This is a genomic window from Acinetobacter sp. WCHAc060033, assembly GCF_004209125.1.
Classification (GTDB): Bacteria; Pseudomonadota; Gammaproteobacteria; order Pseudomonadales; family Moraxellaceae; genus Acinetobacter; species Acinetobacter wuhouensis.
In genome coordinates, this window is sequence record NZ_SGSW01000033.1 from 1 (window position 1) to 50407 (window position 50407).

General features: G+C 38.1%; 48 protein-coding genes and 3 pseudogenes. 28 read left to right on the forward strand and 23 right to left on the reverse strand.

The window, feature by feature from the left end:
* Nucleotides 1-454: pseudogene (locus EXE10_RS21525) on the forward strand (hypothetical protein); the annotation flags it as partial.
* A gap of 52 nt (nucleotides 455-506) precedes the next feature.
* On the opposite strand, the gene purL reads toward EXE10_RS21525, so the two are convergent.
* From purL to EXE10_RS14360, 3 genes are all read right to left on the reverse strand, one after another.
* Nucleotides 507-4343 (reverse strand): phosphoribosylformylglycinamidine synthase, encoded by a 3837-nt coding sequence (gene purL, locus EXE10_RS14350; protein ID WP_130113822.1) that lies wholly within the window; start codon nucleotides 4341-4343, stop codon nucleotides 507-509.
* Between the two features lie 185 nt (nucleotides 4344-4528).
* Nucleotides 4529-5245 (reverse strand): hypothetical protein, encoded by a 717-nt coding sequence (locus EXE10_RS14355; protein ID WP_228256841.1) that lies wholly within the window; start codon nucleotides 5243-5245, stop codon nucleotides 4529-4531.
* A gap of 37 nt (nucleotides 5246-5282) precedes the next feature.
* A complete protein-coding gene (locus EXE10_RS14360) occupies nucleotides 5283-5864 on the reverse strand; it encodes a hypothetical protein (protein ID WP_130113824.1) in 582 nt (193 codons plus the stop codon).
* A 243-nt stretch (nucleotides 5865-6107) separates the two neighbouring features.
* Between EXE10_RS14360 and EXE10_RS14365 the strand changes: the two genes are divergently transcribed.
* The 4 genes from EXE10_RS14365 to ruvB all read left to right on the forward strand — a co-directional run bounded on the left by EXE10_RS14365 (nucleotide 6108) and on the right by ruvB (nucleotide 9604).
* On the forward strand, nucleotides 6108-6311 hold the full coding sequence (locus EXE10_RS14365) for a hypothetical protein (protein ID WP_130113825.1): 204 nt from the start codon (nucleotides 6108-6110) through the stop codon (nucleotides 6309-6311).
* 202 nt (nucleotides 6312-6513) lie between these two features.
* On the forward strand, nucleotides 6514-7854 hold the full coding sequence (locus tag EXE10_RS14370) for a deoxyguanosinetriphosphate triphosphohydrolase (protein WP_068976079.1): 1341 nt from the start codon (nucleotides 6514-6516) through the stop codon (nucleotides 7852-7854).
* A 130-nt stretch (nucleotides 7855-7984) separates the two neighbouring features.
* Nucleotides 7985-8587 (forward strand): Holliday junction branch migration protein RuvA, encoded by a 603-nt coding sequence (gene ruvA / locus EXE10_RS14375; RefSeq protein ID WP_130113826.1) that lies wholly within the window; start codon nucleotides 7985-7987, stop codon nucleotides 8585-8587.
* Nucleotides 8588-8599: 12 nt separating this feature from the next.
* Nucleotides 8600-9604 (forward strand): Holliday junction branch migration DNA helicase RuvB, encoded by a 1005-nt coding sequence (gene ruvB / locus EXE10_RS14380; protein WP_068976082.1) that lies wholly within the window; start codon nucleotides 8600-8602, stop codon nucleotides 9602-9604.
* A gap of 13 nt (nucleotides 9605-9617) precedes the next feature.
* Here ruvB and EXE10_RS21925 read toward each other — a convergent pair whose 3' ends face one another.
* Nucleotides 9618-10340, reverse strand: a complete 723-nt coding sequence (locus EXE10_RS21925) for a hypothetical protein (RefSeq protein WP_228256842.1) — start codon at nucleotides 10338-10340, stop codon at nucleotides 9618-9620.
* Between the two features lie 254 nt (nucleotides 10341-10594).
* Here EXE10_RS21925 and ybgC point away from each other — a divergent pair, with 254 nt between their 5' ends.
* The 7 genes and pseudogenes from ybgC to pal all read left to right on the forward strand — a co-directional run bounded on the left by ybgC (nucleotide 10595) and on the right by pal (nucleotide 16215).
* Nucleotides 10595-11002, forward strand: a complete 408-nt coding sequence (ybgC, locus tag EXE10_RS14390; protein WP_068976122.1) for a tol-pal system-associated acyl-CoA thioesterase — start codon at nucleotides 10595-10597, stop codon at nucleotides 11000-11002.
* A gap of 23 nt (nucleotides 11003-11025) precedes the next feature.
* The gene (gene tolQ, locus EXE10_RS14395; protein WP_068976084.1) at nucleotides 11026-11724 is read left to right on the forward strand and encodes a protein TolQ; all 699 of its coding nucleotides are present in this window, start codon (nucleotides 11026-11028) and stop codon (nucleotides 11722-11724) included.
* Entirely contained in the window at nucleotides 11724-12176 is a 453-nt protein-coding gene (gene tolR, locus EXE10_RS14400) for a protein TolR (protein WP_130113827.1), read from the forward strand. The genes tolQ and tolR overlap by 1 nt, the downstream gene beginning before the upstream one ends.
* Before the next feature lie 3 nt (nucleotides 12177-12179).
* Entirely contained in the window at nucleotides 12180-13544 is a 1365-nt protein-coding gene (gene tolA / locus EXE10_RS14405) for a cell envelope integrity protein TolA (protein WP_130113828.1), read from the forward strand.
* A 216-nt stretch (nucleotides 13545-13760) separates the two neighbouring features.
* Nucleotides 13761-14048, forward strand: a pseudogene (locus EXE10_RS22150) (cell envelope integrity protein TolA); the annotation flags it as partial.
* 236 nt (nucleotides 14049-14284) lie between these two features.
* Complete coding sequence (tolB, locus tag EXE10_RS14415) at nucleotides 14285-15568, forward strand: Tol-Pal system beta propeller repeat protein TolB (RefSeq protein WP_130113830.1); 1284 nt, start codon at nucleotides 14285-14287, stop codon at nucleotides 15566-15568.
* Between the two features lie 77 nt (nucleotides 15569-15645).
* Nucleotides 15646-16215: a peptidoglycan-associated lipoprotein Pal gene (pal, locus tag EXE10_RS14420; RefSeq protein WP_068976089.1), complete on the forward strand. Its 570-nt coding sequence runs from the start codon at nucleotides 15646-15648 to the stop codon at nucleotides 16213-16215.
* A 145-nt stretch (nucleotides 16216-16360) separates the two neighbouring features.
* Here pal and EXE10_RS14425 read toward each other — a convergent pair whose 3' ends face one another.
* Nucleotides 16361-16546 carry an NF038105 family protein gene (locus EXE10_RS14425; protein ID WP_068976090.1) on the reverse strand — a complete coding sequence of 62 codons (186 nt, stop codon included), beginning with the start codon at nucleotides 16544-16546 and terminating at the stop codon, nucleotides 16361-16363.
* Between the two features lie 175 nt (nucleotides 16547-16721).
* Between EXE10_RS14425 and EXE10_RS14430 the strand changes: the two genes are divergently transcribed.
* The 5 genes from EXE10_RS14430 to EXE10_RS14450 all read left to right on the forward strand — a co-directional run bounded on the left by EXE10_RS14430 (nucleotide 16722) and on the right by EXE10_RS14450 (nucleotide 20399).
* Nucleotides 16722-17696, forward strand: coding sequence for a class 1 fructose-bisphosphatase (locus EXE10_RS14430; protein WP_068976091.1), 975 nt, complete (start codon nucleotides 16722-16724; stop codon nucleotides 17694-17696).
* Nucleotides 17697-18133: 437 nt separating this feature from the next.
* The gene (locus EXE10_RS14435) at nucleotides 18134-18910 is read left to right on the forward strand and encodes a TrmH family RNA methyltransferase (RefSeq protein WP_130113831.1); all 777 of its coding nucleotides are present in this window, start codon (nucleotides 18134-18136) and stop codon (nucleotides 18908-18910) included.
* A gap of 158 nt (nucleotides 18911-19068) precedes the next feature.
* Nucleotides 19069-19683, forward strand: coding sequence for an RNA polymerase sigma factor (locus tag EXE10_RS14440; protein ID WP_068976093.1), 615 nt, complete (start codon nucleotides 19069-19071; stop codon nucleotides 19681-19683).
* On the forward strand, nucleotides 19676-20002 hold the full coding sequence (locus tag EXE10_RS14445; RefSeq protein ID WP_068976094.1) for a hypothetical protein: 327 nt from the start codon (nucleotides 19676-19678) through the stop codon (nucleotides 20000-20002). The genes EXE10_RS14440 and EXE10_RS14445 overlap by 8 nt, the downstream gene beginning before the upstream one ends.
* The gene (locus EXE10_RS14450) at nucleotides 19992-20399 is read left to right on the forward strand and encodes a DUF3106 domain-containing protein (RefSeq protein WP_130113832.1); all 408 of its coding nucleotides are present in this window, start codon (nucleotides 19992-19994) and stop codon (nucleotides 20397-20399) included. Before EXE10_RS14445 ends, EXE10_RS14450 begins: the two co-directional genes overlap by 11 nt.
* Nucleotides 20400-20509: 110 nt before the next feature.
* Here EXE10_RS14450 and EXE10_RS14455 read toward each other — a convergent pair whose 3' ends face one another.
* The 4 genes from EXE10_RS14455 to EXE10_RS14470 all read right to left on the reverse strand — a co-directional run bounded on the left by EXE10_RS14455 (nucleotide 20510) and on the right by EXE10_RS14470 (nucleotide 24239).
* Nucleotides 20510-20794: a hypothetical protein gene (locus tag EXE10_RS14455; RefSeq protein ID WP_130113833.1), complete on the reverse strand. Its 285-nt coding sequence runs from the start codon at nucleotides 20792-20794 to the stop codon at nucleotides 20510-20512.
* Nucleotides 20795-20888: 94 nt separating this feature from the next.
* Complete coding sequence (gene glnA, locus EXE10_RS14460; protein ID WP_171404991.1) at nucleotides 20889-22304, reverse strand: type I glutamate--ammonia ligase; 1416 nt, start codon at nucleotides 22302-22304, stop codon at nucleotides 20889-20891.
* A 422-nt stretch (nucleotides 22305-22726) separates the two neighbouring features.
* Nucleotides 22727-23260: a GTP-binding protein gene (locus EXE10_RS14465; RefSeq protein ID WP_068976098.1), complete on the reverse strand. Its 534-nt coding sequence runs from the start codon at nucleotides 23258-23260 to the stop codon at nucleotides 22727-22729.
* Between the two features lie 115 nt (nucleotides 23261-23375).
* Entirely contained in the window at nucleotides 23376-24239 is an 864-nt protein-coding gene (locus EXE10_RS14470; RefSeq protein ID WP_228256843.1) for a hypothetical protein, read from the reverse strand.
* A 755-nt stretch (nucleotides 24240-24994) separates the two neighbouring features.
* On the opposite strand from EXE10_RS14470, the gene EXE10_RS14475 reads away from it, so the two are divergent.
* The 3 genes from EXE10_RS14475 to trpC are packed head-to-tail and all read left to right on the forward strand — an operon-like array spanning nucleotide 24995 to nucleotide 27470.
* Nucleotides 24995-25579, forward strand: a complete 585-nt coding sequence (locus tag EXE10_RS14475) for an anthranilate synthase component II (protein WP_130113834.1) — start codon at nucleotides 24995-24997, stop codon at nucleotides 25577-25579.
* 7 nt (nucleotides 25580-25586) lie between these two features.
* Nucleotides 25587-26633, forward strand: coding sequence for an anthranilate phosphoribosyltransferase (trpD, locus tag EXE10_RS14480; RefSeq protein ID WP_130113835.1), 1047 nt, complete (start codon nucleotides 25587-25589; stop codon nucleotides 26631-26633).
* 30 nt (nucleotides 26634-26663) lie between these two features.
* Nucleotides 26664-27470 (forward strand): indole-3-glycerol phosphate synthase TrpC, encoded by an 807-nt coding sequence (trpC, locus tag EXE10_RS14485; RefSeq protein WP_130113836.1) that lies wholly within the window; start codon nucleotides 26664-26666, stop codon nucleotides 27468-27470.
* 94 nt (nucleotides 27471-27564) lie between these two features.
* Here trpC and EXE10_RS14490 read toward each other — a convergent pair whose 3' ends face one another.
* Nucleotides 27565-28494, reverse strand: coding sequence for a tetratricopeptide repeat protein (locus tag EXE10_RS14490; RefSeq protein ID WP_130113837.1), 930 nt, complete (start codon nucleotides 28492-28494; stop codon nucleotides 27565-27567).
* A gap of 17 nt (nucleotides 28495-28511) precedes the next feature.
* Here EXE10_RS14490 and EXE10_RS14495 point away from each other — a divergent pair, with 17 nt between their 5' ends.
* The 3 genes from EXE10_RS14495 (at nucleotide 28512) to EXE10_RS14505 (ending at nucleotide 30336) form a co-directional block, all read left to right on the forward strand.
* Nucleotides 28512-29213 (forward strand): Smr/MutS family protein, encoded by a 702-nt coding sequence (locus EXE10_RS14495; protein WP_130113838.1) that lies wholly within the window; start codon nucleotides 28512-28514, stop codon nucleotides 29211-29213.
* Between the two features lie 127 nt (nucleotides 29214-29340).
* Entirely contained in the window at nucleotides 29341-29889 is a 549-nt protein-coding gene (folE, locus tag EXE10_RS14500) for a GTP cyclohydrolase I FolE (RefSeq protein ID WP_171405017.1), read from the forward strand.
* A gap of 87 nt (nucleotides 29890-29976) precedes the next feature.
* A complete protein-coding gene (locus tag EXE10_RS14505; protein WP_130113839.1) occupies nucleotides 29977-30336 on the forward strand; it encodes a cupin domain-containing protein in 360 nt (119 codons plus the stop codon).
* A 55-nt stretch (nucleotides 30337-30391) separates the two neighbouring features.
* Here EXE10_RS14505 and EXE10_RS14510 read toward each other — a convergent pair whose 3' ends face one another.
* Entirely contained in the window at nucleotides 30392-30811 is a 420-nt protein-coding gene (locus tag EXE10_RS14510) for a hypothetical protein (protein WP_130113840.1), read from the reverse strand.
* An 80-nt stretch (nucleotides 30812-30891) separates the two neighbouring features.
* Here EXE10_RS14510 and EXE10_RS14515 point away from each other — a divergent pair, with 80 nt between their 5' ends.
* Nucleotides 30892-31638, forward strand: a complete 747-nt coding sequence (locus EXE10_RS14515; protein WP_130113841.1) for a hypothetical protein — start codon at nucleotides 30892-30894, stop codon at nucleotides 31636-31638.
* 54 nt (nucleotides 31639-31692) lie between these two features.
* Here the strand turns inward: EXE10_RS14515 and EXE10_RS14520 are convergent, their stop codons facing one another.
* The 9 genes from EXE10_RS14520 to hemE form a co-directional block, all read right to left on the reverse strand.
* Nucleotides 31693-32586 carry a metal-dependent hydrolase gene (locus EXE10_RS14520; protein ID WP_130113842.1) on the reverse strand — a complete coding sequence of 298 codons (894 nt, stop codon included), beginning with the start codon at nucleotides 32584-32586 and terminating at the stop codon, nucleotides 31693-31695.
* A 136-nt stretch (nucleotides 32587-32722) separates the two neighbouring features.
* On the reverse strand, nucleotides 32723-33904 hold the full coding sequence (locus EXE10_RS14525; RefSeq protein WP_130113843.1) for a lipid-transfer protein: 1182 nt from the start codon (nucleotides 33902-33904) through the stop codon (nucleotides 32723-32725).
* Nucleotides 33905-34180: 276 nt separating this feature from the next.
* Nucleotides 34181-37195 (reverse strand): peroxisomal multifunctional enzyme type 2, encoded by a 3015-nt coding sequence (locus tag EXE10_RS14530; RefSeq protein ID WP_130113844.1) that lies wholly within the window; start codon nucleotides 37193-37195, stop codon nucleotides 34181-34183.
* Nucleotides 37196-37542: 347 nt separating this feature from the next.
* Complete coding sequence (locus EXE10_RS14535) at nucleotides 37543-38718, reverse strand: acyl-CoA dehydrogenase family protein (RefSeq protein WP_087553977.1); 1176 nt, start codon at nucleotides 38716-38718, stop codon at nucleotides 37543-37545.
* A 250-nt stretch (nucleotides 38719-38968) separates the two neighbouring features.
* Entirely contained in the window at nucleotides 38969-39793 is an 825-nt protein-coding gene (locus EXE10_RS14540) for a PoNe immunity protein domain-containing protein (RefSeq protein WP_130113845.1), read from the reverse strand.
* A gap of 18 nt (nucleotides 39794-39811) precedes the next feature.
* Nucleotides 39812-41713, reverse strand: a complete 1902-nt coding sequence (locus tag EXE10_RS14545) for a DUF4105 domain-containing protein (RefSeq protein WP_130113846.1) — start codon at nucleotides 41711-41713, stop codon at nucleotides 39812-39814.
* Between the two features lie 165 nt (nucleotides 41714-41878).
* Nucleotides 41879-42349, reverse strand: coding sequence for a DUF3015 family protein (locus EXE10_RS14550; protein WP_068976114.1), 471 nt, complete (start codon nucleotides 42347-42349; stop codon nucleotides 41879-41881).
* 145 nt (nucleotides 42350-42494) lie between these two features.
* Nucleotides 42495-43301, reverse strand: coding sequence for a DUF817 family protein (locus tag EXE10_RS14555; protein ID WP_130113847.1), 807 nt, complete (start codon nucleotides 43299-43301; stop codon nucleotides 42495-42497).
* A gap of 33 nt (nucleotides 43302-43334) precedes the next feature.
* Complete coding sequence (gene hemE / locus EXE10_RS14560) at nucleotides 43335-44408, reverse strand: uroporphyrinogen decarboxylase (protein ID WP_130113848.1); 1074 nt, start codon at nucleotides 44406-44408, stop codon at nucleotides 43335-43337.
* Between the two features lie 276 nt (nucleotides 44409-44684).
* Here hemE and EXE10_RS14565 point away from each other — a divergent pair, with 276 nt between their 5' ends.
* Together EXE10_RS14565 and EXE10_RS14570 are read left to right on the forward strand one after the other, a co-directional pair.
* A complete protein-coding gene (locus tag EXE10_RS14565; RefSeq protein WP_130113849.1) occupies nucleotides 44685-45923 on the forward strand; it encodes a L,D-transpeptidase family protein in 1239 nt (412 codons plus the stop codon).
* A 264-nt stretch (nucleotides 45924-46187) separates the two neighbouring features.
* On the forward strand, nucleotides 46188-46877 hold the full coding sequence (locus tag EXE10_RS14570; RefSeq protein ID WP_068976118.1) for a pirin family protein: 690 nt from the start codon (nucleotides 46188-46190) through the stop codon (nucleotides 46875-46877).
* Between the two features lie 351 nt (nucleotides 46878-47228).
* Here the strand turns inward: EXE10_RS14570 and EXE10_RS14575 are convergent, their stop codons facing one another.
* The 3 genes from EXE10_RS14575 to EXE10_RS14585 all read right to left on the reverse strand — a co-directional run bounded on the left by EXE10_RS14575 (nucleotide 47229) and on the right by EXE10_RS14585 (nucleotide 49301).
* The gene (locus EXE10_RS14575) at nucleotides 47229-47981 is read right to left on the reverse strand and encodes a class II aldolase/adducin family protein (RefSeq protein WP_130113850.1); all 753 of its coding nucleotides are present in this window, start codon (nucleotides 47979-47981) and stop codon (nucleotides 47229-47231) included.
* A 267-nt stretch (nucleotides 47982-48248) separates the two neighbouring features.
* A complete protein-coding gene (locus EXE10_RS14580) occupies nucleotides 48249-48488 on the reverse strand; it encodes a hypothetical protein (protein WP_130113851.1) in 240 nt (79 codons plus the stop codon).
* Nucleotides 48489-48689: 201 nt separating this feature from the next.
* Nucleotides 48690-49301, reverse strand: a complete 612-nt coding sequence (locus EXE10_RS14585; RefSeq protein ID WP_068972835.1) for a LexA family protein — start codon at nucleotides 49299-49301, stop codon at nucleotides 48690-48692.
* A gap of 288 nt (nucleotides 49302-49589) precedes the next feature.
* On the opposite strand from EXE10_RS14585, the gene EXE10_RS14590 reads away from it, so the two are divergent.
* Both EXE10_RS14590 and EXE10_RS14595 read left to right on the forward strand, forming a co-directional pair.
* On the forward strand, nucleotides 49590-49823 hold the full coding sequence (locus tag EXE10_RS14590) for a hypothetical protein (protein WP_068972834.1): 234 nt from the start codon (nucleotides 49590-49592) through the stop codon (nucleotides 49821-49823).
* Between the two features lie 263 nt (nucleotides 49824-50086).
* Nucleotides 50087-50407: pseudogene (locus EXE10_RS14595) on the forward strand (hypothetical protein); the annotation flags it as partial.

Here is a 50407-nt window from a genome sequence, read left to right on the forward strand (position 1 = left end):
GCTACAGAGTGCTGATCCTGAATTCATTGAAAAATTTTTTCAAGATAAAAGCAATACTGAACTAGGCTATGAAATTTTAGGAATTCTTGATCAAACTTATTTAGAAAAACAAGCAAGAATGATTGGTCGGGTAACAATACTTTTGAAACAACAGCAAATTTCAAAACATGAATTTGACAAATATACATATATTATTACTAAGTTAAATAACTACCTAATAACTGAAATTGAAAAGCTCAATTTACATGGTAGAGATTTTAAAAATAATTCAACATATCTCTCAGAACACAGGACTGATTTAAGTCCCGAAGGGATAACAACTTTTATACACCCTAATCTAGATTTAGTAAGTTTTGGCTTTCTCAAAGAAATTCCTCCTTCAAATATGTGGAATCAAATTTCAAATTTTGAAAGAACTGATGCTTATTATTTCTTTTATGAAAATATTTTCTAAAACAAAAAAGCCCCTTTCGGGGCTTCTTCTATTTGGTATTGAAAACCATCAATTAACCAATGAACTTACGTGCATTACGGAACATACGTAACCATGCACCATCTTCAGTCCATTCTTCAGGTTTCCACGAATGCTGAATTGCACGGAAGTTACGCTCAGGATGCGGCATCATAATCGTTGCACGACCATCTTTCGACGTCACACCAGAAATCGCTTCAGGCGAACCATTCGGGTTCATCGGATACTGTTGAGTTGCATTACCCTGACTGTCTACATAACGTAAGATCACCTGATTACCTGCATTCAACGATGCAAAGTTTTCAGCAGTCGTATCTGCACGACCTTCACCATGCGCCACAGCGATTGGTAAAATTGAACCTTCCATTCCTTCTAAAAGAATAGATGGAGATTTTTCAACTTTAACGTTCACAACACGCGCTTCAAACATTTCAGAGGTATTACGACGGAAACGAGGCCAGTTGTCTGCACCAGGAATCAGTGGAGCAAGCTGTGCAAGCATCTGACAACCATTACAGATACCAACAGAGAAGGTATTGTCACGGTTAAAGAATTTTTCAAACTGATCACGCAGTTTTGGATTGAACAAGACTGATTTAGCCCAACCACCGCCTGCGCCCAATACGTCACCGTAAGAGAAACCACCACACGCCACTAAACCTTCAAAGTCGTCCAAATCAATACGACCTGAAAGTAAATCGCTCATGTGAACATCGACAGTATTAAAGCCAACCTTATCAAATGCCGCAGCCATTTCCACATGACCGTTTACGCCTTGTTCACGTAAAATCATCATGTTCGGACGGCGTTCATTGATATATGGTGCTTCTACAGGCTCATTCAAATCGAATGTTGGTAAAGCAATAATACCTTTATGGTTTTTATCAGCGATCAATGAATATTCAGAATCAGCAGTTTCAACGTTGTCACGTAAGCGCTGGATCTGATGAGAAACTTCAGTCCACGCCTGTTGTAATTCAGCACGTTCAAGCACTAAACCATTCACAGACAATGTGTCTGAATCATTCACTGTACCAACAACAGCAATTGCATCTTTCAAGCTTGAAGCAGCAACTTCATCAGCCAATGTTGCCCAGTCTGCTTTAGAAATCTGCAATACTGCACCAATTTCTTCTGCAAATAAGCTTTCAGTCGATTGATTTTCAAGTGTTACACCTAAGCGTGAAGCAAACATCATTTCAGCAACTGTCGCAAGTAAACCACCATCACCGATGTCATGATACGCTTTGATCAAGCCACGGTTGTTCCAGTCCTGCACCAGTGCAAAGAATGCTTTGAAATCATCAAAACTGTCGACATCAGGTGTTACTGAACCGATTGCTTTATAAACCTGTGCAAGAATCGAACCACCTAAACGGAACTGACCTTTGGACAAGTCAATGCGAACGAGTACTGAATCTTCATTTTTCAGTTCAGGGGTCAATGTTTTACGTACATCTAAAACAGGTGCAAATGCAGTGATCACGCCAGACATTGGAGAAGTTACAGATTTATCTTCGCCTTCGTCATTCCAAGTGGTACGCATTGACAATGAGTCTTTACCCACTGGAATTGCGATACCGAGTGCAGGACACATTTCCATACCGATGGCTTTAACACCCTCGAATAATGCCTGATCCTCACCTTTCTGACCCGCAGCCGCCATCCAGTTTGCAGACAGTTTAATGTCACTGATCTGTTCGATGTTGGCACACATGATGTTAGAAATTGATTCAGCGACTGATAAACGAGCTGAAGCAGCAGGGTTTAACAATGCCACAGGTGGACGTTCACCCATTGCCATTGCTTCACCTGTATAGCCTTGTAAGCTTGTGGTTGTTACAGCAGCATCTGCCACTGGAACCTGCCAACGCCCCACCATCTGATCACGTGCAACCATACCTGTGATTGAACGGTCACCGATTGTGATCAGGAATGATTTAGATGCAACTGTTGGATTTTTTAAGACACGGAAAATCGCATCTTTTAAGTCAGTCACTTGTGCAGCGGTAAAATCATCGCCTTTGCGCTCAATCGTTTCATACGAACGGCTCATGCGAGGTGTACCACCAAGCATCACTTGCATTGGCATATCCACAGCTTTGTTATCAAACAATGGATCGTTTACAGTCAACTGACGTGCTTCAGTCGCTTCACCAAGAACAGCAAATGGGCAACGTTCACGCGCACAGATAGATTCAAATAATTCTAAAGATTCTGGTTTGATCGCAAGGACATAACGTTCCTGGGCTTCGTTTGACCAAATTTCCATAGGAGACATGCCTGGCTCTAAGGATGGAATCTTACGAAGATCAAGGATTGCACCTAACTCGTGATCATTGACAAGTTCAGGCATTGCATTGGAAATACCGCCCGCGCCGACATCATGTACAGATACGATTGGGTTGAAATCTTCCATTCTCCAGCAAGCATCAATCACTTCCTGGCAACGACGCTCCATTTCTGGGTTTTCACGTTGAACTGAAGCAAAATCAAGGTTTTCACCGAGTTTACCACTGTCTACAGAAGACGCTGCGCCACCACCTAAACCGATGAGCATTGCAGGACCACCAAGGACAATCAGTAAGTCGCCTGGTTGAATTGCATCTTTTTCGACATGGTCAGGACGGATGTTGCCGTAACCACCTGCGATCATGATTGGTTTATGGAAACCTTTCACATCACCATTGACATTCTGTTCAAATGTACGGAAATAACCATTTAATGCAGGACGACCAAATTCGTTGTTAAATGCAGCGCCACCTAAAGGACCATCAATCATGATCTGCAAAGGTGAAGCCATACGTGATGGTTTGCCGTAGTTGTCTTCCCAAGGCTGTTCAAAACCTGGAATGTTCAGGTTAGAAACTGTGAAACCTGTTAAACCTGCTTTTGGTTTACCACCACGACCTGTTGCACCTTCATCACGGATTTCACCGCCCGAACCTGTCGCAGCACCTGCAAATGGTGCAATCGCTGTTGGATGGTTGTGAGTTTCCACTTTCATCAGGATGTGAGCAGCCTGGCTCTTGTATTTATAAACGTGGTGACCTGTCGCTTCGTCTTTTTTCGGATAGAAACGTTGAGTATCAAAGCCCACGATCACAGATGCGTTGTCTTTATATGCTGACAATACGTCTGTTGGAGATTCTTTATAGGTATTTTTAATCATCTGGAACAATGACAATGGCTGAACTTCGCCATCAATAGTCCATTCAGAACCAAAGATTTTATGACGGCAATGTTCAGAGTTTGCCTGAGCAAACATCATCAGTTCGATGTCGTGTGGGTTACGACCCAGTTTATTGAATGCCGCAACTAAATAATCAATTTCTTCATCAGACAATGCAAAACCAAACTCAGAGTTTGCTTTCACCAGTGCATCTTTGCCCTGACCTAAAATATCAATTGAATTTAAAGGCTTTGGTGCAGTTTCAGAGAATAATGCAGCAGCGTCATCAATCTGATTGAAAACACTTTCCGTCATACGGTCATGTAAAACCTGTTTAACTTCATCAGATACGTCAGAAATACCCTTTAAAGTAAACAAAACACCGCGTTCTAAGCGGTGTACAGGTGTATTACAGTTGGCAAAAATATCAGTTGCTTTAGATGACCACGGCGAAATTGTACCGACACGAGGTGTCACTAAAATCTGGACTTCGTCACTTGCAGCTTTGCGAACTTCAAACGATGCGCCATCGTTTAAAAGCTGTAAAGCAGATTGCTGTTGTTGCTCGTTGAGCGCTTGGTCGAAAAGGTAAACCCATTGGCTTTCTATTGATTGAACAGAACTGATTGACGCAAGGCGTGTTAATAGTTGTGTTTGCTTAAAAGAAGAGTGTGCAGGTGCACCGGCAACGATAAACATGCTGTTTTTGGCTCCACGGGCAGGTCTAGACAACCTACCGCAATGTGACTTGAAGAGAGCGCATATTCTACTGTGAAAGCAAGTTTTGAGCTAGTCATCTCTGACTTAAAAAATTAAGTTTTCTTCGTTTAAAATGCTCTATTTACTTTGACTTTCAAATTCAAACATGATTCGTAACAATTGATTTACTTGACTGAATAGCTGAATTCACCTGTCTGTGCGTTTTCTTTAGCAATGATGCCACTCTTTTTATAAAACACATCACCACAAGAAATATCTTCTTCTATTCCACCGTCAATACTAAATGAAAGCTGAACATTGACATGATGTAGATCAGGATGCTTAGTTGATGAATCTATAAAAAATGCATCTAAACTTTCCGTGTTGTAACAGACATACACTTTTTCAGCTTTGCCATTTTTATTCAGGTCAATACTGTAACGATGATCTTTATTTTGAATGAGTCGATCTGATTTAAGTGCAATAAAGTTAATTAAATCTCCCTCGCGACTGATGGCATAAGCGTATTTTTGAGTTTCAGTAGCGAAACCACTTTGACAATTTTTAACTGCTTGCCCAAGTTTCACTTTTTCGACTTGAAGGTCTTCTTTACTAAACTCAGATTTACCATTGATCTCACTACTTGCTGAAAGTGCCCAATAACTTTTCCCTTCTGCATGAGCATCATCCGTCCAAACACAATTTTTAGGGATAATTTGATCACCATCAGTTTGAAATGCAAAAGTCGCTATAGGCAAATCTAATGCTTCAGGTTGTGTAGGAATACTTTCTTCAATTTGAGAATGTTCTTTTTCAGCCTTATTCTGTGTTTCAACTTCTTGCTGCTGATTGGAATGTTTTTGCTCAGATTGACTACAAGCGGATAAAAGAAGTGCGCTCATCAATACTAATCTTTTAGTCATATTACCTTTTGAATTTTCAGTGTTTTACCAAAGTCTTGTTATATTCATATATTCCTGAATTTTCAACCATTGAAATTTTCCAATAATGTGGATTTTCTAAGTTATGAATCGGTTGATAAATAAAAATTCGATGACCATATTGATCCATAAAGCTATAATCTGCTGAGCCTAAGTAGTACATTGACTCCTGAGTATCTGAGATTCGTTCCCAACCATTTTCCTTTAACTTTGAAATATAAATTTCTTCAAATTGTTGCTGTTTTAACTCAATGTCTGATATTTCAAATTGAAACAGTTTATAAGGCATTTTCTGAGGTACCCATGAGATATCATCATATTTAAACGGTGCTAACTTTTCAGCAAAAATGAGTTGTGCTTGATCATTGAAATAACTAAAAATTTTAGGTGAATTGCGAAGTCGTTCCTCCACAGTCACATCTGCATATTTCAAACGAGTTTTAGGTTCAAACAGTGATAAAAACTGAATAAAACCATAGAGAAATAAACCGACAACAATCCAAATTCCATAAGCGAAGAAATGTGCTTTTATTTCTAACTTGTAATCAAATTTTTCTTCTTGATCGTTATTTTTCTGCAAATTTTTCTCCAAGTTTACTTTTACATGGCTTTAATTTACTTTTGATTTTGTTAACGCCTACGTCTTTAGACTTTTTAAATCATCGTTTAACCTTATTTTTAAACTGCATATTAAAACTAATTGATTAATTAATAATCATAAATTTTCAAATACAATCATTTTGATGACTTTTTCCTAACATTTCGACATACAATAAACCCTTAAAATATTTATGTGTTTTAATTAACCTTTAGAGCTTTGTTTATGTCAGACCATACATCATCCACTTTGGACGAAACTTCAACATTAACGCTTGAGCGTTGTACGACTTGCAAAGAACTTGTAAATGCAAACGAACTCGACCCAAATTATGATGGACCTTTAGCCACCTATTCAGACCAAAGCTATTGTACTTTGAAATGCATGCTCGAATCTAAAACAGTCCAAACATCAAAAAATGAATCATAAATCGCTGTTTTATTGTCAATAAGCAAGATTTAAACAATGATTGACTTAAATTTTGCTTATGGTTTATTTCCAAATTTTCATTTTCAAAATTGAACCTTCATTCCAAACACATGATTTAATTCGTCAACTTATGTCGCCCTACTCTAGTACATTCTCAATTAATTTGGCATGATGCAAATAAGTAATAGGTGAATAACGATAAATGACACAAATGCGTTGGTTAGAACTGCTCTCCACAGTTCGTTTAGGCAGTAAAAAGCAAAGTACAGAACAGGCACGTAGCCCATTTCATAAAGATTATGACCGTATTATATTTTCACAAAGTTTTCGTCAACTAAATCGTAAAACGCAAGTTCATCCGCTCACACAACATGATGGTATTCACACCCGTTTAACTCATTCCCTTGAAGTATCTTGTATTGGGCGTTCGCTCGGGATGCTTGCAGCCGAAAAAATCAAAGATGAACTCCCGATGTGGATTTCCCCTGCCGATGTGGGGGCAATTATTCAAGCCGCTTGTTTGGCGCATGATATTGGCAATCCACCCTTTGGACATGCAGGTGAATATGCGATTCGAGAATGGTTTGACGATGCCTCACATACCGATTTTTTAAAAGATTTAAGTGCAGAACAACAAGCCGATGTACGCCAATTTGAAGGTAATGCACAAGGTCTGAGACTACTCACCAAGATTGATTATCATCCCAATGATGGCGGAATGCGCCTTACTTACGCAACCTTAGGGGCTTACTTAAAGTACCCTTGGTTATCAAAAACCATCGAATCGCAAGGTGATACGCCAGCAAGTAAGCGTGCCAAGTTTGGCTGTTACCAAGCGGAAAAAGATATTCTTCGACAAATTGCCACTCAATTAGGATTAATTCAGTTAGGCGAAGATCATTGGTGTCGTCATCCTTTGACTTATTTACTCGAAGCGGCAGATGATATTTGTTACGCACTGATTGATCTTGAAGATGGCATTATTTTAAATATGCTGACTTATGAAGAAGTTGAACCGATTTTCCTTGATTTATTGGGTGATTTTGGTATTCCTGCTGAACTGAATATGCCTTATACAACGTGGCAACAAAAAATTGCAGCTTTGCGTGGTCGTGTAATGAAACGCTTAGTCGATGAAGTCACTACAGCATTTGCCAAACAGCATTTTCAAATTTTATCAGGGCAACTCAAAGGTTCATTACTGCAATATTGCTCAGAAGATATTGAGATTGGTATCGATCGTGCGAAAAACCTAGCACGTGAAAAAATCTTTGAGCATCCGCAAAAGTCAGGTCTTGAAATTATCGCCCATCAAAGTTTGCAACATATATTAGATGCATTTATTCCGCTGACCACACCGAATAAAACCTTGAGTTTTAAAGATGGCCGATTAATGTCGATTCTAGAACGTTTTGGGGCACGTTTTAGTGATGATCATTATGACAATATTATGCAAGTCTTGGATATTGTCAGTAAATTTTCAGATCATCAAGCCTATAACTTGGCGCAAGAGTTACAGGGTAATAAGGTTGGTTTCTTTTAAAGCATTTGGAGAATGAAAGATTGGTAATTTTTCAAGCTTCGTTATACTCTCGGAACAATTTAAAATATCAACATCATGCCACTTAAATGTAAAGCATGGTGATTTAACTAGCGATAAGTGAATAAATGCAATGATCGGATGTCTAATTGGTGAAGTCTTAGCTTTGGAAGCACCGACTGTACTTTTAAATGTAAATGGAGTGGGCTATGAAATTGACACCCCGCTTTCTACCTTTTGCCAACTGCAAAAAGGTCAAAAAGTTACACTTTGGACGCATTTAGCCGTTCGTGAAGATGCTCAACTGCTGTATGGTTTTTTAAATCAACAAGAAAAAATCATTTTCCGCACATTACTCAAAGTCAATGGTGTTGGTCCTAAAATGGCTTTAGGCATTCTTTCAACCTTAAGTGTGGAAATGTTGGTACATACTGTTGAAAATGGTGATGTAAAAACACTGGTTAAAGTTCCTGGTGTTGGTACAAAAACTGCTGAACGTTTAATGATTGAACTACGTGATCGTTTTAAAGCCTTCACAGTGGGTGGAACATCTTCAACATCAACCACAACACAAATTCAATTTACTGGAAATTCTGCGGTTGCAGAAGCAGAAGCCGCATTGCAATCATTAGGTTATAAACCACAAGAAGCACAGAAATTGGTCAATGCAGCCAAAGGTGATTTCACTGAAGCGAGTGATATTATCCGTGCAGCACTTAAATCGATGAATAAATAAGATAGATCAAACATGCAAGACCGTTTAATCAGTGGTTCTGAAAAACCCGAAGATCATTTTGATCGTGCCATTCGCCCAACTTCACTGGATGACTATATTGGTCAGCCTGTGGTACGCGAGCAAATGGAAATCTTTATTGGTGCAGCACGTGGTCGTGGTGAAGCACTCGACCATACATTAATCTTTGGTCCACCGGGGCTAGGCAAAACCACACTTGCGAATATCATCGCACGTGAAATGGGTGGCAATCTCAAATCCACGTCTGGTCCTGTACTGGAACGTGCAGGTGATTTGGCGGCAATGCTGACGAATCTTGAAGAAGGTGACGTTTTATTTATTGATGAAATTCATCGTCTTTCTCCTGTGATTGAAGAGATCCTCTACCCTGCAATGGAAGATTATCAACTCGATATTATGATTGGTGAAGGTCCTGCCGCTCGCTCGATCAAGTTGGATTTACCGCCATTTACACTGGTTGCCGCAACCACACGTGCGGGTCTACTCACCTCACCTTTGCGTGATCGTTTTGGGATCGTGCAACGTCTTGAATTTTATTCTGTAGAAGATTTAACCCATATTGTGACTCGTTCAGCCAATCTGATGGATGTACCAATTACCCATGAAGGTTCAGTCGAAGTTGCACGACGCTCACGTGGTACACCGCGTATTGCCAACCGCCTGTTACGACGTGTCCGTGACTATGCTCAAGTCAAAGGGACTGGTGAAGTCACCCAAGAAATGGCACAACGTGCTTTAGATATGTTGAATGTCGATAAAGATGGTCTAGACACACTAGATCGTCGTTATTTATCAATGCTATTAGAACGCTTCGATGGCGGTCCTGCGGGTGTAGAAGCTCTGGCTGCAGCAATGGCTGAAGATTCAGGGACATTGGAAGATGTGATTGAACCTTATTTGATTCAGCAAGGTTATGCGATGCGTACTGCACGTGGGCGAATTGCGACAAATCAGGCTTATTTACAATTTGGAATGACACCGCCTGAACCGAAAAATTAGTATCAAAGGGAGATTATTCTCCCTGCATAATTCTCCCGAACTCATTTTCAAAATACTCAAATAATTCATGCTTAAACTGTCTAATTTCTTCTTTCCAATAGTCTAGATCAATATCAGTAATAATTTCGCTTCTAAGGCTCGGAGTTATAATACGAATTAGCTCGCTTTTGAATAAAAGTACATTAGCTCTTAAATGAGAATTACCAAGATATAACTCTAACCTCGTGCCTATATTTTCCATTGAATCTCTTTTCAGAGTTAGTTCTAATACATAATCATCTGGTAGTTTTTCACCCAAATTAAGTTGTAAACTTTTTGCTTCATAAATTAGGTTTTCACACGATAAAATAAACTCTGCTCCTAACAAACGGATAGCATTATTTTTTTCATTTAAAAGCTCCATCTGTTTTACTCTTTCTTGACTTCTAATTAATGCGTGATTCGACTCAAGCATAATTTTTTCAGCACTTTTAATCTGGGCTATTACAGCATCAAATGACTGTTTCGTTAAATCAAAACTTTTTTTACCATACCAATACGCAAGCCAAGTCGCCAAACCACCTAGAATCAATGCAACTACTACAGACAAAGCGAAGGATGAAATCGCCGTCTTATCTGTAGAAGCATTTAATTCCATATGTGTTTTAGCAGGCTGTTGCAAAATAATCGTCTGAGTGCTTTGTTGTTGAGGCATTATCCAAGGAAGCAAAATCATTTGCTCATTTTTTTCATTCATGACTGATATTTAACATGATAATCTATAAATCATTTTAGCAATTTAATTTATATTTTCATCTTCCCATATAAACTTTAATAAATTATTTTCAAATAGTTATATTTGAAACCTTGTGCCAATTCACAAAAAAATCAATGTGCTAAACTGCAAACCGTTACAGAGCATAGTTTTGAGCAATCAATTTTACAGCTCACAACTCCCTTCCATGCTCAAAAAATATAACACCTTGTAAATGTGCAAACTGGTAAATGATTATGGCGAATAAATTCGAGTTTCAAATCCGTGTATATATTGAAGATACCGATGCAGGTGGTATCGTTTATCATGCCAATCATATTCGCTTTATGGAGCGAGCACGTACAGAATGGCTTCGCGCATCTGGCATAGATCATTATTGGCATCAAAAAGATTATAATTTTGTTGTACATAAAATTGCTTTGAAATATTCTCGTCCTATACTTATGGACGATCTTATTACTGTTACTGCACGTGTAGTTTCATGTAAAGCTTCGTCATTTGTGTTGCAACAGAATATATATCGTGGTGAAATCATGCTAGCTTCAGGCGAGGTTGAATTGGCATGTTTAAGTACAGACATGAAACCTCGTCGAATTCCTGATGAAATCCGTGACTTAATTCTTAGAGAATTAGCCCACGAATAAAAATATTTTTGGCACATGTAACTATGGCAACACAACTAGAATCTTCTCTACATATCTCTGATTTAATTTTACAAGCGAGCCCCGTGGTTCAATTGGTCATGCTAATCCTTGTATTAGCTTCAATTTTTAGTTGGTTTCTGATTGCCAAGTTACATATGGGCTATAAAAAAGCCCGCCAAGGCGATGAACACTTTCAAAAAATTTTTTGGTCGGGTGCTGAGCTCAATACTTTATATAACAATGCTCAACTCAATTCTAAACGAGACGGTTTAGAAGATATTTTCTATCAAGGTTTAAGTGAATTTCTAAAACTTAAAAAACGTCATGCAGATACAGCTCCGATGATCGAAGGCACTGAACGTATTTTACGTGTCGGTTTAAGTCGTGACCAAGGTCGTTTAGAACAAGGTCTAAGCTCACTTGCAAGTATCGGTTCTGTTGCACCTTATATTGGTTTATTTGGTACAGTTTGGGGCATCATGAGTGCTTTCATTGGTTTAGCTCAAGTTGAACAAGTGACTTTAGCCACTGTTGCTCCAGGTATTGCAGAAGCACTTATTGCAACGGCAATTGGTTTATTTGCTGCGATCCCTGCGGTATTGGCATTTAACCATTACACGGCGAAAGGCGAAGAAATTTATTCTGATCGAGCTTTATTCTCGGAAGAAATGGTGGCGCTATTACAACGTCAATCTGTGGGTACTACACAGGAAGTTGAATAATGGCAATCCGACGCTCTGGCAGTTTTGACCGTATCAAAAAACCGTTAAAAAGTGATATGAATGTCGTACCGTATATCGACGTCATGTTGGTTTTATTGGTAATTTTCATGGTCACTGCACCGATGATCACCACTGGGGTAAAAGTTGACTTACCACAGGCGAATAATAATCCAATTCAATCTGAAGATCGTCCTGCGATTGTCACGCTTGAAGCGGATGGTTCAATCAAACTCGAAGATAAAACACATAATAATGATGTATTAACACTCGATGAATTAAAAACCATACTGACAGAAAATCAAAAACAAGCACATGCGAATCAAAAGCAATTGTCTGTTTTGATCAATGGTAGCCAATCGCGTCCTTATGGTGAAGTCATGCAACTCATGTCTGCTCTTCAAGATGCAGGTTTAAACCAAGTAGGTTTATTGACCGAGTCTGTTAAAAAGTAAGTTATGAAAAATAATCAAAAGCCACAATCTAAAGAAACAGCGATTGCACTTGGATTTACGATTGGAATCCATGTGGTGGCACTGACTGGCTTACTTTTTCTCGGCTTAAGTAAACCACCTGAACCACCTAAACAGATTAAAACAGTATTAATCAAACCTGAAGACTTACCTCCTCCAGAACCAAAACCTGTAGTGGATTCAGATTCAGTAGAAACTGCGGATACCCAAGTTGCAGAAAAGATTCAACAAATTGCTGAACCTGTTCAAGATGCACCCAATATTCCGACTGAGCAAAAACCTGATACTACAGCCATCGATCAGCAAAAGGCTGCTGATGAAGCCAAAACTGCCACTTTAGAACAACAAGCCGCGCTTGCAGCTGCGAAAATAGCGCAAGATAAAGCAGCAAAACTGGCTCAGGCTAAAGCAGATGCAGCTGAAAAGGCGAAACAAGAAGCGGCTGAAAAAGTGAAGCAAGCCAAGAATGCTGCTGACAAGGCTAAAGCTGTTGCAGATGCTCAAGCCAAAGCTGAGGCAGCGGAAAAAGCGAAGCAACTTGCAAGAGCTGAAGCCAATGAAAGAGTTCGTCAAGCCAAATTAGCCGCAGATGCTAAACGTAAAGCGGAAGCGGCTGAGAAAGTTAGAAAAGATGCCGCTGATAAAGCACAGCAAGCGAAAGCTGATGCTGCAGCAAAAGCTAAAGCAGAAGCTGCTGAAAAAGCACGTAAAGAAGCAGCAAATAAAGCCCAACAAGCAAAAGCTGATGCAGTAGCAAAAGCCAAAGCGGAAGCTGCTGAAAAAGCACGTAAAGATGCTGCGGAGAAAGCGCAGCAAGCAAAAGCTGATGCTAAAGCCAAAGCTGATGCGGACGCCAGAGCGAAGGCTAATGCGAAGGCAAAAGCCGATGCGGATGCCAAAGCTAAGGCTGATGCTAAGATAAAAGCGGATGCAGAAGCTAAACGTAAAGCAGACGCCGATGCAAAAGCCAAAGCAGATGCCAAACGTAAAGCTGATCTTGCACGTGAATTAGACAATGAAAAAGAGTCTGCTGCAGAGCAAGCCAAAAACGCGGCTGCTAATAAAAAGGCTGAAGCACGTAAAGTTGCCTCTTCTGCGAAGCGTGATTTTGAAAATAAAGTTCGAAATGCTTGGCGTATGCCTGCAGGTTCTTCTGGGCAGAAAGCAACTGCACGGGTAACTTTGACAGACAGTGGCTCAGTCGCTTCAGTGATTGTGAATTCAAGCGATCCTGATGTAAAAGCCAGTGTAGAACAAGCTGTACGCGCTGCTGCACCTTATCCGATGCCATCTGATCCAGATGCACGTCGTGAGGCGCGTAGTTTTAGTGCTAATTTCACCGTTAAATAAAATGTTGATTCACCCTACTTCGGTAGGGTGAATTTTTACATGATCAATTATCAATATGGTTTACTTATGCAGCTATTACCATGTCTCGTTTTATCATTATTTTGTTCAAGTGTATTTGCAAATGCCGAGCTCAACCCAAATACAATCAACACTCCTTCTGTTGAAAAGACTATTACAACTGTTGAAGCCAAAAGGCAAGCTGATACTTCATTGGAGAAAAAGAATGAAGCATTACAAATTGCATCCTCGGCTAAACGAGACTTTGAAAATAAAGTTAAAAGGGCTTGGCAAGTACCAATAAATTCATCAGGACAGCAAGCAACAGCACGAGTTAGTTTGAGTGAAAACGGTTCAGTAGCTACGGTCAGTGTGAATGCCTCTGACCCTGATATAAAATCCAGTATAGAACGCGCTATTCAAGCTGCTGCACCTTATCCAATGCCATTTGATCCTGATGCACGACGCCAAGCTCGAAGCTTTAGTGCTTCTTTTAAGGTTGAATAGTCTATGTATTCTTACTTCAGAATGACTCAACTAAAATGATATAAGTGAATACAACTAACTCAATACTCATCACATCAATGTAAGATTTTAAGCACAACTATTTATAGTATGAATATAACTTTTCGCTTAAGTAATCTTTTGTTCATAATTACATGCTTTATATAGATTAAAATCATGTCTTTATGCTACAAAGCTAACACAGTTAAAAAAACCAATATTTGAGTTAATGACGCCCCATGAAAATCATCCCTAAACATCTCTTAGGATTAGCAATTTTTGCTGCATTTAGTCCTGCACTGATTACGACAAGCTATGCACAGCTCCAACTCGAAATTGCCAAAGCACCTGAATCTGCACCGAAAATTGCAATCATCCCTTTTAGCAATGATCAAGCAATCTATCCGATTGTGGAACAAGATTTAAACCGTTCAGGTCGTTTTACCAGTGCTTCGAAAAACCTACCAGCAACAGCAAGTTTAAATAATGTCAATGCTGAAGCATGGAAAGCAGCTGGTGTCCCTTATGTAGTATTAGGAGAATCAAAAACCAATGCAGATGGTTCATTGGCGATTCATTACCAACTGTATGACGTTGAAAAACAAAAATTCTTATTGAATGAATTACTCACTGTCCCAAAATCACGAGTGCGTTCAGCTGCACACATGATCAGTGATGCAATTTACCAAGCACTTACAGGTATTCAAGGTGACTTCACTGGACGTATTGCTTATGTATTACGTAACCCAGCAACACCTGAACAGCGCTACACCTTGCAAATTGCAGATACAGATGGCGAACAACCAAAAACTATTTTAAGCTCACGCGACCCAATCCTTTCCCCTGCTTGGACACCTGATGCGAAAAAAATTGCATACGTTTCTTTTGAAACCAAACGCCCAGCAATTTATGTTCAGGATTTGGCAACAGGTACACGTGAAAAACTGGCTGGATTCCGTGGTTTAAATGGCGCGCCAAGCTTCTCACCTGATGGTAAATCGATGCTATTTACCGCTTCAATGCATGGTAATCCTGAAGTTTATCAAATGGATTTAGATTCACGCCAAGTTAAACGCATTACCAACGATAGCGCAATCGATACAGAAGCACGTTATTCACCAGATGGAAAATCATTTATTTTCACTTCTGACCGTGGTGGATCTGCACAGATTTATCGTTATAACTTTGCTGATGGTACGACTAAACGTTTAACTTTCCGTGGTGCATTCAACGCACGTGGTACTTTAAGTGCCGATGGTAAATATGTTGCATTGGTACACCGCCCATCGGGTAGTAACTATAAGGTTGCGATTCAAGAAATTTCGACAGGAATCACCAATATTCTCACCCCAACAAGTTTAGATGAATCACCAAGTTTCTCTCCAAATGGACAAATGGTGGTTTATGCAACACGTGAAGGTAATCGAGGTTTATTGACGATCATGTCTACAGATGGTCGCTTCCGCATGAATTTACCAAGTGAGCAAGGTGAAGTCCGTGAACCTGCTTGGGCACCCAAATAATCGTTTGTTTTAAAATTTGTAAATGTTTCGTTAATTTAATATTCAATCAGTTCAAAATTGAAGTACTGGAGATCAAGATGAAATCAATTCAATATCTAGCTTTACCCTTATTAGCAGTTAGCCTCGTGATGACAGGTTGTGCAAGCCGTAAACCTGCTGCAACAATTGAATCAGGCACAAATCCAAGTGGCTCAACGACTGTAAATACCGAAGGTCTAAGTGAAGATGCTGCTTTAAATGCTCAAAACTTAATTGGTGCATCGTCTAAAGGTGTAACTGAAGCGAATAAAGCATTCTTAGCGAAACGTGTTGTACATTTTGATTATGACAGCAGTGATTTGTCGAATGAAGACTATCAAACACTTCAAGCGCATGCACAATTCTTGATTGCCAATGCAAACTCTAAAGTGGCTTTAACGGGTCACACAGATGAACGTGGTACACGTGAATACAACATGGCTTTGGGTGAGCGCCGTGCAAAAGCAGTTGAAAGTTATTTAATTACCAATGGTGTCAAAGCAAATCAGCTTGAAGCAGTCAGTTATGGTAAAGAAATGCCGATCAAAACAGGACATGATGAAACTTCGTGGAAAGAAAACCGCCGCGTAGAAATTAACTACGAAGCTGTTCCACCGCTTTTGAAATAATTTCTAAATCATGAATAGATTTTAAGTTCTTAAATCGTTATAGAGAATGCTCAATAAATTGGGCATTTTTTTATTTCTCACTTTACCTAGTTATTATCCAGTCCAATAAAAAGCGTCCATTTAAAAATGAACGCTCTTTTATAAATTAAGCCTTGGACTGCTCTGGCTTGGGGCTTTGCATGGATTCAATCATGTCATGTTTATTGAATTTTTTAAATTCAGGTTTCGCTTCATAATCCTTCCATGCATCTTTCACACTTTCAGTACTGATTTCTTTTAAATCAATACCTTCACCTTGTGTTGGAGTCGCTTCAAACTTGGCTGTTGTCATCTCAGTGCTCCCTCTTTCCATATCGTTATAGCTTCAACATAACACTTTATAAAATACTTGCAAGGGCAATTTCACGACAAATAACACAGGATCATTTCTATTTTTGTCTGAACTCATCTAAAATAGGCAGATTGTTTAATTTGATCGACTATTTTGCTTTTGGAGCACCCCTGATATGTCATATCGCACTCTATCCCAATATTTAGAACAACAACAAGGGAACCTTACACCTGAACTCGCAAATGTTATTGAAACAATTGCCACGACTTGTAAAGCAATTGATCAACTTCTTCAAAAAGGTGCTTTGGCAGGTGTATTGGGTAGTGCACAACATGAAAACGTGCAGGGTGAAGAACAAAAGAAACTTGACGTTATTTCAAATGACTACTTAATTGATGCATTAAAAATCAATAAAAATGTCGGTGGTTTAGCATCTGAAGAATTAGATGAATTCACCCCTGCACAAGAAAATGGTAAATACTTAGTTTTATTTGATCCATTAGACGGTTCAAGCAACATCGACATTAATATGTGTGTTGGTACAATTTTCTCTATTTTAAATGCAAAAAATGCAGTCACTCAAGCTGAAGACTTTATGCAAGCGGGTAAAGACCAAGCTGCTGCGGGTTATGTACTTTATGGTCCATCTACCATGATGGCATTGACTGTCGGCGCTGGCACAGTATTCTTCACTTTTGATCCTGAATCTAAAGAATTTTTACTGACTTCTGAAAGCATTCAAGTGGCTGCAGATACCAAAGAATATGCAATTAATGCATCAAATCAACGTCACTGGGAAGCACCTGTAAAACGTTATATTGATGAGTTACAAGCGGGTAAAACTTCAGTACGTGAAAAAGACTTCAACATGCGTTGGGTCGCATGTATGGTGGGTGACATTCACCGCATCCTATGCCGTAGTGGTATTTTCCTTTACCCATACGATACCAAAGATCCTCAAAAAGCAGGTCGCTTACGTTTAATGTATGAAGCAAACCCGATGAGTATGCTCATGGAACAAGCAGGTGGTGCGTCAACCACTGGTCGTGTCCGCATTTTAGATATTCAACCGACAGAATTACACCAACGTGTTCCTGTGGTGATTGGTTCTAAAAATGAAGTTGAGCTTGTAACAAGCTACCACAACTAAGTTTTGAATAATGTTACGTAGTAACTTTGAAAGTATTTTTTAATCTTTATGAATATGGATACGCGGTAACGTCATCCGCAACGTGTTTGAGGCAGGACTACAACAGTACGGTAATGTTTCTGCGATCTACCAACTAAAAGACAATAGTTGACGAGTTTTGCGGTGAGAAGCGAAGCTTCGCAAGTTGGTTTCCTTGCGCTGTTTCACTGCTCATTTTCCCGAAAGAAAAGTACCTCGAGCCGAAGACTAATCCCTTAATCAAAACCTTGGTTGTAAGACACCGCTAAATAACCATAAAGCTTTAAAAGAAACCTTCTTAAGTGCCTAACATCAAGTTGGATGTTTTAAAGATTTTTACTCTCTGCATAAGGGAGTAAGTCCATTCAGGGGTTGTTGCAGATGCACAACCCTGATTTACATTTTTTGGATGCACTCCCATGCCTACCATATTTTTAGAATCACGTGATAACCCCAAAATTAAACACTTACGTGGTTTAATTGAACAAAATACCTATCGTAAAAAACAAGGACAAACCGTTCTTGAAGGAACACATCTAACACTCGCTTGGCTTGAAAAAAACCGCCAAATCAAGTCGATCTTTACCACCGAACATGCACTTGAACACCCTGATTTTGATGAAATTTTTTCTCAATACACAGGTATCGTTTTTGTCTTAAGCGAAGCGTTATATAAAGATCTCAGCACTTTAGGCACATCTATCGCCTGCCTAGCAATCGTAGATCTACCCTCATCACGTGAAGCTTTGAATTTTACAGAAGACACATTAATTCTTGAAAATATTCAAGATCCTGGAAATGTAGGTACACTACTACGTTCAGCAGCAGCTGCAGGAATTGAACAAATCGTCTGTACCAAAGGCTCTGCATCACTTTGGTCACCACGAGTCCTTCGCGCAGGTATGGGCGCACATTTTTCACTACAAACTTATGAAAATGTTGTACTCGAAGACATACTCAAACAATTTAAAATTCCAGTTTATGTCACTAGCTCACATAACGCAGAAAGCCTTTATTCAAAACAATTGCGAAAACAGTGTGTGTGGATCTTAGGTAATGAGGGTCAAGGCGTATCAGACTTTGCATTACAACATGCAGAAGCCGTAAGCATTCCACAACCAGGTGGTCAAGAGTCTCTCAACGTTGCTGTTGCTGGGTCAATTTGCTTCTTTGAAATGGTCAGACAGCGCCTATAATCGTTAATTTATTTTAAATTATGCCCGTTATTGTCAAAAATCATTTAAACTAAAAAAATAATTGATTTCATGTCAACCCATCACTGATTTTAAACGTTATATGGATACGAATTTAAAATATGTATGGTGGGTACCCAATGACGGGATTTTCCATCTCTATGGACTTAGCACCGAAGAAGTCACAGTCTGAATTAGCCAGTACTCAAGCGAGTACAGCTGAACAGCGTCTGCGTTTTTTTATGCAGGATGTGACAGGTCGTGCCTTAGTGATGATGGAAAATGCGACCCAAGGTCATAATGGGATTGCAATGGATTTAGTACAGGAAGCGTTTATTTCCCTGTATAAATCCTATGCTGACAAGTCCACAGAAGAATGGTATCCCCTGTTCTACACAATTTTAAATAATAAGTTACAAGACTGGCGTCGCAAAGAAGCGCGACGTGCTTCCCCATTCTCTTTATTTCGTAAAATTGATCTAGATTCTGACGAAGAAGAAGTGATGGAAATTGTAGATGAATCTACACCAAATCCACTTCAATTCTTAGATCAAGATGTCACTGTAGAAGAGATTCAAGAAGCCATCAGTCGACTCCCTGTACGTCAACAACAAGCATTTATGTTACGTGCTTGGGAAGGTTTTGATACACAAACAACAGCTTCAATTATGAACTGTACTGAAGGTAGCGTGAAAACCCATTATCACAGGGCGATTCAAGGATTGAGAGCCACGCTATCACATCTAAATCCGTATGGAGGTTCATCACATGAATAATGATGATTTTACCAAACAAGTGACCACCAAATTGGATGGAATTGCTCGCAATCACCGTAATAAGGCAGTTGTGATCAATAACGTACTTGACCATATTGAGCATAAGCAAACATCACGTTTTGCACATTGGAAAATGACAGGATTTGCACTTGCAGCTGCAATCACAGGTTTTGTGGTTATTCCAAATGCTTTTGACTTATCAAAAGATGCTCAAACACCGCAACAAGTGGTAGTTAGCCCTAAACTCTCACCTCAAATGATGGAAGATTTAGACATGCTTTCTGTATTTGGCGAGGATAAAAATTCCCATGGCAGCTAGAAAATTAGTTTTGGCATTTTGTGCTATTGGTTTTCTACAAACAAGTTTTGCTGGATTTGAACGTTTTTGGATTTTTTCTAAAGATGCAAATGCCCAGGTCAACGAAACATGGGATGGGCTTTCTGAAGAAGAACAGAAAGCACTAATTAAGCGCTATCAAAATCTAAAAGAAATCCCAACCAATCAAAGCGTAGCTTTACAACAGCGCATGGACTGGTTCACCCAGCTGCCTGAACAAGAAAAGCAAAAAATGCGTGAAGTCTGGCAACAAATGAGTAGTAGTGAACGCAATGAAATGCGTCAAAAAATGCAAAAAGCAACAACAGCTGAACAACGCAATGATATTCGCGAAGAATATATGCAAAAATATCAATTAAATACAGTTGTTACTCACTAAAAATTTTTAGAAATTACAGCCAGTGAATATTCTCATTGGCTTTTTTTATTCCTACACCTGCCCTGCAATTCTTATCAATCACAGATTTAGTCCAGCATCACACTGTTATCTTAGGCATTATCCGTCTTAGCGATCACTTCAAACTTACCTTGAGGTGTTTTAATCAACACAAGTCCTTCACTACTGATGTAAAAACTCTTTGGGTAATCAAAAGCCAAAGCCAATTCTGGATTTCTCAACTCAACAAATTCAGCTTGCTTATATCCTTCGATTGTTCGTCCAATTTCAAGATATGTCACTTCAGAAAAATTTAATTTAAATCCTTTTTCATGATCTTGTGGATCAATCCAAGGAAAAAATCCAGTGTTTTTTTTTTCGTGGTTTTGCCATAACAATTTAAATCATTCATTGATATTTTATATTTTAACGCATTCAATAAAAAACCTGCATCGAGTGCAGGTTTTTTTATTGCTTAAATTCGTGAACGAATTACAAGCTGTAGTACATATCAAATTCAACTGGGTGAGTAGTCGTGTTAAGACGACGTACATCTTCAGTTTTAAGCTCAATATAAGCATCAAGCATATCTTTAGTGAACACGCCACCTTTTAACAAGAAGTCATGATCAGCTTTCAACGCCTCAATTGCCATATCTAAGCTATGTGCAACTGTAGGGATTTTAGCTTCTTCTTCAGGAGGAAGATCATACAAGTTTTTATCAGCAGCTTCGCCTGGGTGGATCTTGTTTTGAATACCATCAAGACCAGCCATTAACAATGCAGCAAAACCTAAGTACGGGTTCATCATTGGATCAGGGAAACGCGCTTCAATACGTTTGCCTTTAGGGCTTGAAACGTAAGGAATACGGATAGAAGCAGAACGGTTACGCGCAGAATAAGCCAACATGATTGGTGCTTCATAATGCGGAACAAGACGCTTATATGAGTTTGTTGAAGGGTTTGTGATTGCATTCAACGCACGAGCATGCTTGATGATACCACCAATGAAATACAACGCCATTTCAGAAAGACCAGCGTATTCATCACCAGCAAACAAGTTCTTGCCATCTTTAGAGATAGACATATGAACGTGCATACCAGAACCATTATCACCAACCATTGGTTTAGGCATGAAAGTCGCAGTTTTTGCATATTGGTGAGCAACGTTCCAAACTGCATATTTAAACTGTTGAACTTCATCAGCTTTACGAACCATCGTGTTGAAACTTACACCAATTTCTAATTGGCAAGATGCAACTTCATGGTGATGTACTTCTACACGACCAGGGCCCATGATGTCTTCAATACGAGCACACATTTCAGCACGCATGTCTTGTGAAGAATCTACAGGAGGAACTGGGAAATAACCACCTTTTACACGAGGACGGTGACCAGAGTTACCTGATTCATAAGAATTACCTGTAGACCAAGCAGCTTCTTCAGCGATCAATGTATGACGTGCGCCAGACATGTCGATGTCCCATTTCACTTCGTCAAATACAAAGAATTCTGGTTCAGGACCAAAAAATGCAGTATCACCAATACCTGTAGATTTTAGGTATTCTTCTGCACGGCGAGCAATCGAACGTGGATCACGGTCATAACCTTGACCAGTTGAAGGTTCAATAACGTCACAAGTGATCACGACAGTCGCTTCAGCAAAGAACGGATCAAGGAAAGCTGTTTCCGGATCTGGACGTAAGATCATGTCAGATGCTTCAATGCCTTTCCAACCCGCGATTGAAGAACCATCAAACATTTTACCATCTTCGAAAGTATCTTCGTCGATCGTATCAGATGGGTAACTTACGTGTTGCTCTTTACCCTTAGTATCAGTAAAGCGAAAATCGACCCATTTTGCGCCACTTTCTTGTATGAGTTGAAGGACCTTGTTCGCCATGCTCATTTGCTCCAATGAATTTTTGTTGCACTTGTGAAGTGCGTGTTAGTAGTTGGTATTTATATAGCAATTTGCGTACCAACTTTTAAAATAATTGCTAATATGTTGAATTTCATATTAGAAAATAAGCTTAGCAACTATTAAATTTCATCTATTATACTTAGAGAATTTAGAATTGCACCATATTCACACACACTTCTCATTTTTAAATTATAAAGCACAACTTTGATGCACTATTTTTGTGCAATTATTCTGAACTGGATTAAATTGGTGCTTATTTTTTGCTAAAAAGACTGACCTCACAAAAAGCCAATCTGCGTTCCTAAGATAAAAAAAGCGTAAATATAAAATTTACGCTTAAAAAGTATTACTATTATTCACGATGAAAAAATTTTAAATCGTCGATAATGATCACTTTTATTGTGTGATCAACTAAACTCAACTTCCGCTCGAGCAATCAAAGATTCAACCATTAACAATACATCATCTTTTTTTCGCGCATCAACAGCAAAAATTGGCATGGTGTATTCATTTAAATGCATCCAATCTTTATATTGCTTCAAAAGATTTTGCGGATCTTCATCCACATGTGTTACACCAACAACAATGTTGTTTAAATATTCTTTAAATGTCTGAAAATAAAATTTTAGATCTTCAAGTGCATCTTTTTGAGAATGATCAATCAAGACTACAGCTCCGATCGCGCCTTTACAAATCACCGACCATACGAAATCAAAACGATCCTGTCCTGGCGTACCGTATAAGCCAATAACTACACCATCATCCAATCGAATTTCACCATAATCGATTCCAACGGTTGTTAATGCTTTGCTATGTGCATCTTCATCGGTATTTTGTGCTTCTGTAGATAATACTGAAATTTCTGATAATGATTTTATCGCTTGGGTTTTCCCCGCCCCCATTTTACCGCCAAAAACAATTTTATATTTATGTAAGATCACGTATTCATCCTTCAATTTTTACATTTAAATCTATTAAATTTCATCAGTTTTTCTTTAACTTTTAGATCAAGTACTCATATGATTAATTAGCATTTGTACCTATCTATCTAAAAAGCTAAAGTCCCAATTTTTTCCGTAATTTACCAAAGAAACCACGCAAGACACCTGATGATTGCTCTACTTTTTCAACCAATTTTGTTTCATCTGCTGAAATTTTTTTCAATACTTGGCTCAATAAACCAACTGAAACAAATCTATTAATTTCCGCTTCACTATAATCAGTTTTTTGAGCCACTTGCTGAATACTCGCACCACGTTCAAAGCATGCTGCGATCTTAAAAATCATTTGTCTTTCATTCTGATGAATAGGTTGCGGCCAATCTAGCAATTTATAACAATTTGATGAATTGTGTTTCTCATTGACTACATCTGAATACCACAATAGATCCCAAAGCCACGACGTTAAATCTACACCCTGCTGAACACTTACAGCCTGTGCCATTTGCATCGTTGCATAAGTATAATTTAAAGAAGCATCTGTACCTTGTATTTTTCTTGATACATCTGGCCACACTTGCTGAGTACGAATACTCGCCAAAGCAATATTACCTTTACCATCAAAAATCTGTACATTACCATTTCTTTCATTAAACAGCTCTGGAATCACTTTCGTAATATCCACATTTTTTGAAATCTGGTTAACAATATTTACAGCTTTAATGCTGACAGGCACATCAAGATAGCGGTCTTTAAACCAGTTTCGGATCTCATCTGTGGCAATAAAAGGTAAATACAGTTTATCCCCTTCAATTTGCCCTGATTTTTCATTTTTATTCACCAGTCGTAAATAGGGAACTTTTTTAGCACCAACTAAATTCTGTATGGTTGGAGAACTAAAAAACATATCATTAACAAGTAAAATATCTAAATGAGGGGCAGCTATATTTGCCCAACTCACATCCAATGAGTCATCATACATTAAACGAACTTTTTGCTTAATTGTATCGAGTACATTTAAAACTCAAACCAAATATGGCAATTTTTATTTCTTCTCTCATTTAGTCCCACGCCTTGCAAATATTGTGACTATAGTATCACTTTTATATAAGAAATATAATATACATCACCACAAATAAAATCAAAAAAAATATACAAGCTAAAAAACACTTTTAACTCTATAAAATACGATAATATAATAATATATATTAAAAAAATAGATTAATAACTTCAATAAAATATATTAAATTAAAAAATAATATCCTGCATTAAACAAATCACTAATTTTAATTATTAAATCGAAATTAAAAATAAAACTATAATAAATTTACTTATTCCTTATAAACACACTTATTATTTAAATTAAATAAAAACATTTAACTTATTAAACAAAATTAATTAAAAAGTAATCAAAATTAAATCTGTGTCACTATTCCCTGCTTTGCGATAAAAACACTAATCTGAATCAGATGCTGTGTAAAATCTTAGTCTTTGAATTTTTGCTATTCCAACCTCATCTATCTAACTTCACTTGCGTATAGTTTTTGAACCAAAGTTTCCCCTTAACCGTATTGAAATACGCACACAGCAGGACTTAGTTTTGCTATGATAATGCGGTATTTACTATTTCATCCGGCTCATGATCGTAAAATCTGAGAAAACCCGCGTGGAATAGTCAATTATTATCTGACAATTAAGCACAATTTAGTGCGTACATTTCTATAGGTTAATGAGCTCATGCTTCTGATGATCGACAATTACGATAGCTTTACTTATAACATCGTCCAATATTTTGGCGAGTTAAATCAAGAAGTGAAAGTTGTTCGCAATGATGCCGTGACTTTAGAGGATATTGAGCGATGGCAACCAAAGTATTTAGTGATTGGTCCTGGTCCTTGCTCACCGTCTGAAGCGGGTATTTCGATTCCTGCAATTCAGCATTTTGCTGGAAAGATTCCAACGCTAGGTGTCTGTTTAGGACATCAGGCAATTGGACAAGCTTTTGGTGGCGATATTATTCGTGCCAAAACTGTGATGCATGGGCGTTTGTCTGATATGTATCATAGTAACACAGGCATTTTCAGTAACTTACCTTCTCCATTTTCAGCAACACGCTATCATTCATTGGTGATTGATCAAGCGACTGTACCTGAATGTTTGGAGGTGACTTGCTGGACCAATCAAGCCGATGGCTCAATGGAAGAAATCATGGGTGTTAAACATAAGACATTGCCAATCGAGGGCGTGCAGTTTCATCCTGAATCAATCTTGAGCCAACACGGTCACCAAATCTTTAAAAACTTTTTAGAAATTTATGCGTAGTTAAAAAATGAATATTCAACAAGCTTTAAATAACGTCACTAAAAATATTGAACTCACTCAACCGCAGATGGAAGAAGTGATGCGTACCATCATGAGTGGCGAAGCAACAGATGCCCAAATCGGTGCATTGATGATGGGTCTGCGTTTAAAAGGTGAAAGTATTGATGAGATTACAGCTGCCGCACGTGTGATGCGTGAGTTTGCCATCAAAATTGATGTCAGTGATATTCCTTATTTAATTGATATTGTCGGTACAGGTGGTGATGGTCAAAACCTGTTTAACGTTTCTACTGCATCTTCTTTCGTGATTGCTGCCGCAGGTGCAACCATTGCCAAACATGGTAATCGTGGTGTGTCTTCTAAATCAGGCTCTTCTGATCTATTAGAACAAGCGGGTATTAATCTTGACCTGAATATGCAACAAACCGAACGTTGTATCCGTGAAATGGGCGTGGGTTTCCTATTTGCACCCAATCATCATAAAGCCATGAAATATGCTGCGGGCCCACGTAAGGAATTGGGTTTCCGCAGTATTTTCAATTTACTTGGCCCGCTTACGAATCCGGCTGGGGTAAAACGTTTTGTGATTGGTGTGTTTTCAACTGAACTTTGCCGTCCTATGGCTGAAGTGTTAAAACAACTCGGTGCTGAACATGTGATGGTGGTTCATTCACGTGATGGTTTGGATGAAATTAGTCTTGCATCTGCGACTTATGTGGCTGAACTGAAAGATGGCGAAGTCACTGAATGGATTATTCAGCCTGAAGATGTCGATATTGAATCGCAAACATTAACAGGTTTAGCCGTAGATAGCGCTGCTGAAAGCTTGGCATTAATTAAAGATGCTTTGGGTAAGAAAAAATCACCAAAAGGCGAAAAAGCAGCAAGTATGATCGCACTCAATGCGGGCGCAGGCATCTATGTTTCAGGTTTAACCAATACCTATAAACAAGGTGTAGCTTTGGCACATGACATTATCTATGGCGGTCAAGCTTTAGAGAAAATGAGTGTGTTATCTGAATTTACCAAAACATTAAAAGAATACGAAGCTTAAGCACTTCGAAGCCGAATTAAGGAAATTATTATGGTGGATATTGCCAATACCATGCTTGGTAAAATCGTTGATCGTAAATATGAAGAGTTTGCTTCACGTTTAAAGCAACGTAGTTTGAAAGATATTGAAGAACTTGCTCAGGCGGCAACACCTGTACGTGGTTTTGCGCAGTCTTTGCTAAGCAAACGTCCTGCGGTGATTGCTGAAATTAAGAAAGCATCTCCATCTAAAGGGATTATTCGTGAAAACTTTAATCCTGCGGAAATTGCACAGCAATATGAACATGCGGGAGCTGCTTGCTTGTCTGTATTGACGGATGTCGATTTTTTTCAAGGTGCAGATGAAAATATTCAGATTGCACGCAGTCATTGTTCACTACCTGCCCTACGTAAAGACTTTTTGATTAACCCTTATGGGGTGATCGAAGCACGTGCTTTGCATGCAGATTGTGTTTTATTGATTGTTGCGAGTTTGTCTGATCAACAACTTGAAGAAATGTCTAAAACTGCTTTTGAACAAAATCTAGATGTACTTGTGGAAGTACATGATGAAGATGAACTTGAACGTGCATTGAAATTGTCTGATCGTTGTTTATTAGGCGTGAATAATCGTAATTTAAAAACTTTTGATGTAGATTTAAACAATTCATTCCGTTTGAAAAAGTTACTTGATCCATCACGTTTATTGATCACGGAAAGTGGTATTGCCACACCTGATGATGTACGCAAAATGCAGGAACATGATATTCATGCATTTTTAGTCGGGGAAAGTTTTATGAAACAACCTCGCCCTGACCATGCATTTACTGAATTATTTGGTGTGCCTGAGAAGGTTTAAATTAGACCAAATTAATATGTCTACGATGAGAAGGGCAAGTTTACTTGCCCTTCTGAATTAAATTAAAAAAATCATCTAGCATCATTCACAATAATTATTTTTTCTCTAAACTCTCTAATTGTTCAAGGGCTTGTTTAGCCTCTAAATAACCATTTTCATAAGCTCTTTGATACCAATATTTCGCTTGAATATGATTTTCATATGTATTTAAATACAAATGAGCAAGATTATTTTGCGCATAAACAAAATTTTGATTTGCAGCCAAAGTATATAAATCTAGTGCTTTTTTTTCATCCACAACACCTGCTCTACCATCCAAATAGATATTCGCCAAATTAAATTGAGCATCTGGCAAATTTTGCTCTACTGCCTTTTGATAATATTCAATCGCTTTTTGGGTATCTTGGACTACTCCATTTCCCTTCAAATAAGCGTTTCCCAAATTATATTGAGCTCTAGCAAAACCATTATTAGCGGACAAATGGTATAATTTTACGGCTTCATTCCTATTTTTCTTAACCAATTCCCCTTTATCATAAATAATAGCTAAATTGTACTGGGCTGCTGGGAAATTTTGCTTAACAGCTTCATTTAACCAATATAAAGTCAGTTTAGGATTCTTTTCTACGCCGACTCCCTCAGAATAGATACTAGCCAAATCATTTTGAGCTTTTGGAAAACCAAGTTTTGCTGACTTTTCCATATATTCAAAAGCTTTTTTTTCATCTTTCCCCCTATCTTCTCCCGAATAATATTTCACAGCTTTGTAATAAGCATCTACAGCAATTTGATCATCTTTCTTTATGCATCCTACTAAGACAAAAGAAAAAAAAGATGAAAGAAATAATAAGGGCGATAGTGCTTTTGAATTCCATAAATTACCTACACTCATTTTAATTTTTATCACTAGAATATCGCATTCTAATTGTGCAAATCTTCTCATTGAATACAATACTAAACCATGTATGTATTTCAGTTCAATTTTCCTTAAATTCAGACTATAATTCATAGTAAATTTGGTCATTTACTGTTTTTGCAAATATGAGTAATTCAGATTCACCTTTCTCAAAATCACAGCTCGATTTATTAAAACAATTCAAAAAACAAATCACTCATCCACATTCTTCCAAAGTGGCATCACAGCCTGAGCCGAAGAAAGTACAAGAAGTCGCACCTGAAGAAATCAGCGATGCCGATTTATTTAAAACGGCATTAGGCGGTGTGAAGAAAATCGACAATAGTAATATTGCCAAAATTGAACGTACAAATATTCGTAAAAAACCTGATGCAAAAACCTTAGCTAAACGTGCTGCGGCTGAAGGCGCTTTTGAAACTGATGATGCAGAACTCTCTGATACTCAAGCAGTTTTAAACCCTGTCGCAAGTCAGGCAGCCTTGAGCTATCGCATTGCGACTCTACAACACAAAGTTTTTGAAGATTTAAAAGCGGGTAATCTCCGTTGGTTCGAAGCAGTGGACTTGCATGGTTGTACTGTTGAGGAAGCACGTTCTGCGGTCTTACAAATCATTCAAATTGCCAAAGATGAAAATCAAAACGTGATTAAAATTGTGCATGGCAAAGGTCCAGATGCGATTCTCAAAACCTATGTCAATGGTTGGCTCCGTCAGCATCGTGATGTATTGGCATTTGTCAGTGCGCCTGAAAAACAAGGTGGTACAGGTGCGGTTTTAGTGCTTCTAAAACGTGCTGAAAAAAATCCAAAATTTAATTCAACACCTTAACCATTTATTTTCAAAGCTAATCACTCTCCTAAGTGACGGTTTATCTTATAGATAGCAAAAAATATGGTTTTTTCTGCTACAATGCCGTCCTTGTTCGAACCGTTATAAGTGAACACGTTTTATGTCTATGCAGCAATCCTACGCAAATATTTTAACTGCCGTTGGTGAAGACCTCGATCGTCCAGGTCTAAAAGATACGCCTATGCGTGCGGCTAAAGCTTTTTCGTACTTGACGTCTGGCTATAGCAAAACACTTGAAGAAGTGACCAATAATGCGGTCTTCCCTTCTGACAATGACGAAATGGTCTTGGTAAAAAATATCGAATTTTATTCGTTATGTGAGCACCATTTATTGCCATTTCATGGTCGTGTGCATATTGCCTATTTACCATCAGGTAATGTTTTAGGTCTGTCTAAATTTGCACGAATCACTGAAATGTTTGCACGTCGTTTGCAAATTCAAGAACAACTCACCAAGCAAATTGCCGATGCGGTTGCAGAAGTGACTAATGCCCGCGGTGTTGCCGTGGTGATTGATTCTGCACACATGTGTATGATGATGCGCGGTGTGAGTAAACAAGAATCTACGACGCGTACTGTATCTTTTGTCGGTGATTTTAAAACGGATAAAGAAGCACGTCGTGAGTTTTTATCGGCTGTGCCTGAAGCACACTAAGATTTAGCAATACTATTCTGAGCCTCAATTTTATTGAGGCTTTGTTTTATATATGAAATAAGAAAATATACAGATCAGGATAATGTGATGACAAATTTATATTTAGCAGGTCAAGGTTTAGCGCATAGTGAAACGATTGTAGATTACCCACGTCCTGATCGTTTGGTAAATGGTAATCCAAAACGCTTAACCCAAAGTTTATATGAACACCCCAATATGAATTGTGGAATTTGGCAATGTGAAGTCGGTGCTTGGAATATTGTATTTGCAGACAATAAGCAGGAATTTTTTAATATTATTGAAGGTATTGTCCGTATTCACGATGCAGAAAATAATACGTTTATTGAGGTCAAAGCAGGTGAAGCAGGCGTAATACCACCCTCATTTAAAGGCACTTTTGAAGTAGTTGAAGCGGTGAAAAAATATTTTGTTGTGGTCGATGCTTAAGTTTAACAATACTTCAAATCAGTTATTCATAAATTCCTTTCGTCACTAAATAGTTTTAAGATAGCTCTATTTCTTCACGATAGGAGTTTGCCAATCCTAAGCTTTCATTTTCAAGAAATGAATTGATAAAAAATACCCATTCCCCGTCACCCAAAGCAATAGCATGATGAATCACTCGATTTAATGCAGGTTTAAGAATACGAATATCCAATTGCGGTAAATAAGCATAAAGCACTCGACTCCCCAACCAATTCAAATCCATAAAACCTTCAAGCAAATGATCAATATTTTCTTCAATCATTTCAAGTGGAAGATAAGGTAGCATCATCGCTATATTTTCCCATTGCTTACCACCATTGGGATCAATTAAACTTTTAAGTTCTAAAGGATTCTTTCTCAATAAGTCTGCAATTTCGATTAAATGATAAATATCCAAGACTTGTTCATTGAGTTGTTGTTTTATTTCAATATTCATACATTTATCATTCATTTTTTCATGCACTCTTTTTGGTAAATCATATAATTAACTTAGCCGATCAGACAGTATAATTTTCTATGAAAAAAATCATTTTGAGTCTACTCCTTCTCAGTAATCATGCTGCTTTTGCAGATAATCTTAACGCGACTGAGCAAAAAGAAATTCAAGGTATTATTAATCTGTTTAAGAAAAACGATCAAAATGCAATTGCAAACAGTATTCGTTATCCCTTAATTCGTGAAGAACCGATTCCAAGTATTGATAATAAAGCACAGATGAAACAACGCTTTAACCAAGTCTTTGATCAGAAGTTAGTGAAGAATATCGCCAACTCAAAACTCTCACAATGGCAAAGTGTCGGTTGGCGTGGCATCATGCTAGATAGCGGTACTGTTTGGGTCAGTGACAAAAAAATCACAGCAGTGAATTATAGTAGCGATGCTGAACAACGTTATAAAAATCAAATTATTGCCAAACAAAAAAATAACTTACACTCATCACTCAAAACATTTAAAGTGCCTGAATTACAATTTAAAACAGCAAAATTCCAAGTTCGAATTGATCAAATGAACAATGGCACATATCGCTATGCATCATGGGGACGTAACCAAGCCCAAATTCAAAAGCCTGACTTGATTTTAAATAATGGACAAATTGTCATGGATGGTTCAGGTGGCAATCACAACTTTATTTTTAAAAGTGGTGCCTATCAATACACGGTCTATAAAAATATTTTAGGAACAGATGAAACACCTGATGACACATTAGAAGTAATAAAGAATGGGAAAAACGTTTTGTCACAAGCAGGGACATTATTCAAATAATTCAACATTTTCCAAAAAACACAGGCTATTTAGACCTGTGTTTTTTTTCAACAATTAAGATACTTTTTTCTGTTTAGCCGCTGTTGCATCAGCCAATTGATAAATCAAATCTTGCAAAGCCATCATTTTTTCACGGTTATCATGATCCCAAGGATGATAATTCGGGCGGAAATAATCAATATAATTGCCCAATTGCCTACGCAATGCACCCACTTCACCAAAAGTATATTTATACGCTTTTTTCCAACTAGGAAGATCAGTCAATTTTTTCTCATCAATTACGATTTTGGTAAATACAGGCAGTACAAAGCCCCAAAACACTATGGTTGCAGCGACTAAACCAAAGCTACGCAACAAATAAGCATAGATCCCCTGACCCATTGCTGTATTCCAAACATCATAAGCTACAGCTTTATGTTCAGTTTCCTCAAAAGCATGCCAACGCCAAATGTTGGCATAATGTTCTTCTGCACCATCAAATAATTCAGGAATTTGCAACACAGAGTCTGCGAGCAACGCTGTAAAATGTTCAAGTGCAATGGTTGCACTAAGCGAATATGATGCAGGTAAATGCTTTTTCATTAAACCAAATACACCAAGTACAAAGCTTTCAAACTTCGGCGCAATCGGATTTCGTGCAAACAAAGCACTGTTATAGTCTTCATGCTCACGACCATGCATGGCTTCTTGACCAATAAATGCAGTCACCGCTTTTTTAAGTTCAGGGTCTTCAACCAAATCACGATGCGCACGTACTGCATCAATGAAGAAACGCTCACCGATCGGCAAAACAATGGAGAAAGTATTCAATAATGCAGTAAAAATCGGTCCCGCTTCTGTATGCCAATCTGCGATACGATCTGCAGGTAATTCAAAACGAATATCACGGCGAATTGGTAATGGCTCATGATAAACCGTAGATTTAATAAATTTCTGTAGAATACCCATAGCTGAATCCTGTCTATATTTATTTGAATTGACGTGATGTCCTTAACAAAATTGTACCCGTATGGGTACAATTCGCTATGTCATTTCAACTCATTTCCATGTCATGAAAATCCATTTTGCTGAATTTGATGCAGTTTTAATCACGGCGATACATGGTAATGACACACGCTCCACCCAAGCCGAGGTTATGTTGTAAAGCGATTCGGGCATTTTGAACTTGGCGTTGATCGGCTGTACCACGTAATTGCCACACCAATTCAGTACATTGTGCCAAGCCTGTTGCACCTAAAGGATGCCCTTTAGACAATAAGCCACCTGATGGGTTTGTGACATATTTACCACCATAGGTATTGTCTGCATCCCAAATGAATTTTTCAGCTTCACCCTCAGGACAAAGCCCCAAAGCCTCGTAGGTGAGCAATTCATTCGCCGTAAAACAGTCATGTAATTCAATTACATCGACATCTTCTGCACCGATACCCGCCGCTTCATAAACTTGATTTGCGGCTTGTTTGGTCATGTCATAGCCGACCATTTTAATCATGCTTTGTTCTTCAAAACTTGATGCATAATCGGTGGTCATTGACTGCGCTGCGATATAAACAGGATTGGAAATACCATGCTTTTTGGCAAATTCGTCAGAACATAAAATGACTGCACCTGCGCCACAAGTTGGCGGACAACATTGAAAACGGGTCAATGGATCGAAGACATTGTCCGATGCCATGATTTCATCTAAAGATAAGACCTGACCAAATAAAGCATAAGGATTGTTGCTCGCATGTTTACGGGCTTTGACCGCAATCTGTCCAAAGGTTTCTTTTTTCGTGCCGTATTTCCAACGGTACTCACGCCCTGCGCCACCAAACATTTGTGCGGCAGGCGGTGCGGAATTGAAACCTTGAACATTTAGCATGACTTGCGCATGTTGCCCCATCGGTGGTTCACGGTCATTGAATTTTGCACCCAATGCGCCCTTTTCCATCTTCTCAAAACCAAGTGCGAGTACACATTCAGCCAATCCACCTTCTATGGCTTGACGGGCAAGGAATAGAGCGCTTGAACCTGTAGAGCAGTTATTATTGACATTGACAATGGGCACACCTGTTAAGCCAAGTTCATAAGCTGCACGCTGTCCGCAAGTCGAGTCACCATAAACATAGCCTGCAAAAACCTGTTCGATTTCATTGTATTGGATATTGGCATCCTGTAAGGCTTTCTGTCCTGCTTCTTTCGCCATTTCATAATATTCAGCACTTGCACCCGGTTTGGCGAATTTGGTCATGCCGACACCAATTACATTGACACGTCTTTTCATTTTAATACCCTAATTTGATTGTATTTCCATCTTACTTTTAGTTTTAAGATGAAAATTTTGTTATCTATTTCAATTTATTATCGAATAAATTCAGCTTGCGAAAACTTATTAGCTTTCTCAATGAAAGTCCCTTCCATTTTTAATAGGAAAAGTATATTTATGTATAAATACCCCTCATCCTAACCTTCTCCCTAAGCCAAATATGGCGCAAGAGAAGGAACTTTCAATATGAATTTCACGACCAATTCATAATCACTTTATATAAAGCACTCGTCATCAAGCCAAATTCTGCAAAAACCGCATCTGATGCACCAAACGAATATCACCATCCACCACCACATCACCATGCTGATACAAGTCACGAATCTCACGCTGACTTGAAACCAACTCTGCCAAATGATGATCAGACAAGGTCAAAGTCACATCAGCATTGGCATCGCTACCCTGTTGCACACTGCCATTGGCTAAATTCACTGTCCATGACTCATTCGGTTCAGTAATGTTAAATTGATAAGTATGGTTTGCATTACTTTCACCTTGCAAACGGTTTTGTAATGTTATGAAAATTTCAGGTGCTTTTGCCACTTTGGCTGTACTTGTCGGTGCTGCCGCAGCCTGAGTTGTATCACCCGAAGCCACACGTGCATCACGAGCCTGATCAATCAGCTTTTTGTCCATATCTTGCAGAACGATCAATTTATTGGATGCCATCACATTGCCACCAATTTTTAACTGTCCACCAAAGAACAACTTTTGTACATCGGCAAGTGAGCCATTAAACACGGTTGGCACATGCTCTTCATCCATTTCAAGGCTTACATCAGGATTGGCAACCTCACCCGCACCTGCACTGCCTGCACCATTTTTCAGGTCAATAAACCAAGTCGATTCAGGATTTTTCAGTTTAAATTGGAATGAGGTTTTGGTTTTATCAACAATCCCTGCTGTATTTGTAATATATTGATTTACCGCAGTAAAGACATCGGCAAGCGTGATCTCCGTATTTACTGTAGAAGCTGAGTTTGTTGTGCTGTCAGATGATCCTGCACTGCTTGCATTGGCAATACGTTGATTTTTCGCCTCAGCAAATAATTTAGAATCAATCTCTTGCAACACGATCAGTTTATTGGATGCCATGACATTGCCACCAATTTTCAACTGTCCACCAAAGAACAACTTTTGTACATCTGCCAATGAACTTGTCACCACGGTTTCAAGATGTTCTTCATCCATTTCAAGTGTCACATCGGCATTGGCAATTTCACCTTGCGTACACGAACCCACACCATTTTTTAGATCAAGCGTCCACATTGAATCAGGATTTTTCAGTTTGAATAAGAATGAAGTCTTGGTTTTATCCACCAATTCAGGATGTTGTGCGACATGCTCTGCAATGACTTTAAACACATCTTTGGCAATTAAACGATCAGGTTCATTAGAAGTCTGTACTGCCTGAACAGATGCTTGCTCAGTTTTTGCTTTGGCTTTTGCCTTAGGAATTTCTGTATATAATTCAATGGCAGCATTCTTAATCACCACTTCATTACGTTCTTTCACCCACGTTTCAAAAATGATTTTGGTATCCGATTCTTTCCACATTTTGGTGACAAGGGTATCGCCCGGATAGACACTCTTGGCAAAACGTACTTTAATACTTTTAAAATAACGTCCATCATTATTGCTGAAAGCTTTAATCACATGACGACCACTAAAACCAAAAGTACATAAGCCATGTAAAATTGGACGATCAAAACCAAAGGCTTTGGCAAATGCAGGATCTGCATGCAAAGGATTCCAATCGCCTGATAAACGATACAACAGCGTTTGATTCACATCAGTTTTTTCTTCAATCACAGCATCAGGTTCACGCTCAGGTGCAACATTGATTTCGGTCGAATCACCACGATCACCGCCCCAACCGCCTGCACCGCGAACAAATGCTGTCATTTCGTTGTAAATCAGTTCTTCACCATTCTCATCTTTAGATGAAATTGCAAAAGTCACCACTGCATTCGGATCTTTGTCATAAGCACTTTTTAAAGTGAAGGTATGCTGTAGCTTTGCATGTGGCGGTAAAGGTCGTTTAATTTCAGTATATTGCTCACCATGTAGCACACGATCAAAGCCATAATTCATACCAGGAAGTGAAACGCCTTGCTTTGCCATTTGCAACATGGCATTCATTTGTGGCATCACGCCATAAGTTGGAAAGGCTTGGAATTCACTGCCCAACTCATAGACATAGGCAAGTTCTGAACTGTCCAATGGATTTTGTGCCGCACCAATACCCAATGCATAAAGTGACAAATCACGCTCATCATAAGACGATTCGATCTCAAGTTTGGCTTTGGATGCAACATCTAAGTCGATGAATTCATTGCCCCCTAAGTTTGGATGGTTGATGCCTTCCAAAATCGGCGTGAATGATTCTGTGGTAGATGTAGGATGAGTTGATTCTGTGAAATCGGTAATTTTATCCCAATGCCGTGCCACATCATCAACATTGAATGGGCGTTTGTTCGGGAAAATATAACCCTCTGTACGCTCCCAACGCAGTTTAGCAACGAAGCCTGCCCCGACTTCAAATAAACCTTTATTTTCCTTACAGTCTTCATGAGCAAGCCAAGCCACCAAAGGACTCACCGCTTCAGGTTTGAGCAAAGCCAATAAATCAGGTGGCATCACGGTTTCAGTCAAACGTGACGCTGCTAATGGTGCAATGGTATTGACGAAAATGTTTTTACTGCGACCTTCTTCCGCTAAACAGTTGGCTAAACCGAGAATACCCAATTTTGCCGCACAATAATTGGCTTGACCAAAGTTGCCGTAAATCCCTGCTGCCGACGTGGTCATGATAATTCGACCATAGCCTTTTTCACGCATGATTGGCCAAGCTGCATGTGAGACACTTTTTGAACCATTCAAATGCACACGCATGATCAGATCCCAATCCTGCTCGGTCATTTTGGCAAAACTGACATCCCGTAAAATCCCTGCATTATTAATGACAATATCCACTGTACCAAAATGCTCTAAAGCCGTTTGAACAATGGCTTCACCATTTTCCACCGAGTCATAATTGGCAACCGCTTCACCGCCTGCCGCACGAATTTCTTCAACAACTTGATCCGCAGCCGATGAAGACTGACCTGAACCATGTGCGCCACCACCCAAGTCATTCACCACCACTTTACAGCCTCGTGCTGCAAGGGTGAGTGCATGTTGTCGTCCTAAGCCACCACCTGCACCTGTGACAATGGCTACACGTCCATCAAAACGTAATTCTGACATTTTTATTCCTTTCTTAATTTTTTACTGTAATCAGGTTATTTATTGAAAATTAGGGATTTACTTAAATATATTTCCAAATAGCAAAAGTAAAATTATTCCTTCTAAACGGAGTCTTACCTCTAGAATTTGAATTAAGGGATTAGCCTTCAGCTCAAGGTACTCTTACAGGAGGTTATTTTTCATTTGGCTAAATGAGAAGCGAAGCTTTGCAAGATGGTTTCCTTGTGCAGTTACACTGCTCATTTTGCCGAATGAGAAACATCGTTTCGTAAGAGTACCTCGAACCGAAGGTCTATCTGAAATCTGCCAATGAATAGTACGACTCCGTCACGATGACCTATCACTATTTAAATCGTCCGTGAAATCAACTCTTTCATGATTTCATTGGTACCACCATAAATACGATTTGGACGCATATCCAAATACGCACGGGCGATTGGATATTCCATCATATAACCATAGCCACCATGCAATTGCAGACACTCATCAACCACTTTACAGGCAAGATCTGATACCCAATATTTCGCTGTACATGCGGCTTCAATTGACAGTTCATTCTTCAAAACAAGCTGCATACACTGATCAACAAACGTTCGTGCAATTTGAACTTCAGAACGCATTTCCGCCAATTTAAAACGAGTATTTTGGAATGCAGAAACAGGCTTTCCAAACGCTTTACGCTGTTTGACATACTCCACTGTACTTGCCAAAGCAAACTCTGCACCTGCTGCACAAATGATACCAATCATCATCCGTTCCCATGCTAACTCTTTCATTAACATGATAAAGCCCATGCCTTCCATACCCAATAAATTACTTTTTGGAATACGCACATTATCAAAGAACAATTCGCACGTATCCTGACCATGCAAACCCACTTTCTTCAATGGTTTCCCTTTGGTAAATCCGGCACGAGATGCTTCAATCACCACCAAAGATACATTCTGTGCTTCGCTCTCGCCCTTACCTGTTTTGACCGCAACCACAGCCATATCACACAGATAACCATTGGTAATAAAAATCTTAGAACCATTAATAATATAATCATCACCATCTTCAACTGCGGTGGTACGCAATGCTTGTAAATCAGAACCCGTCCCTGGCTCAGTCATCGCAATTGCACCAACCACCTCACCTGTTGCCATTTTCGGCAACCAATCTTGCTTTTGTTGCTCATTTCCAAAGTTATTAATGTAATTTGCCACAATATCCGAATGTAGCGAAAAGCCTGATGCAGAATCTCCGACGCGTGCCTGTTCTTCCATCAAAATCATTGAATACAAACGATCTACACCTGAGCCACCATATTCTTCAGGCATCGTGCAACATAGCAAGCCTAATTCACCTGCCCGATTCCATAAATTACGGTCTAAATGCTGCTGTGCTGCCCATTTTTCATTGTGTGGTGCAATTTCAGTTTCAAAGAAACGCCGTGCAGTTTGACGGAATTGTTCATGTTCAGCACTGAATAAAGTGCGAGGAATCATTGGTGCGACAAGTTGTGGAATATTTAAAGCGGACATTACATTTCCTTTGAATTGGTTTTATTTTTATTCACACACCACAACTTTTTGGATCATACATTGTGCTGTAGCTAACTTATGTTTTAAATTTTGTAAGCTTTTTGGTCAATTGTCAGAAGCATTGATCTTATTTTTATAGATGGTGCATTTTGCCAATCATTGACTAAACCTGATCAACAATAGGCAAAACATCATCAATTATTTCAATATGTAAAAATCATGCAGACTCAATAGACATGATTGCAAATTTTCAAAATGTATAAGGCATCGACTTAAAGTCTTTAAATAAAGTAGGGGCAATTTGGTAGACAGCACATAAGCCAAGCACTTCAAAACTCCATTGACCCAGTACGCTTAATTTATGAAATCGTTTCTTTTCAAAATATCGACCACTTTCTTGATCTTGAGCAATTTTGGTTAAATAGGTCGAAATTGTCTTTTCATCAACAGTGGTATTTAAAATTGAATCTAACTGTTGGTAAGGATAAGTGATCTGATAATCCTCACTGATTGAAGGATTTTCAAAATATGGATAACTCAGAATATCCAATAAACGATCATTTTGATAATGCAATAAACCATCGACTATTTTAACAACACTCTCGCCTTGATCTAACACAATAGCGCAATTGAGCAGTAATAGTGCAAAGCTATAATCAACATCTAAATTTAATGCTATCGTGCTATAGGTTTCATCTTCAGACTGGATAAATAGCAATAGATCTGCATAGGCAAACCAAAGATCTAAAATCGTATGGTAGAGTTCAGCTCTAAGCTCACGATCTACACCTAAATCATAACTCAGACGTAATAGATAAGTCATTTCAAGGCAAAAGTCTTTGAGTAGCATTGCCTGCTCAATGAAACTATAAATATCATATTCACCAAAATCACGTTCTGTATCGAACCAAAATAGTTCTGATTCTAATGTATCTTCAATCTGGCTAATAATATCCTGCCAATGTTGCATAGAACCATTTGTGGAAATATTCCACGTGCTAGGGTCTGCAATTTCGATTTGTTTAAGCTGTTGATATAATTGTTCTATAGTCTGCTGAAAATCGATGTGATACATATTTAACTCTTAGATTCTTTAAAAATAATGCACAAAACCTAAACCAATTTTTTGCCAATCCAAATGGTTTTGTTGCTGATATTCCCAATTGATATTTAAAGAATTTTGTTTATTTAATGAATATTGCAAAGTGCTATTGAGTCTTAAATTCCACTGACTTGAATCCTGCCAATAGGGCAATTCAACTTGCACAATACTATTCAAACGATCTGTCCAAAGATTTTGACAACCCACGGTCGGACCCACGCCTACTCTCCATCCTTTATCTAGAGAGCTTCCTGCTTGCAACTGTGTCTGCAATTCTGCATAACACAAGTGTTTTCGATCATCATCCGCAATGGTATAACCTGATTGCACTTTACTGCTCACAACACCATGTTGCTGATGTTCACTAAATTGACCATTTTGAAGCGCTTCTTGTTGCCAACCTAATGTAAAACCCCACGTAATCGGTGTTTTAAACGGTGTAATAGGATTGTATGAATTAACCGTAAGTAAATTCAATTCTTCAAGTTTGAGTTGATCATCACGCCACTGTGCAGTGCCATCTAAAAATAACAACTGCGTCCCAGTACGTAAACCACCTTGAGGGTCTTTGAGTTCGTGATAAGCTTGGCGATGACCAATCTCGATATACTTTTCACCCTGCACCTCCCCCACTTCAACTGACCACTTACGTGAATCATGACTATCCACTGGATCAACTTGAGGACGTTGAGGTTCTTGGCGTTGTTTTTCAATTTGAATTTGGCTACGTAAACCCAATAACTGCCTAAAACGTGGCTGCGTAAATGTGCTATCCACTTGACGTGCAACAAATTGTAAGTACAAGTCGTCATACGCCATTTCTAAAATTTTGGCACGATCTGCTTCCGTATAACTGGCTATCGCCGATTGCATTGCACTGGGTTCTAACATCGCAACTTGATGGGCTTTTTTTGCTAAGGCATGACCATGTTGCTTTGCTTGAGAATTGAGTTGCGTTTCTAAAGCAGGACGATATACCGTTTCTTTAATCAGACCCTCTTGATCAATGGCTTTAATGGTTTGAATTGGGATTGAGGCATAAGTAAATTGTTTACGTAAATTTGAACTTGGACGAACCAAATCAATTAAACCCAATAAACGATAGGCACAATTATCACTGACAAAATAGTATGGAAAACTGACCTTTTGCATTTCCCACATATGTTTAACCAAAAATGCTGTTTCTTCAGGGTTTAAATTGAGTTCATATTCCCAGAGATCACGACTTTCAAAATCACCATATTCTTTGACTTTACGATAATATGGCATCAACGAATATTCGCCTGGATATTTACCAATCAGCCCTTTCCATGCATAAGACCAATTATCTTCGCTATTCACAGTAGCCGCATAATTGACTGCATAAGAAACCAAATTCAGTTCTTTTTGGTCTTTGGGATCTATACGTAATAATGTATGACCGAACATAGAGCTTGGATTACCCATAAAATCCGTGGCATAAATCAATGTGGCTTTATGAGGTTTGATTTGACCATACCATTGATCAAATTCAGGGCATTCAACTTTAGGTAATTGCGACTCGGAAATATTGAGTTGTTGCATCAGCCACTGGCTACGTGCGGGTAATCGACAACGAATCGATTGGTTCGGTTCTGCATTTTGAAATAAAGCCGCGATGTCAGCATTCAGCTCATGTTGAATATTTTGTCGCCCATCTTGTGCGAAAAAATAGCCTGAATAACTCACTTCACTCTGTGATGAATCTTCTGCATAAAGTAAACGCTTCCATGTAATTTGCTGATCTAATTTTTTTTCTTTAGCAATATTTAAATAATTCTCAATGGTCTGTGGAGCTACAGCCACAGATTCCGCATAAGCATGAATGGTAGAAAACGTACTGATTACAGCTAAACTCAATGCTAAATATTTCATTCAATCGTCAATTTTTCGTTGTTATATCATGTTGATATTGGATGAATATAAATCCATTTTAAATATAATTCTCATGTTTATATTGAAAGATTTAGTATCCAATACCGTTTGTTTCATAAAATTTGGGCAAGAAAAACCCTGCAACAAGGCAGGGTTGATTCTATATTAAACGTAAGCTTTTAATACTTGATCTTGAGCCATTACTTGTTGAAGTGCTGCAAGAACTTGTTGAGAATTTTGATTTTGAGCTGAATAAATACTAGAGAAATTTGATTTAGCGACAGCATTGAAATGCGCTTTATCTGCATCTTTGATGTTTAATAAAGAAGCAAGAACATTCAAGCTTTCACCCTGACCTACAGCCATATCACGAGCAAGTGCTTCAGAGTTTTCATTGGTAAACGTTACAGCTTGTGCAGTCACTTTACCATTGCCATTACAACCCAAAGTACCAAATGTAATACCTAATAATTGGTTAGTAAAAATACCATTGGTCGTCGCAGCTAAAATTTTAGGAATTTTACCAGATTGACCTGCCCACACTTGTGAACCCACACCACAACCCACATCTGGATCAGCCATTGCAACACTAGAACCAGCAGCCAATACAGCAGCTAAAGCGATTTTTTTTAACATATAATTCTCCAGAATTTTCATATGTATTATTTTTAAACTCAACATATGTAAATTGTTATTTTCAATTTTGTGTAAACACTATTACACCTGTTTAGATTTATCACATAAATTTAGATAAGCAAATCAAAATATGACAATTCAAAGACTATTTATTGTACTTATTTAGTGACCAATCACCACCTTTCGTACGTATACCAAGAATCTTGAGCACTAAAACGAGACTTAACAGTAGCAATAAGTACCAAGAACCTAGTTTTCCCCACCCGACCATGTGCCAAGCATCGACTTGACTTGGGTATAACCAAATTTTATAAAAGGTACTAATATTCTCTGCAATCCATATCAAGAATGCTAAAATAAGAAGCACTGGAAGCATCGGTAATTGAAATTGGTGTTGTTGTAATTCAAAGCGAATTTTGGTTTTCCAAAAAATCACAACGCTCCATAAAAAAAGTAAATTTCGAAAATCTGGAATAAAAAACTTGCTCATAAAATTGATATAGGACAACACTGCCAAACTGAGCATATTGGCAAAACTAGGTAGTTTTGAAAATGAAACTTGATAGAGTCGTAAGGATCGTGCAAAAAAACTACCCACTGCTGAATACATAAACCCAGCAAATAGAGGGACTGTTAATAATTTGAAAACCGCAGGTTGAGGATATTGCCAAGATGCAATTTGTGGGTGCGTAAGAAAGATCTCCATCCCCATTGCCATGATATGAAATAAAGCAATGACTTTGGCTTCTGACCATGATTCAAGTTTTAAATAGAGCAAACACACTTGAATGATCAGGGCATAAAATAGTAAATAGTCATAGCGAAAGAAACCATAAAACTCATGGCTTCCCATATGCGCTGTCAACACAAAAGCTATGAGCAATAAAATACCAAATAAGGCAGCCGATGCTGCCTTATAAAGGAATTCAAATAATGATTTGAAATAGATCATGAAAATATCAACATAGGTCTTTTAGATATTCCATTAACCTAAATATTTCGCGCTATATTCATGTACAGTATCGATAAACGCTTTCGGACGTTCAGGATCAACCCATTGCGTAATCCCATGACCTAAGTTCGCTACATAACCTGTTTTTTCACCATTGGCATAAGCATCATCTAACATTGCTTTGGTGGCTTTTTCAATTGTTGCAGCCGATCCATATAATGTTGCTGGGTCTAAGTTCCCTTGGAGCGCCGCACGACCATTGACTGTTTGACGTGCAACATTCAATGGTGTCGTCCAATCCAGACCAAAAGCATCTGCACCTGTTGCAACCATTGGTTCTAACCATTGACCACCGCCTTTGGTGAATAAAATCACAGGCACTTTACGTCCTTCATTTTCACGTTTTAAACCTGCAACAATTTTCTGCATGTATTTCAATGAAAATTCTAAATATTCACGATGTGCTAATGCACCACCCCAACTATCAAAAATTTGTACTGCTTGTGCACCTGCATCAATTTGAGCATTTAAATAGTCAATGACAGCGTCTGCTAAACGATCTAACAAGGCATGGAGAACTTCTGGCTGGGCATACATCATTTGTTTGGTAAAGCGGAAATCTTTACTTGAACCGCCCTCAATCATATATGTCGCCAATGTCCAAGGGCTGCCTGAGAAACCAATCAAAGGAACTTGACCACCCAGCGCTGAACGAATCGTCGTTACCGCATTCATCACATAATCAAGATCAGACTTGGCATTTAATTTCGGTAAATTCGCCACATCTTGTTCGGTACGTACTGTTTTGTGAAATTTAGGACCTTCACCTGTTTCAAAATAAAGCCCTAAACCCAATGCATCTGGAACTGTTAAAATGTCAGAAAATAGAATTGCAGCATCAAGATCGTAGCGGCGCAAAGGTTGCAAAGTCACTTCACAGGCAAAATCATTATTTTTACAAAGGGAAAGAAAGTCACCTGCTGTCGCACGTGTTGCACGATATTCTGGTAAATAACGTCCCGCTTGTCGCATCATCCATACTGGTGTTGTATCTACGGGCTCACGCAATAAGGCACGTAGAAAGCGATCATTTTTTAAGGTCGTCATTTACTTTCCCAATCTAAAAATTAAATTCTCCCCATCATAGCAAAAAGGCTTGTGATTTAATCATTTCTCTCACTTTTTTATTCATTCAATTTCAGCGTTTTTTATTGATTTAAATTGTGGATTCATATTCAAATTAAAACAAAATCACTTTTCTCAAAAATTTTCTATCGAAAAATATAATCAACACAAAACAAATACTGCAACACCTTATATTTTCTGTAATACTTGCTTGGATTTTTTGTTATACATTATGAATAATTCTTAAGGTTGATTTACATGTTCGTTCGCTCAATTCTTGCTTTGAGTTTAAGCTGTTTATTAACAGGTACAGCTCTTGCTGCATCTACAGCAGAGCAACCTCTCACACCTAAAAAAGTTGCTGCTCCTGTAGAAGACCCTATTGACCCACTGGCTGTTGAAAGCTCTGCATCAAATGTTGAAACCGAGATTAGCCCGCAAGAGCAACAAGATTTAAATAAAGCAGCAGATACACTGCAAAATTTAGAACAAACAGAGTCTAAGAACTCAGAAACAGCTCAAGCACCAACGGCTACCACTACGACAGCTCCTGCTACAGCAAAAACAGCCAGCAATACAAATGCACCTAAAGCCTCTTGGACTTTAGATGGTATGAACAACGCGTCATGGTATGAAAATATCGGTAAAGGACAGTTCCCTGTCTATGCGCGCGCGCATGTAATGTTAAATAACTCACATGCTTCGCCTGGTGCAATTGATGGCTCTAGCGGTATGAATACTTTAAAAGCAATTGCTTCATTCCAACAAATGAACGGAATTAAACCGACTGGTGAACTCACCAAAGAAACATGGGATGCTTTAATCGCTAAACAAGGTAATAAACCTGCTTTTGTTGAATACACATTGACAGATGCTGACCTAAAAGGTCCATATGCAGCTTCAATCCCACGTGATTACGCATTACAAGCCAAAATGAAAGGGTTGTATTACACTCGTGTCACAGAAATGTTGGGTGAAAAGTTCCATATGGATGAGGATTTCTTAAAGAAATTAAATCCTAAAGCAACTTTCAAAAAAGCGGGTGAAAAAATCATTGTCACCAATATCCGTAATGACTTACCTGAAAATATTCATTTAATTGTTGCCCATAAAGGTGCTAAACAACTTTATTTGTTTAATGCACAAAATCAGATGGTTGGATCATTCCCAGCAACAATTGGTAGCTCAGACACACCTTCTCCGACAGGTACATATAAAGTTACAGGTGTAGCTCCAAATCCATGGTATGGATATTCACCAAGTAACTTCTTACAAGGCAATAACCGTAAACCATTGTCATTACCACCTGGTCCAAATGGTCCTGTCGGTAATATCTGGATTGGTTTAAGCAAAAAATCATTTGGTATTCACGGTACACCGAACCCTTCAGCAATTTCAAAAACTGCTTCTCATGGTTGTATTCGTTTAACCAACTGGGACGCCAATGATTTAGGTCGAAAAGTTAAGTCTGGTGTTACTGTTAAATTCTTAGAATAATTTTTGATTTACAGTACATATCAAAAAAACCAGTGTTAAGACACTGGTTTTTTATTGGGACACCCGGATTGCTCGCAAGTTCATAATTTTTATTAAAATAAGCGAGAATAAAATCTATCAAAAGCCTTAACTAAAAAGACTGATTCAACTTAATCTTTGATCATTTCAGAATCAGAACGATACGTTGTATTTTTAAAGTTTTATCCCAATTATATAAAGCATAAACTGAGCTCAAGTTAAAAAATAAAGAATTGGAGATTTGAAATGAATACATTCTTACATCACAGTGAAAATCGTGGTCATGCCCAAATTGGTTGGTTAGACAGCAAACATAGTTTTTCATTTGGGAGTTGGTACGATCCTAAATACATGGGTGTTGGTTCATTGCGCGTGATTAATGATGACACCATCGCTGCACATAATGGCTTTGGTACTCATCCACATGACAATATGGAAATCTTGACCTGTGTACTCAAAGGTACAATTTCTCATAAAGACACCATGGGTAATGAGCGCCATATCAATGCGGGTGAATGGCAGTTGATGAGTGCTGGTACAGGTGTACAACATAGTGAAATGAATCAGGGAGATGAAGCTGTACATATGCTTCAAATCTGGGTGATTCCAAATGTACGTGATGCTGAACCGGATTATCAACAAATTGAACGTGATCCTAAAAAGTCACCGAATGAATGGCAATTGATTGCAGGACCGAATGATAATGCACCTATGCATATACGCCAAAATGCTGAAATCAAAGCAGCGTATTTGGAAAATGGTCATTCACTTGAAGTCAAAGCAACTCAAAAGTTCAACTATGTACATGTGATTGAAGGTGAAATTGATATCGCAGGTCAAATCGTAAAACCAGGTGATGCTTATCTATTTGATGAAGATGCTACCATTGTTGCTAAAGAGAATAGCCAATTCATTTGGTTTGATCTCAACAACTAATCATCGTTGGTAAAGAAAAACCTCCATATGCCAATATGGAGGTTTTTTATGTTCTGGAAATTAGGGTCTGTTGACAATTCGTCTATGTTTGCGACTTTGTGTATTTTTTAGCTGATACTAGGCGTGAAATACGAAACTTAGTTATTCTAAGTGAGTAGTTCACAACGAAGTAGCAGCAAAAAATACACTAGTCCCGAAGGGTTGTGGCTAAAATTATCGCAAACTTCGTTATGAAGTTTAAGAATGGAACCACCATTCTTTGCACTTCATGCCTCGTCTGCTCAATTTTAGCCGACAACGCAAGCTATTTATGAAATGTCAACAGACCCTAACGAAGTTCTGAAAAATGAATCAAGAACAGTAATCTTTCTTTTGATCTTTAATGAGTGATAAAGCTGCATTCCAAGCAGCATGAATAATAGGTTCCGCAGCATCACTTTCAAATTGCTTCAGTGTATATTCGCACACTTCTTTATTTGGGTAATGCAATTTAGTACTACTCATTGCTTTGATTTGAACCTGACAAGCTCGCTCCAAAAAATAAATCTCATGAAATGCTCGTGCGATTGAGTCCCCTGTCGCCAACAACCCGTGATTACGCAAAATCATACAACGATGTGCGCCTAAATCATTCACCAATCGCTCACGTTCTTCGGTAGAAAATGCAATCCCCTCATACTCATGGTACGCGATATTATTATAAAACTTGAGCGCATGTTGTGATAAAGGGAGTAAACCTTTCTCCTGAGCAGAAACTGCAATACCATCTGCGGTATGAGTATGTATTACACAGTGAATATTTTCATTCGCATGATGCAATGCAGAATGAATCACAAAACCTGCGACATTGACCATTTTCCCTTGATCATAGTCTGCAACGATCTTTCCTTCATGATCAATTTTAACCAAATCTGATGCTGTCATCTGATCAAAAGTTACACCATAACAATTAATCAAAAAATGATTGGGTTCATCCGGAACACGCAGACTAATGTGTGTATCAATTAAATCCGTCATTTTATAATGAGCAATCAAACGATACAGTGCAGCCAACTGACAACGCGCTTTCCATTCCGATTTGTGAATATGCTTTGGTCTTTTCACTCTAAATCCTTTTATTTTCGAATTTTATCAATCTATATTTAACGTGAGATTAGAAAATAAACAAGCAATTGCTACTTAAAGTGCATTTAAAAAACGGTCTATAATGATGTTTGATTAATTTAAATAAAAATCCAAATCAATTAATCAAAATTGATTTGGATCAAATAAAGCATTTTTTTGTTATTTCAAACCGACTTAATTCATTAGTATATTCACTTAACCTTATGATAAAAAATAAATTTTTGTTTTAAAAAAATTTTCAATCAATTAAATACTTAGCTGATATAAAAGTTTCTTACCCTTAAAAGTTATATCTTTAATAAAAACAATATCCTTATTATCTAAATAAGAAATTGCATCATCAATTTCAATATAGTTTTCATCAATTAGCCATGAAATATCTAAATCATTTAAATCTACCATGCCAATTAAAAAAATGGCTTGATTCTTATTTTGTCGATTTTGAATATTTTTTAAAGTTTCGCGTATCTTATTTAAATCTTTCATTCTTAGATCTCATCGTGTTTATAGTATCTATTATATTTAAGATAGAGATGAATACTAGGCTGAAAAACACCCAATACGACAAATAATGACGTACTGGGCACAGTTAATAAGCACATAAAGCTAAAAAAGTGACTACAAAAAATATAATCAACTTGAATCATCAAAGAATAATACTAAGATAAAACCATGAAATAGAAATATTTAGCGCATCGGTTTTAAGTTGTAGGTCACAACGCCCCAAATCTCAAACTCTTGCCCTTCTTCTATATAAATATTTTTAAAATCAGGATTTTCAGCTTTAAGCCAGACTTTTGGTGGATCAAACTGTTTATCGATCATCAAACGTTTCACCGTAAAATCATTGTCTATTCGTGCAATGATAATATCGCCAGATTTTGCAGAAAGACTCCGATCAACAACCAAAGGATCTTCAATATCAATGCCTACATCTAGCATAGACAAAGAATTGGCTTTGACAATGAATGTTGAGTTTTCATTGCGAATTAAATATTCATTCATGTCCAAAGACTGTTCTATCGTATCTTGAACAGCAACTGGCATCCCTGCTGCAACACGCTCTGTTGCTAAGGGAATTTGATAAATTTTATCATTTTTTGCTTGTACAGTTTGAATATTCAATGAGGTAGACAAGTCACTCTGTTGTGCATTTTTGAAATTTTTGAGTAACCAATTTTTGATAAAATCAGCTTGAGATTCAGGTACACGGATAACTTTCGTTGGCTCATTGAACTGCGCCTTTCGCCCTGCATTTGCCCTAGCGCCTCCATGCTCAAACTCCACTTTTTTAGTCATTTTTTATCCTGTATGCTATATAAAACCAGTAAAATCAATATAACTCGAAAAAGTTACAAATTCAAGTTGACGTAAATTTATTTTTGCATAACAATAACGCTATCGATCAGTTTTGAACCATCTTGTTGTACATGGAAGTCAGAAGATATTCAATATACTTATCATAAATCAATAACTTAGAATGAAAAATCCAACTAAAATTTTCTACTAATGTATTGATCTTTATCAATAAGTTCTCTGGTCACAATATGCACTTAATTGAATGATTTTCTATGTGGAGACATAAAAATGGCGACTCAACGTGATGCAATTCTTGGTTATGCAGATGAACAACATGCGTACTATATCCGCCTGATCGAAAACAATAACGTCCTAGGCAGTCAGTATGGTTTGTTCTGTGAAAATACCAACAGCGACGATGCTGAAAGTATTATGACTACCTTGTTTTTAAAGAAATCCTTTTGGCTAAATGGCTCTGAATTTAACGATATTGTAAAAGGCTTAGAACCATTAGCACTTTAATTTAATGAATGAATTTTGTGTCAAAATAGAAGTTAACATGTCTATCTTCAATAGCTAAACTCAAATGAATACCTACAAATGTCGTTGCGTAACTTACAACACAACGACTATTTGAGTATGAAAAAATAAGTTGATATAGCCTTAGAAGTCTTGCCTAGTAGAATCATTCATAGACTATTGTTTAAACAATATTGCAAAAAATAAAAAATACCTATTATTACAAAGTGTTTTTTATATCACTTTATTATAACTTTGGATTACACATGAAAATTAAAGCACTTTCGTTCGCAATTTTATCATCACTATTACTCACGGCATGTGGCGGTGGCGATTCTGATTCTTCAAAAACGAATTCTAATGAAACCGTGAATAATAATAGTGAATGGGCTATGTATTATGTTGGAACATCTACATCAGATCCTTTTCTTTTTACCAAGATAAAATACTCAATTTCAAATAAAGAAGCATACATCAATGTTGAATATACAGCGGATAATAACTTAAGCAACATTGATATTTCTGAATATATGCAATCATATTTAGCCAATGATGGTTTCTATGATCCAGCAAAGACCAAGTCCGAA

What these genes read in the sequence shown, in the direction of transcription:
- tolQ (WP_068976084.1), top strand. Translation starts at nt 11,026, where the DNA reads ATGGCAACACAACTAGAATCTTCTCTACATATCTCTGATTTAATTTTA.
- EXE10_RS14440 (WP_068976093.1), top strand. Translation starts at nt 19,069, where the DNA reads ATGGACTTAGCACCGAAGAAGTCACAGTCTGAATTAGCCAGTACTCAA.
- hemE (WP_130113848.1), bottom strand. Translation starts at nt 44,408, where the DNA reads ATGACGACCTTAAAAAATGATCGCTTTCTACGTGCCTTATTGCGTGAG.
- EXE10_RS14425 (WP_068976090.1), bottom strand. Translation starts at nt 16,546, where the DNA reads ATGACAACAGCCAAGTTTGAAGCGACTCCAACACAAGGTGAAGGTATT.
- EXE10_RS14545 (WP_130113846.1), bottom strand. Translation starts at nt 41,713, where the DNA reads ATGAAATATTTAGCATTGAGTTTAGCTGTAATCAGTACGTTTTCTACC.
- EXE10_RS14585 (WP_068972835.1), bottom strand. Translation starts at nt 49,301, where the DNA reads ATGACTAAAAAAGTGGAGTTTGAGCATGGAGGCGCTAGGGCAAATGCA.
- EXE10_RS14540 (WP_130113845.1), bottom strand. Translation starts at nt 39,793, where the DNA reads ATGTATCACATCGATTTTCAGCAGACTATAGAACAATTATATCAACAG.
- EXE10_RS14520 (WP_130113842.1), bottom strand. Translation starts at nt 32,586, where the DNA reads ATGGGTATTCTACAGAAATTTATTAAATCTACGGTTTATCATGAGCCA.
- purL (WP_130113822.1), bottom strand. Translation starts at nt 4,343, where the DNA reads ATGTTTATCGTTGCCGGTGCACCTGCACACTCTTCTTTTAAGCAAACA.
- tolR (WP_130113827.1), top strand. Translation starts at nt 11,724, where the DNA reads ATGGCAATCCGACGCTCTGGCAGTTTTGACCGTATCAAAAAACCGTTA.
- EXE10_RS14435 (WP_130113831.1), top strand. Translation starts at nt 18,134, where the DNA reads ATGCCTACCATATTTTTAGAATCACGTGATAACCCCAAAATTAAACAC.
- EXE10_RS14365 (WP_130113825.1), top strand. Translation starts at nt 6,108, where the DNA reads ATGTCAGACCATACATCATCCACTTTGGACGAAACTTCAACATTAACG.
- EXE10_RS14530 (WP_130113844.1), bottom strand. Translation starts at nt 37,195, where the DNA reads ATGTCAGAATTACGTTTTGATGGACGTGTAGCCATTGTCACAGGTGCA.
- trpD (WP_130113835.1), top strand. Translation starts at nt 25,587, where the DNA reads ATGAATATTCAACAAGCTTTAAATAACGTCACTAAAAATATTGAACTC.
- EXE10_RS14590 (WP_068972834.1), top strand. Translation starts at nt 49,590, where the DNA reads ATGGCGACTCAACGTGATGCAATTCTTGGTTATGCAGATGAACAACAT.
- ruvB (WP_068976082.1), top strand. Translation starts at nt 8,600, where the DNA reads ATGCAAGACCGTTTAATCAGTGGTTCTGAAAAACCCGAAGATCATTTT.
- EXE10_RS14555 (WP_130113847.1), bottom strand. Translation starts at nt 43,301, where the DNA reads ATGATCTATTTCAAATCATTATTTGAATTCCTTTATAAGGCAGCATCG.
- EXE10_RS14450 (WP_130113832.1), top strand. Translation starts at nt 19,992, where the DNA reads ATGGCAGCTAGAAAATTAGTTTTGGCATTTTGTGCTATTGGTTTTCTA.
- EXE10_RS14510 (WP_130113840.1), bottom strand. Translation starts at nt 30,811, where the DNA reads ATGAATATTGAAATAAAACAACAACTCAATGAACAAGTCTTGGATATT.
- EXE10_RS14565 (WP_130113849.1), top strand. Translation starts at nt 44,685, where the DNA reads ATGTTCGTTCGCTCAATTCTTGCTTTGAGTTTAAGCTGTTTATTAACA.
- EXE10_RS14445 (WP_068976094.1), top strand. Translation starts at nt 19,676, where the DNA reads ATGAATAATGATGATTTTACCAAACAAGTGACCACCAAATTGGATGGA.
- EXE10_RS14470 (WP_228256843.1), bottom strand. Translation starts at nt 24,239, where the DNA reads ATGTATGATGACTCATTGGATGTGAGTTGGGCAAATATAGCTGCCCCT.
- ybgC (WP_068976122.1), top strand. Translation starts at nt 10,595, where the DNA reads ATGGCGAATAAATTCGAGTTTCAAATCCGTGTATATATTGAAGATACC.
- EXE10_RS14525 (WP_130113843.1), bottom strand. Translation starts at nt 33,904, where the DNA reads ATGAAAAGACGTGTCAATGTAATTGGTGTCGGCATGACCAAATTCGCC.
- tolB (WP_130113830.1), top strand. Translation starts at nt 14,285, where the DNA reads ATGAAAATCATCCCTAAACATCTCTTAGGATTAGCAATTTTTGCTGCA.
- EXE10_RS14580 (WP_130113851.1), bottom strand. Translation starts at nt 48,488, where the DNA reads ATGAAAGATTTAAATAAGATACGCGAAACTTTAAAAAATATTCAAAAT.
- EXE10_RS14370 (WP_068976079.1), top strand. Translation starts at nt 6,514, where the DNA reads ATGACACAAATGCGTTGGTTAGAACTGCTCTCCACAGTTCGTTTAGGC.
- EXE10_RS14475 (WP_130113834.1), top strand. Translation starts at nt 24,995, where the DNA reads ATGCTTCTGATGATCGACAATTACGATAGCTTTACTTATAACATCGTC.
- glnA (WP_171404991.1), bottom strand. Translation starts at nt 22,304, where the DNA reads ATGAGCATGGCGAACAAGGTCCTTCAACTCATACAAGAAAGTGGCGCA.
- tolA (WP_130113828.1), top strand. Translation starts at nt 12,180, where the DNA reads ATGAAAAATAATCAAAAGCCACAATCTAAAGAAACAGCGATTGCACTT.
- EXE10_RS14550 (WP_068976114.1), bottom strand. Translation starts at nt 42,349, where the DNA reads ATGTTAAAAAAAATCGCTTTAGCTGCTGTATTGGCTGCTGGTTCTAGT.
- pal (WP_068976089.1), top strand. Translation starts at nt 15,646, where the DNA reads ATGAAATCAATTCAATATCTAGCTTTACCCTTATTAGCAGTTAGCCTC.
- EXE10_RS14490 (WP_130113837.1), bottom strand. Translation starts at nt 28,494, where the DNA reads ATGACCAAATTTACTATGAATTATAGTCTGAATTTAAGGAAAATTGAA.
- EXE10_RS14355 (WP_228256841.1), bottom strand. Translation starts at nt 5,245, where the DNA reads ATGAGCGCACTTCTTTTATCCGCTTGTAGTCAATCTGAGCAAAAACAT.
- EXE10_RS14535 (WP_087553977.1), bottom strand. Translation starts at nt 38,718, where the DNA reads ATGTCCGCTTTAAATATTCCACAACTTGTCGCACCAATGATTCCTCGC.
- ruvA (WP_130113826.1), top strand. Translation starts at nt 7,985, where the DNA reads ATGATCGGATGTCTAATTGGTGAAGTCTTAGCTTTGGAAGCACCGACT.
- EXE10_RS14570 (WP_068976118.1), top strand. Translation starts at nt 46,188, where the DNA reads ATGAATACATTCTTACATCACAGTGAAAATCGTGGTCATGCCCAAATT.
- trpC (WP_130113836.1), top strand. Translation starts at nt 26,664, where the DNA reads ATGGTGGATATTGCCAATACCATGCTTGGTAAAATCGTTGATCGTAAA.
- folE (WP_171405017.1), top strand. Translation starts at nt 29,341, where the DNA reads ATGCAGCAATCCTACGCAAATATTTTAACTGCCGTTGGTGAAGACCTC.
- EXE10_RS14505 (WP_130113839.1), top strand. Translation starts at nt 29,977, where the DNA reads ATGACAAATTTATATTTAGCAGGTCAAGGTTTAGCGCATAGTGAAACG.
- EXE10_RS14495 (WP_130113838.1), top strand. Translation starts at nt 28,512, where the DNA reads ATGAGTAATTCAGATTCACCTTTCTCAAAATCACAGCTCGATTTATTA.
- EXE10_RS14430 (WP_068976091.1), top strand. Translation starts at nt 16,722, where the DNA reads ATGTCATATCGCACTCTATCCCAATATTTAGAACAACAACAAGGGAAC.
- EXE10_RS14515 (WP_130113841.1), top strand. Translation starts at nt 30,892, where the DNA reads ATGAAAAAAATCATTTTGAGTCTACTCCTTCTCAGTAATCATGCTGCT.
- EXE10_RS21925 (WP_228256842.1), bottom strand. Translation starts at nt 10,340, where the DNA reads ATGAATGAAAAAAATGAGCAAATGATTTTGCTTCCTTGGATAATGCCT.